56 protein-coding genes (1 of these 56 running past the window's edge) are annotated in these 55696 nt (G+C 65.1%); 30 read left to right on the top strand and 26 right to left on the bottom strand.

Features of this window, described 5'->3' with window-relative positions:
* The 6 genes from D6B98_RS10405 to dnaK form a co-directional block, all read right to left on the bottom strand.
* Positions 1-209, bottom strand: partial view of a DUF1330 domain-containing protein gene (locus tag D6B98_RS10405; RefSeq protein WP_126256914.1) — the 5' portion only. 103 nt of this gene lie to the left of the window's left edge; only the first 209 of its 312 coding nucleotides appear in the window; it begins with the start codon at positions 207-209; the stop codon falls past the left edge of the window.
* 79 nt (positions 210-288) lie between these two features.
* The gene (gene pyrF / locus D6B98_RS10400; RefSeq protein ID WP_126256913.1) at positions 289-1002 is read right to left on the bottom strand and encodes an orotidine-5'-phosphate decarboxylase; all 714 of its coding nucleotides are present in this window, start codon (positions 1000-1002) and stop codon (positions 289-291) included.
* 6 nt (positions 1003-1008) lie between these two features.
* Positions 1009-1587, bottom strand: a complete 579-nt coding sequence (locus D6B98_RS10395) for an NADPH-dependent FMN reductase (protein WP_126256912.1) — start codon at positions 1585-1587, stop codon at positions 1009-1011.
* A 57-nt stretch (positions 1588-1644) separates the two neighbouring features.
* Positions 1645-2244: a class I SAM-dependent methyltransferase gene (locus tag D6B98_RS10390; RefSeq protein ID WP_126256911.1), complete on the bottom strand. Its 600-nt coding sequence runs from the start codon at positions 2242-2244 to the stop codon at positions 1645-1647.
* 88 nt (positions 2245-2332) lie between these two features.
* Positions 2333-3460 carry a molecular chaperone DnaJ gene (gene dnaJ, locus D6B98_RS10385; protein WP_126256910.1) on the bottom strand — a complete coding sequence of 376 codons (1128 nt, stop codon included), beginning with the start codon at positions 3458-3460 and terminating at the stop codon, positions 2333-2335.
* 247 nt (positions 3461-3707) lie between these two features.
* Positions 3708-5609, bottom strand: a complete 1902-nt coding sequence (gene dnaK / locus D6B98_RS10375) for a molecular chaperone DnaK (protein WP_028133546.1) — start codon at positions 5607-5609, stop codon at positions 3708-3710.
* Positions 5610-6001: 392 nt separating this feature from the next.
* On the opposite strand from dnaK, the gene D6B98_RS10370 reads away from it, so the two are divergent.
* Positions 6002-6943 (top strand): hypothetical protein, encoded by a 942-nt coding sequence (locus tag D6B98_RS10370; RefSeq protein WP_164718513.1) that lies wholly within the window; start codon positions 6002-6004, stop codon positions 6941-6943.
* Positions 6944-7231: 288 nt separating this feature from the next.
* Positions 7232-7954 (top strand): bifunctional nicotinamidase/pyrazinamidase, encoded by a 723-nt coding sequence (gene pncA / locus D6B98_RS10365; RefSeq protein WP_126256908.1) that lies wholly within the window; start codon positions 7232-7234, stop codon positions 7952-7954.
* Positions 7955-8102: 148 nt separating this feature from the next.
* Here the strand turns inward: pncA and grpE are convergent, their stop codons facing one another.
* Complete coding sequence (gene grpE, locus D6B98_RS10360) at positions 8103-8723, bottom strand: nucleotide exchange factor GrpE (RefSeq protein ID WP_126256907.1); 621 nt, start codon at positions 8721-8723, stop codon at positions 8103-8105.
* A gap of 96 nt (positions 8724-8819) precedes the next feature.
* Entirely contained in the window at positions 8820-9908 is a 1089-nt protein-coding gene (gene hrcA, locus D6B98_RS10355) for a heat-inducible transcriptional repressor HrcA (protein WP_126256906.1), read from the bottom strand.
* Between the two features lie 168 nt (positions 9909-10076).
* Between hrcA and rph the strand changes: the two genes are divergently transcribed.
* Genes rph through hemW form a run of 3 tightly spaced genes read left to right on the top strand, consistent with a single transcriptional unit; the run spans position 10077 to position 12638 of the window.
* On the top strand, positions 10077-10790 hold the full coding sequence (gene rph, locus D6B98_RS10350) for a ribonuclease PH (protein WP_126256905.1): 714 nt from the start codon (positions 10077-10079) through the stop codon (positions 10788-10790).
* Between the two features lie 11 nt (positions 10791-10801).
* Positions 10802-11437: an RdgB/HAM1 family non-canonical purine NTP pyrophosphatase gene (gene rdgB / locus D6B98_RS10345; protein ID WP_126256904.1), complete on the top strand. Its 636-nt coding sequence runs from the start codon at positions 10802-10804 to the stop codon at positions 11435-11437.
* Positions 11438-11453: 16 nt separating this feature from the next.
* A complete protein-coding gene (hemW, locus tag D6B98_RS10340) occupies positions 11454-12638 on the top strand; it encodes a radical SAM family heme chaperone HemW (RefSeq protein ID WP_126257275.1) in 1185 nt (394 codons plus the stop codon).
* A gap of 125 nt (positions 12639-12763) precedes the next feature.
* On the opposite strand, the gene D6B98_RS10335 is transcribed toward hemW, so the two are convergent.
* Positions 12764-13996 carry a penicillin-binding protein activator gene (locus D6B98_RS10335; RefSeq protein ID WP_205680475.1) on the bottom strand — a complete coding sequence of 411 codons (1233 nt, stop codon included), beginning with the start codon at positions 13994-13996 and terminating at the stop codon, positions 12764-12766.
* 335 nt (positions 13997-14331) lie between these two features.
* On the opposite strand from D6B98_RS10335, the gene rsmI reads away from it, so the two are divergent.
* From rsmI to D6B98_RS10300, 7 genes are all read left to right on the top strand, one after another.
* Positions 14332-15282, top strand: a complete 951-nt coding sequence (gene rsmI, locus D6B98_RS10330) for a 16S rRNA (cytidine(1402)-2'-O)-methyltransferase (protein ID WP_126256902.1) — start codon at positions 14332-14334, stop codon at positions 15280-15282.
* Positions 15269-15670, top strand: a complete 402-nt coding sequence (locus D6B98_RS10325; protein WP_126256901.1) for a YraN family protein — start codon at positions 15269-15271, stop codon at positions 15668-15670. Before rsmI ends, D6B98_RS10325 begins: the two co-directional genes overlap by 14 nt.
* Before the next feature lie 10 nt (positions 15671-15680).
* Positions 15681-16625 carry a glutathione synthase gene (gshB, locus tag D6B98_RS10320; protein ID WP_126256900.1) on the top strand — a complete coding sequence of 315 codons (945 nt, stop codon included), beginning with the start codon at positions 15681-15683 and terminating at the stop codon, positions 16623-16625.
* Positions 16626-17059: 434 nt separating this feature from the next.
* Positions 17060-17872: a Flp pilus assembly protein CpaB gene (cpaB, locus tag D6B98_RS10315; protein WP_126256899.1), complete on the top strand. Its 813-nt coding sequence runs from the start codon at positions 17060-17062 to the stop codon at positions 17870-17872.
* Between the two features lie 10 nt (positions 17873-17882).
* Positions 17883-19400, top strand: a complete 1518-nt coding sequence (locus tag D6B98_RS10310) for a type II and III secretion system protein family protein (protein WP_126257274.1) — start codon at positions 17883-17885, stop codon at positions 19398-19400.
* A 52-nt stretch (positions 19401-19452) separates the two neighbouring features.
* Positions 19453-20187, top strand: a complete 735-nt coding sequence (locus D6B98_RS10305) for a CpaD family pilus assembly protein (RefSeq protein WP_126256898.1) — start codon at positions 19453-19455, stop codon at positions 20185-20187.
* Positions 20184-21473 (top strand): CpaE/TadZ family protein, encoded by a 1290-nt coding sequence (locus D6B98_RS10300; protein WP_126256897.1) that lies wholly within the window; start codon positions 20184-20186, stop codon positions 21471-21473. Before D6B98_RS10305 ends, D6B98_RS10300 begins: the two co-directional genes overlap by 4 nt.
* 59 nt (positions 21474-21532) lie before the next feature.
* Here D6B98_RS10300 and D6B98_RS10295 read toward each other — a convergent pair whose 3' ends face one another.
* Together D6B98_RS10295 and D6B98_RS10290 are read right to left on the bottom strand one after the other, a co-directional pair.
* Complete coding sequence (locus tag D6B98_RS10295) at positions 21533-22309, bottom strand: tetratricopeptide repeat protein (RefSeq protein WP_126256896.1); 777 nt, start codon at positions 22307-22309, stop codon at positions 21533-21535.
* Between the two features lie 79 nt (positions 22310-22388).
* Positions 22389-22634, bottom strand: coding sequence for a PilZ domain-containing protein (locus D6B98_RS10290; RefSeq protein WP_018644993.1), 246 nt, complete (start codon positions 22632-22634; stop codon positions 22389-22391).
* A 228-nt stretch (positions 22635-22862) separates the two neighbouring features.
* On the opposite strand from D6B98_RS10290, the gene D6B98_RS10285 reads away from it, so the two are divergent.
* The 5 genes from D6B98_RS10285 to D6B98_RS10265 all read left to right on the top strand — a co-directional run bounded on the left by D6B98_RS10285 (position 22863) and on the right by D6B98_RS10265 (position 29225).
* On the top strand, positions 22863-24401 hold the full coding sequence (locus tag D6B98_RS10285; RefSeq protein ID WP_126256895.1) for a YifB family Mg chelatase-like AAA ATPase: 1539 nt from the start codon (positions 22863-22865) through the stop codon (positions 24399-24401).
* Between the two features lie 109 nt (positions 24402-24510).
* Complete coding sequence (locus D6B98_RS10280) at positions 24511-24978, top strand: hypothetical protein (protein WP_126256894.1); 468 nt, start codon at positions 24511-24513, stop codon at positions 24976-24978.
* A 115-nt stretch (positions 24979-25093) separates the two neighbouring features.
* The gene (locus D6B98_RS10275; RefSeq protein ID WP_164718510.1) at positions 25094-27319 is read left to right on the top strand and encodes an ATP-binding protein; all 2226 of its coding nucleotides are present in this window, start codon (positions 25094-25096) and stop codon (positions 27317-27319) included.
* 104 nt (positions 27320-27423) lie between these two features.
* Positions 27424-28053 carry a histidine phosphatase family protein gene (locus D6B98_RS10270; RefSeq protein ID WP_126256892.1) on the top strand — a complete coding sequence of 210 codons (630 nt, stop codon included), beginning with the start codon at positions 27424-27426 and terminating at the stop codon, positions 28051-28053.
* Between the two features lie 113 nt (positions 28054-28166).
* Positions 28167-29225 carry an AI-2E family transporter gene (locus D6B98_RS10265; protein ID WP_126256891.1) on the top strand — a complete coding sequence of 353 codons (1059 nt, stop codon included), beginning with the start codon at positions 28167-28169 and terminating at the stop codon, positions 29223-29225.
* Here the strand turns inward: D6B98_RS10265 and D6B98_RS10260 are convergent.
* The 8 genes from D6B98_RS10260 to hisB form a co-directional block, all read right to left on the bottom strand.
* On the bottom strand, positions 29186-29467 hold the full coding sequence (locus tag D6B98_RS10260) for a hypothetical protein (protein ID WP_126256890.1): 282 nt from the start codon (positions 29465-29467) through the stop codon (positions 29186-29188). The two genes, D6B98_RS10265 and D6B98_RS10260, sit on opposite strands and share 40 nt — an antisense overlap.
* A 101-nt stretch (positions 29468-29568) precedes the next feature.
* The gene (coaA, locus tag D6B98_RS10255; RefSeq protein WP_126256889.1) at positions 29569-30525 is read right to left on the bottom strand and encodes a type I pantothenate kinase; all 957 of its coding nucleotides are present in this window, start codon (positions 30523-30525) and stop codon (positions 29569-29571) included.
* Between the two features lie 24 nt (positions 30526-30549).
* Positions 30550-30873 (bottom strand): phosphoribosyl-ATP diphosphatase, encoded by a 324-nt coding sequence (locus D6B98_RS10250; protein WP_126256888.1) that lies wholly within the window; start codon positions 30871-30873, stop codon positions 30550-30552.
* A 77-nt stretch (positions 30874-30950) separates the two neighbouring features.
* Positions 30951-31724, bottom strand: a complete 774-nt coding sequence (gene hisF, locus D6B98_RS10245) for an imidazole glycerol phosphate synthase subunit HisF (protein WP_028133461.1) — start codon at positions 31722-31724, stop codon at positions 30951-30953.
* A gap of 3 nt (positions 31725-31727) precedes the next feature.
* Positions 31728-32465, bottom strand: coding sequence for a 1-(5-phosphoribosyl)-5-[(5-phosphoribosylamino)methylideneamino]imidazole-4-carboxamide isomerase (hisA, locus tag D6B98_RS10240; protein ID WP_126256887.1), 738 nt, complete (start codon positions 32463-32465; stop codon positions 31728-31730).
* Between the two features lie 172 nt (positions 32466-32637).
* A complete protein-coding gene (gene hisH / locus D6B98_RS10235; protein ID WP_126256886.1) occupies positions 32638-33288 on the bottom strand; it encodes an imidazole glycerol phosphate synthase subunit HisH in 651 nt (216 codons plus the stop codon).
* Positions 33285-33815, bottom strand: a complete 531-nt coding sequence (locus tag D6B98_RS10230) for a DUF2628 domain-containing protein (RefSeq protein WP_126256885.1) — start codon at positions 33813-33815, stop codon at positions 33285-33287. Before D6B98_RS10230 ends, hisH begins: the two co-directional genes overlap by 4 nt.
* 64 nt (positions 33816-33879) lie before the next feature.
* Positions 33880-34473 carry an imidazoleglycerol-phosphate dehydratase HisB gene (gene hisB / locus D6B98_RS10225; RefSeq protein ID WP_126256884.1) on the bottom strand — a complete coding sequence of 198 codons (594 nt, stop codon included), beginning with the start codon at positions 34471-34473 and terminating at the stop codon, positions 33880-33882.
* Between the two features lie 248 nt (positions 34474-34721).
* Here hisB and hslV point away from each other — a divergent pair, with 248 nt between their 5' ends.
* The 5 genes from hslV to D6B98_RS10200 all read left to right on the top strand — a co-directional run bounded on the left by hslV (position 34722) and on the right by D6B98_RS10200 (position 39275).
* The gene (gene hslV / locus D6B98_RS10220; protein WP_126256883.1) at positions 34722-35282 is read left to right on the top strand and encodes an ATP-dependent protease subunit HslV; all 561 of its coding nucleotides are present in this window, start codon (positions 34722-34724) and stop codon (positions 35280-35282) included.
* Between the two features lie 188 nt (positions 35283-35470).
* Positions 35471-35956: a GNAT family N-acetyltransferase gene (locus D6B98_RS10215; RefSeq protein ID WP_126256882.1), complete on the top strand. Its 486-nt coding sequence runs from the start codon at positions 35471-35473 to the stop codon at positions 35954-35956.
* The gene (locus D6B98_RS10210; protein WP_126256881.1) at positions 35953-36570 is read left to right on the top strand and encodes a DUF2585 domain-containing protein; all 618 of its coding nucleotides are present in this window, start codon (positions 35953-35955) and stop codon (positions 36568-36570) included. The genes D6B98_RS10215 and D6B98_RS10210 overlap by 4 nt, the downstream gene beginning before the upstream one ends.
* A 53-nt stretch (positions 36571-36623) precedes the next feature.
* Entirely contained in the window at positions 36624-37928 is a 1305-nt protein-coding gene (hslU, locus tag D6B98_RS10205) for an ATP-dependent protease ATPase subunit HslU (protein WP_126256880.1), read from the top strand.
* A gap of 222 nt (positions 37929-38150) precedes the next feature.
* On the top strand, positions 38151-39275 hold the full coding sequence (locus D6B98_RS10200) for a hypothetical protein (RefSeq protein WP_126256879.1): 1125 nt from the start codon (positions 38151-38153) through the stop codon (positions 39273-39275).
* Positions 39276-39417: 142 nt separating this feature from the next.
* On the opposite strand, the gene D6B98_RS10195 is transcribed toward D6B98_RS10200, so the two are convergent.
* From D6B98_RS10195 to D6B98_RS10185, 3 genes are read right to left on the bottom strand one after another with little or no spacing between them, the layout of a single operon-like run.
* A complete protein-coding gene (locus D6B98_RS10195; protein WP_126256878.1) occupies positions 39418-40008 on the bottom strand; it encodes a Smr/MutS family protein in 591 nt (196 codons plus the stop codon).
* On the bottom strand, positions 40005-41546 hold the full coding sequence (gene mltA / locus D6B98_RS10190) for a murein transglycosylase A (RefSeq protein WP_164718509.1): 1542 nt from the start codon (positions 41544-41546) through the stop codon (positions 40005-40007). Before mltA ends, D6B98_RS10195 begins: the two co-directional genes overlap by 4 nt.
* The gene (locus D6B98_RS10185; protein ID WP_126256877.1) at positions 41524-42231 is read right to left on the bottom strand and encodes a Tim44/TimA family putative adaptor protein; all 708 of its coding nucleotides are present in this window, start codon (positions 42229-42231) and stop codon (positions 41524-41526) included. The genes mltA and D6B98_RS10185 overlap by 23 nt, the downstream gene beginning before the upstream one ends.
* A gap of 414 nt (positions 42232-42645) precedes the next feature.
* Here D6B98_RS10185 and secB point away from each other — a divergent pair, with 414 nt between their 5' ends.
* Positions 42646-43137: a protein-export chaperone SecB gene (gene secB / locus D6B98_RS10180; protein ID WP_028133448.1), complete on the top strand. Its 492-nt coding sequence runs from the start codon at positions 42646-42648 to the stop codon at positions 43135-43137.
* On the opposite strand, the gene dnaQ is transcribed toward secB, so the two are convergent.
* From dnaQ to D6B98_RS10160, 4 genes are read right to left on the bottom strand one after another with little or no spacing between them, the layout of a single operon-like run.
* Complete coding sequence (dnaQ, locus tag D6B98_RS10175) at positions 43134-43862, bottom strand: DNA polymerase III subunit epsilon (protein WP_126256876.1); 729 nt, start codon at positions 43860-43862, stop codon at positions 43134-43136. The two genes, secB and dnaQ, sit on opposite strands and share 4 nt — an antisense overlap.
* A 56-nt stretch (positions 43863-43918) precedes the next feature.
* Positions 43919-44518, bottom strand: a complete 600-nt coding sequence (gene coaE, locus D6B98_RS10170; RefSeq protein ID WP_126257272.1) for a dephospho-CoA kinase — start codon at positions 44516-44518, stop codon at positions 43919-43921.
* Positions 44519-44541: 23 nt separating this feature from the next.
* The gene (locus D6B98_RS10165; RefSeq protein ID WP_126256875.1) at positions 44542-45150 is read right to left on the bottom strand and encodes a Maf family nucleotide pyrophosphatase; all 609 of its coding nucleotides are present in this window, start codon (positions 45148-45150) and stop codon (positions 44542-44544) included.
* A gap of 8 nt (positions 45151-45158) precedes the next feature.
* Entirely contained in the window at positions 45159-45998 is an 840-nt protein-coding gene (locus D6B98_RS10160; protein ID WP_126256874.1) for a pyruvate, water dikinase regulatory protein, read from the bottom strand.
* Positions 45999-46456: 458 nt separating this feature from the next.
* Between D6B98_RS10160 and hemJ the strand changes: the two genes are divergently transcribed.
* The 7 genes from hemJ (at position 46457) to D6B98_RS10120 (ending at position 55441) form a co-directional block, all read left to right on the top strand.
* Entirely contained in the window at positions 46457-46891 is a 435-nt protein-coding gene (gene hemJ / locus D6B98_RS10150; protein WP_126256873.1) for a protoporphyrinogen oxidase HemJ, read from the top strand.
* Between the two features lie 249 nt (positions 46892-47140).
* Positions 47141-48406, top strand: coding sequence for a transcription termination factor Rho (rho, locus tag D6B98_RS10145; RefSeq protein ID WP_028133442.1), 1266 nt, complete (start codon positions 47141-47143; stop codon positions 48404-48406).
* 318 nt (positions 48407-48724) lie between these two features.
* Positions 48725-50083: a tRNA uridine-5-carboxymethylaminomethyl(34) synthesis GTPase MnmE gene (mnmE, locus tag D6B98_RS10140; protein ID WP_126256872.1), complete on the top strand. Its 1359-nt coding sequence runs from the start codon at positions 48725-48727 to the stop codon at positions 50081-50083.
* A gap of 741 nt (positions 50084-50824) precedes the next feature.
* A complete protein-coding gene (gene mnmG, locus D6B98_RS10135) occupies positions 50825-52705 on the top strand; it encodes a tRNA uridine-5-carboxymethylaminomethyl(34) synthesis enzyme MnmG (protein WP_126256871.1) in 1881 nt (626 codons plus the stop codon).
* Positions 52706-52865: 160 nt separating this feature from the next.
* A complete protein-coding gene (rsmG, locus tag D6B98_RS10130; RefSeq protein WP_245481337.1) occupies positions 52866-53507 on the top strand; it encodes a 16S rRNA (guanine(527)-N(7))-methyltransferase RsmG in 642 nt (213 codons plus the stop codon).
* A gap of 30 nt (positions 53508-53537) precedes the next feature.
* Positions 53538-54404 carry a ParA family protein gene (locus D6B98_RS10125; protein ID WP_028133438.1) on the top strand — a complete coding sequence of 289 codons (867 nt, stop codon included), beginning with the start codon at positions 53538-53540 and terminating at the stop codon, positions 54402-54404.
* 149 nt (positions 54405-54553) lie between these two features.
* Positions 54554-55441 carry a ParB/RepB/Spo0J family partition protein gene (locus D6B98_RS10120; RefSeq protein WP_164718507.1) on the top strand — a complete coding sequence of 296 codons (888 nt, stop codon included), beginning with the start codon at positions 54554-54556 and terminating at the stop codon, positions 55439-55441.
* The last annotated feature ends 255 nt before the right edge of the window (positions 55442-55696 follow it).

Genomic DNA, 55696 nt, shown 5'->3' with positions numbered 1-55696 from the left:
TTGTAGCAGGCGAGCGCGGTCTCGTAGTCCGGGAATTCGATCACGACGTTGCGGGTGCGGCTGGCGCCTTCGACGGTGGTGAACTTGCCCGCACGGACGACGAAGCGGCCGCCCCATTTCTTGAAGATCGGACCGTTGGCGACGGCGTAGGGCTTATAGCCCTCGTCACTGTTCACGTCGACGCGCCCGATCCAGTAGCCCTTTGCCATTGATTCTCTCCCTGTGTTGTTGGGGTAATTTCTATTTGAGCATGATCTGATCGGAAAACCGCTTCACACTTTTTCCGGATCATGCTCCAAGCGCCTGCGCAATCTCGGCCTGAATGGCGTCTGCGACGGCCTTTGGATCGGCGGCTTCCACGATCGGACGTCCGACGACGAGGTAATCGGCGCCGGCGGCGATCGCGCGGCCCGGCGTCATGATGCGCTTCTGGTCGCCGGTTGCCGAACCTGCCGGTCGGATGCCCGGCGTGACGAGGTGCATCTGGTGGCCGACGATCTTGCGCAGAGCACCAGCTTCCTCCGGCGAGGACACCAGACCGTCGATGCCAAGCACCTGCGCCTGCTGCGCGCGCGCCTCGACCAGCTCGGAGACGCCGAGCCGATAGCCCGCCGCGTGCAGGTCGTCCTCGTTGTAGGAGGTCAGCACCGTGACGGCGAGAATCTTCAGGCTCGAATTGCCGCGGCCTTCGACCGCGCCCTTCATGGTCTGCGGATAGGCGTGCACGGTCAGGAAGGTGGCGCCGAGCCTGCTGATGCTCTCGACGCCCTGCATCACGGTGTTGCCGATGTCGTGCAGCTTGAGATCGAGAAAGACCTTCTTGCCTTTGTCGGCGAGCTTGCCGACCAGCGGCAACCCGCCGGCATAAGCGAGCCGATAGCCGATCTTGTAGAAGGTGACGCTGTCGCCGAGACGGTTGATGATGGCCTCCGCGGCATCGACGCTGGGTAGATCGAGCGCGACGATCAGGCGGTCCTTCGGGGCGATCTCGGCTGGCGTCATGTCACCTCACATCATGCGTTGGGAAATGTCGATCAATTGCGCGACCAGCTCCTTCAACGCGGCGATATCGCCCTCGTTCTTGAGCCTGTCCATATCGTCATAAGCCTGATCGGCAAAGGCGAGCGTGAGCTGGCTGGCAATCACATTGGCGTGGCAGGAGGTCAGGATCAGCCTGAGCGCCTGCAGCGCGCGCGCCGCACCGAGCCGGCTCTGCGAGGCTCCGGCGAGCGCGAAGGCACGGTTGCGGAACACCTCGCCGCGCGCCTCGTGCAGCTCGTGCACACGGCTGACCCAGTCGATCGCGTTCTTGAGCAGCGGCGGCACCGAGGCGTTGTATTCGGGCGTGACGAACAGCACGCCATGATGCGCGCCGATCATGCGCTTGAGATTGATCGCGTGCTTGGGCACGCCGGATTTGGCCTGGAGATCGCCGTCGTAGATCGGCAGCGGGAAATCGGCGAGCGAGATGCGGGTGACGTCGACGCCGGCCCGGGCGAATTCATAGGCTATGACCGCCGCCAGCTTCGCATTGTGCGAGCCGGTACGCAGCGAGCCGGGAATGATCAGGATCTTGGGTGCGGACATCCGCTTCCATACGTTCGGCGAAACCGGTCCGCCGCGCAGAGAAGGAAGCCGGCGGAATTAGTCCTTGCGATACACCCAGACGCGGGCCGGCGGAAGGTTCATCCAGATCCGTTCCGAAGCCTCTGTGGACACGCCGGGCAGCGATTTCGGGATCGGCGGCACCACCGCATAGGTGAACTGGATGAACGGCGCGCCGGGCGCCAGCGCCGTGAAGGCGTCGCGGATCAGCCGCAGCCGAGTCAGCATCGGTTTTGTCACGAGCGGCAGGCCGGAGACGACGGCGGAGGCCGGCGCGCCCAGCACGTTCCAGAGCGTGTCGCGCAGGCGATAGGCATCGCCCTGCACCACCTTGGCGTGCGGATAGCGGTCACGCAGCAGCGCGCAGAAGCCGGGATTATATTCGACGAGAACGAGGCGCTTCTGGTCGATTCCGCGCTCGATCAGGGCGGAGGTGATGGCACCGGTACCGGGCCCGAGCTCGACCACGGGCGCGTCCGAATCGACATCGACGTAATGGGCCATGGTCCGGGCCAGCAGCTTGCCCGACGGCATCACTGCGCCCATGTGCAGCGGCTTTTCGATCCATGATCTGAGAAAGCGCACCTCGTCGTCGAGACGAGGCTTCTTCAACGCACGCGCGGACGATGGCAAGGGCATGTCTGGACCGGACGGGACCGCAGGACCGCGGCGTGTCAGAAAATGGTCATAAAGACGTATAGGCCGAAGACGATACGGTCAAGCCGGGTCAACTCGCCCGATTGCCGAAGAAATCCTTGACCTTGGCGAAGAAGCCCTCTGATTCCGGCTGGGTGTTGCCGGAGGACAGCTTTTCGAACTCGGCCAGTAATTCCTGCTGCTTCTTGGTGAGGTTCTGCGGCGTCTCGACCACGACCTGAACGTACATGTCGCCCATCTGGCGCGACCGCAGCACCGGCATGCCTTTTGATGCAATGCGGAATCGACGGTTGGACTGGGTCCCGGCCGGCACCTTCACCTTGGCCTTGGCCTTGTCGATGGTCGGCACCTCGAACTCGCCGCCGAGGGCGGCCGTCACCATCGAGATCGGCACACGGCAATGCAGATCGGCACCGTCGCGCTGGAAGAATTGGTGCTGGGCCAGCGACAGGAAGATGTAGAGGTCGCCGGGCGGGCCGCCGCGGATCCCGGCCTCGCCTTCGCCGGCAAGCCTGATCCTGGTGCCGTCCTCGACCCCCGGGGGGATGTTGACCGACAAGGTGCGTTCGCGGGTGACGCGACCCTGGCCCGAGCAGGACGGGCAGGCATCTTCGATCATCTGGCCACGGCCCTGGCAGCCCGGACAGGTCCGCTCCAGCGTGAAGAAGCCCTGCGACTGCCGCACGCGGCCGGCACCGCCACAGGTCGAACAGGTCTTCGGCTTGGTTCCGGCCTTGGCGCCGATGCCCGAGCAGGCCTCGCAGGTGACCGAAACCGGAATCTCGATCTGCGCGGTCTTGCCGCCAAAGGCTTCCTCGAGCGTGATTTCCATGTTGTAGCGCAGGTCGGCGCCGCGCTCGCGACCGCCGCGGCCGCGCTGCCCGGCCATGCCGAACAGGTCTTCGAAAATATCGGAGAAAGAGGAGGCGAAGCCCGCGCCGAACCCTGCGCCGCCGCCGCCCTGCTCGAAAGCGGCATGGCCGTAACGGTCATAGGCGGCGCGCTTGTCCTTGTCTTTCAGGACCTCGTAGGCCTCGTTGATTTCCTTGAACTTGATTTCGCTGGTGTCGTCCCCGGGATTGCGGTCGGGGTGAAACTTCATCGCCAGCTTGCGGAACGACGATTTCAGCTTGGATTCGTCAGCGTCACGGTCGACTTCGAGAGTCTCGTAATAGCAGCGCTTGGTGGACGTGGACATGATGAGCTCGGTCTATCCAATCGCGAATCAAGTCGGAGCGAAACGATGCCGCCGCTGCGCGACGACATCAGCGCCCTTCCGCCTCGCGGCGGAAGCCGGCACGGCGGCGTTCAGCATAACGGCTGGGAATTGATCGATCGTTGCGGGTATCGGTCCCGCAGAGCCCGACACCGTGGCCTCCCCCGCGAGGGAGGAGGCCGTTGGTGCGCGTGGGGTCCAAGTCGCCCGCATCATCACCCTCTCGGGCTTAAGCGGACTTCTTGTTGTTCTTGTCGTCGTCGACCTCGGTGAATTCCGCGTCGACGACGTCGTCCTTGGCCGCGTCCTTCTTGGCGTCGGCCTCGGCCTGCTGCTTGTACATGGCCTCGCCGAGCTTCATCGAAGCCTGGGCCAGCGTGTTGGTCTTGGCCTTGATCGCCTCGGCGTCGTCGCCCTTCAGCGCTTCCTTGAGGTCGCTGACGGCGTCCTCGATGGCGCGGCGCTCGCTCTCGGCCACCTTCGAGCCGTGCTCGGCCAGCGCCTTCTCGGTCGAATGCACCAGGCCATCGGCCTCGTTCTTGGCGGTGACGGCCTCGCGGCGCTTCTTGTCCGCCTCGGCATTGGCCTCGGCGTCCTTGACCATCTTCTCGATGTCGGCTTCCGACAGACCGCCGGAGGCCTGGATGCGGATCTGCTGCTCCTTGCCGGTGGCCTTGTCCTTGGCCGAGACGTTGACGATGCCGTTGGCGTCGATGTCGAAGGTCACCTCGATCTGCGGCATGCCGCGCGGAGCCGGCGGAATGCCCATCAGGTCGAACTGACCGAGCATCTTGTTGTCCGCCGCCATTTCACGCTCGCCCTGGAAGACGCGGATGGTGACCGCGTTCTGGTTGTCCTCGGCGGTCGAGAACACCTGGCTCTTCTTGGTCGGGATCGTGGTGTTGCGGTCGATAATGCGGGTGAACACGCCGCCCAGCGTCTCGATGCCCAGCGACAGCGGGGTCACGTCGAGCAGCAGCACGTCCTTGACGTCGCCCTGGAGCACGCCGGCCTGGATCGCAGCGCCGATCGCCACGACCTCGTCCGGGTTGACACCCTTGTGCGGCTCCTTGCCGAACAGCTGCTTGACGACTTCCTGGACCTTCGGCATGCGCGACATGCCGCCGACCAGCACGACTTCGCCGATCTCACCGGCGGTCACGCCGGCATCCTTCAGCGCCTTGCGGCAGGGCTCGACGGTCTTCTGCACGAGATCGTCGACCAGCGCCTCGAACTTGGCGCGGGTGAGCTTCATCGTCAGATGCTTCGGACCGGTCTGGTCCGCGGTGATGAACGGCAGGTTGATCTCGGTCTGCGTCGTCGAGGACAGCTCGATCTTGGCCTTTTCAGCGGCCTCCTTCAGGCGCTGCAACGCGAGCTTGTCGTTGCGCAGGTTGATGCCCTGCTCCTTCTGGAATTCGTCGGCGAGATAGCCGACCAGGCGCATGTCGAAGTCTTCGCCGCCGAGGAAGGTGTCGCCGTTGGTCGACTTCACCTCGAACACGCCGTCGCCGATTTCGAGAATGGAGATATCGAACGTGCCGCCGCCGAGGTCGTAGACGGCGATCGTGCCGGCCTTGGTCTTGTCGAGGCCGTAGGCGAGCGCGGCCGCAGTCGGCTCGTTGATGATGCGCAGCACTTCGAGGCCCGCGATCTTGCCGGCGTCCTTGGTCGCCTGGCGCTGGGCGTCGTTGAAGTAGGCGGGAACGGTGATGACGGCCTGGTCGACCTTCTGGCCGAGATGGGCTTCCGCGGTCTCCTTCATCTTCTGCAGGATGAACGCCGAGACCTGCGAGGGCGAGTAGGTCTGGCCGTCGGCCTCGACCCAGGCGTCGCCGTTGGAAGCCTTCACGATCTTGTAGGGGACGAGCTTCTTGTCCTTCTCGACCATCGGGTCGTCGTAGCGGCGGCCGATGAGGCGCTTCACTGCGAAGAAGGTGCGCTCGGGATTGGTGACGGCCTGGCGCTTGGCCGGCTGGCCGACGAGACGCTCACCGTCGTCCGTGACGGCGACGATCGAGGGCGTCGTGCGCATGCCTTCGGAATTCTCGATGACTTTGGCGTTTTTGCCATCCATCACGGCGACGCACGAATTCGTGGTGCCGAGGTCGATCCCAATGACCTTTCCCATGGTCCTGATATCCTTCTTTTTGCGGCAGGTTGGCTGGGCCCAGAAGGCACCCAAACCGAAACCCCCTAAGATCAAACATCCGCGATATTGCGATGATTGAGGCTCATATAGGAGGGGGGGAGGGGCCCGCAAGGACCGAAGCTACGTTTCTGCGGCTAAAACGTCGGGTTTTGGAAGAACATATTCGGGCTTCACCGCACTTGCGGGTGAGGAATTATTAACAGGTTCGGGCTTCGGCAAGCCCCCTACCGCAAGCCCGTCCGCCCTGTTGCCGCAAGCCCAAACCCGCTAAAAGGCGGACCGGCCGGGCAGCCGCCACAGCCGCTTCGCGCGACAAAGCGGCCCGGTGGCCGACCATCGAACGGCCTCAATGTGAACCAATCAGAGTGCCCATGAAGCTGATCCGCCCCCTCGCCGCGCTCGCCCTTCTCGCCGCCTCGGCGCTCCCGGCCCTCGCCGCCGACGCCGTGTTTCCGCCCGGCTTGCGCCTCGGCATGGTGCCGCTGGTCGGTCTCAGCACGGCCAAGACCTTTCCGGGCTTCGAAAGCGAGGACGGCAGCGTCAAGGTGCTGGTCACCGAGCTGCCGCCGGCCGCCTATGGCGAGGTCGTGAGCGCCTTCAATTCCAATCCGGCCGGAGCGAACGGCGTCAAGCAGGACAAGGTCGAGACCCCCGCGGGCCTTGCCTATTTCACCACCGAGAGCGGCAAGGCCGGCGACACCCCGGTGAAGCGCTATTCGATGATCGTGCCGGGCGCCGGCTTCTCCGGCTATGTCGCGGTGCAGGTCCCGGAGAATGCGACCAAGATCTACACCGACGAGGCGGTGCGGCAGATGTTCGCGACCGCCACCACCCGCAAGCAGGTCTCAGCCGAGGAGCAGATCGCGCTGATGCCGTTCAAGATCACCGATCTCGCCGACTTCAAGGACGTCCGCACCCTCGCGCCGGGCTCCAGCATTATCCTCGCCGACGGCAATGAGAGCGCAGGCTATGAAGCGAAGCCGTTCATGATCCTCGGCCTGATCGGCGCCACCCCGCAAGCTGCCGACGACCGCGCCCGGTTCGCCCAGGAGGCCGCGCTGCAGATCCCCGGCGTGCGCGAATCCCGCGTCACCATGTCGGAGCCGATCCGCATCAACGGCCAGCAAGGCTTCGAAACCCGGATCGACGGCGTCAGCGGCAAGGACAAGACGCCGGTGACCGTGGTGCAGTGGATCCGCTTCTCGAGCGGCGGCGCTTCGCTGCGCATCATCGCCAGCGCCCCGCGCGACCAGTGGCAGGCCGCCTTCACCCGCTTCCGCGCCGTGCGCGACGGGATTCAGCCGAAGGGGTAGCTGCGTCTGCGAACGAGATGCGCTCCCTCCCCCGCTTGCGGGGGAGGGCTGGGGAGAGGGTGTCTCCGCAAAGGGACAATCACCCGGAGGATAGAACCCTCACCCGGCGCGCGGGACGATGCTTCGCATCGCCCGGACGCGCCGACCTCTTCCGCAACGCGGGAGAGGTGCACCAAGCGCGTGGCGAGCGCTTAGCCGCTCACCAGTACCGGCCGCATTTTCGGGCTTCTGTTCGTGTACGAACGGAACTAGGCTTCCCCTATTGGATCATCCCAAGGGAGGCGAATGATGCTGGATCGGCGGCAGGTTTTGGAAATGCTTGGAACGACGGCGCTGGCGACCCTCGCGCCGAGCGCGTTGCTCGCAGCGACATCCATCAAGCCGGATGACGCCTCCGCGCTGCTCGTAATCGACGTGCAGAACTGCTTCCTGCCTGGCGGCAGCCTCGCGGTGAAGGAAGGCGAACAGGTGGTGCCGGTCATCAACAAGATCTCGAAGGCGTTCGCGAACGTGGTGATGACGCAGGACTGGCACACGCCGGGCCACGTTTCGTTTGCCTCAGTCCACTCGGGCAAGAAGCCGTTCGATACCGTCGACCTTCCCTACGGCAAACAGGTGCTGTGGCCTGATCATTGCGTGCAGGGCACCGACGGCGCGGCGCTGTCCAAGGACCTTGCGATCCCGCACGCCGAGCTCATCATCCGCAAGGGTTTTCACAAGAACGTCGACAGCTATTCGGCCTTCCTCGAAGCCGACGGCAAGACCTCGACGGGCCTTGCCGGATATTTGAAGGGACGCAAGATCAAGCGCGTCTTCGTCGCAGGGCTTGCGACAGATTTCTGCGTTGCCTGGACGGCGCTCGACGCGCGCAAGGCCGGCTTCGAGGTCTATGTGGTGGAAGACGCCTGCCGCGGCATCGACACCCAGGGTTCGCTCGCCAAGGCCTGGGCCGATATGGCCAAGGCCGGCGTGAAGAGGATCCAGTCTGCGGATATCGCGGCGGGTGCGTAAGCGACGCACAACACTGCAAGACCCTCATCCTGAGGAGCGCGCTACTTCGCGCGCGTCTCGAAGGATGAAGGCCCCCGCTGCGGCGCCCTGGCCTTCATGGTTCGAGACGCCGCGCAAGAGCGCGGCTCCTCACCATGAGGGTTGAAACTCAATTGGCCGCGCTGCTCGATTCGTTGTTGTTGTTCGCCGCAGGCGCTGGCTTCGCGCCGCCCTTGGCGACGCCGACCAAAGCCGGCCGCAGCACGCGGTCGCCGATGGTGTAGCCGGCCTGCATGATCTGGACCACGGTGCCCGACGGCACCGACGGATCAGGCACTTCGTACATCGCCTGGTGGAAGTTCGGGTCGAACTTCTGGCCCTGCGGATCGAGCTTCTTCACGCCATGCTTTTCCAGCGCGCTATGCAGCGCGCGCTCGGTGAGCTCGACGCCCTCGATCAGCGAGGTCAGGCCGGGATCGGCGGTGGCACGCGCCTCGGCCGGAACGGCATCGAGCGCGCGCTGAAGATTGTCGGCGATGTCGAGCACGTCGCGGGCAAAGCCGGTGATGCCGTAGAGGCGGGCGTCAGCGACTTCCTTGGTGGTGCGCTTGCGCAGATTCTCCATCTCGGCCAGCGTCCGCAGCATGCGATCGCGCGCCTCGGCGACTTCCTTTTGCAAGGTCTCGACCGAGCCGGGCTCGGGATCGTCGGGCATGATGTAGGGCTTTGACACCACGGGCTCGCCAGTCGGCGCGGCCGCGTCTTCGGGTTGCCGGTCATGATCGGTCATCGGCTAAATCTCGAACTCGTTTCCAGGGATTGTTGGCCCGGATATCGTGCTTTGAGCAGCGAAAATCAAGCGCCCGTGATCGGAAGCAGACGCCGGTCAGCCCCCCAAGAGGCGGCTGACGATGCGGGCGGCATAATCCACGGTCGGGATCACGCGGGCATAATTCAGCCGCGTCGGACCGATCACGCCGAGGACACCGACGATGTGGCCGGCGGCATCCCGATAGGGCGCGATGATGGTGGAGGACCCCGACAGCGAGAACAGCTTGTTCTCGCTGCCGATGAAGATGCGCACGCCCTCGGCCGTCTCGGCCCGGCCGAGCAGATCGATCACGCCGCGCTTGGTCTCGAGATCGTCGAACAACAGGCGCACCCGCTCCAGATCCTCCAGCGCGTGCAGATCTTCGAGCAGATTGGCGTGGCCGCGCACGATGAGCTGGCGGTCCTCGTTCTCGCCGCCGGACCAGCTGGCGATGCCGGCAGAGATCACCTTCTGTGCGAGCTGATCGAGCTCGGCGCGGGCCTCGCCCAGCGCCGTCTCGAGCTCGAGCCGCGCCTCGGCCAGGGTTCGGCCGCGGATTCGCGCGTTGAGGAAATTGCCGGCCTCGGTGATCGCCGAGGAGGGAACTCCAGGGGGCAGCGTCAGAACGCGATTCTCGACCTGGCCGTCCTCGCCGACGAGGATGACCAGCGCTTTCTCCGGTTCCAGGCGGACGAATTCGATGTGCTTGAGCCGCGCATTGGATTTTGGCGTCAGCACCACCGCCGCGGCGCGGGTCAATCCGGATAGCCGCGTCAGCGCCTGGTCCAGCGCCGCCTCGACCGAGTGCGCCTGGCCTACGGACGTGAGCTGGCTCTGGATCGACTGCCGTTCGGCCTCGTTGAGGTCGCCGACCTGCATCAAGGCATCGACGAAGAAACGCAGGCCGAGTTCCGTCGGCAGCCGGCCGGCCGAGGTATGGGGTGCATAGATCAGGCCGAGCTGTTCCAGATCGGCCATGACGTTGCGGACCGAGGCCGGCGACAGCGGCATCGCGATCAGGCGCGAGATATTGCGCGAACCCACGGGCTCACCGGTCGCGAGATAACTTTCGACAATTTGACGAAAGATGTCGCGGGAACGCTCGTTGAGCTGGGCGAGGCCTGCGCGCGGCGCGATCAGATGGATCGGATCGTGATGGGCCACAGCGGTAACTCCTCTCAGATCCTCATAATTTGTCTATCCGGGGCGCTTCTGACAAGCGTGGCGTTCGCCGGCGCGGAATCAGGGGCCGAATAAGCCCTTGCCGCCCACCTTCGCCCCACCTACAAGCACCGCCAACAGCCTTTCCCGTGAGTTTTGGAGGATTTCCCAATGCGGCCAAGCCGCCGTGCGCCCGACGAATTGCGCCCCGTGACGCTGGAGCGCGGCGTGGTCAAATATGCGGAAGGCTCCTGCCTGGTGAAGTTCGGCGACACCCATGTGCTGGTTACCGCCACGCTGGAAGACCGCCTACCGCCGTGGCTGAAGGGCCAGGGCCGCGGCTGGGTCACCGCCGAATACGGCATGCTGCCACGCGCCACCTCGGAACGCACCCGCCGCGAGGCCGCCGCGGGCAAGCAGAGCGGCCGCACCGTCGAGATCCAGCGCCTGATCGGCCGCTCGCTGCGCACCATCGTCGACCTCGAGGCGCTCGGCGAGCGCCAGATCACGGTCGATTGCGACGTGCTGCAGGCCGACGGCGGCACCCGCACGGCCTCGATCACCGGCGCCTGGGTCGCACTTGCCGATTGCGTCAACTGGATGAAGGCGCGCAACATGATCAAGGCCAACGTCATGCGCGACAACGTCGCCGCGATCTCCTGCGGCATCTACAACGGTACGCCGGTGCTCGATCTCGATTATGCCGAGGATTCGGAAGCCCAGACCGACGCCAATTTCGTCATGACCGGCGACGGCCGCATCATCGAGGTGCAGGGCACGGCGGAACGCGAACCGTTCACGGAAGGCGAGTTCCTGGCGCTGATGGCGCTGGCCCGCAAGGGCGTTGCGCGTCTCGTGGACTTGCAGAAACTGGCTGTGGCGTAGTCAATAGGCCCATGCACCGCCGAATCACCGGAAAGCTCGTCATCGCCACCCACAATCCCGGCAAGCTTGCCGAGATGCGGGAGCTGTTGGCGCCCCACGGCGTCGAGGCGGTGTCGGCCGGTGAACTCGGCCTCGGTGAGCCGGATGAGACCGGCAACGATTTCCGCAGCAACGCCGCGATCAAGGCGATCGCGGCGGCGCAGGCAACCAGGCTGCCCGCCTTCGCCGACGATTCCGGCATCGTGGTCGACGCGCTCGACGGCGCCCCCGGCATCTACAGCGCGCGCTGGGCCGGCCCCACCAAGGACTTCAACGCGGCGATGGCGCAGATCGAGCGCTTGTTGCAGGAGCGCGGCGCCACCAGGCCGGACAAGCGCAGGGCCCATTTCGTCTCGGCGCTCTGCGTGGCCTGGCCCGACCATCATCTCGAAGAGGTCGAGGCGCGCGTCGACGGCACGCTGGTCTGGCCGCCACGCGGGACTGCCGGCTTCGGCTACGATCCGATGTTCTTGCCGGATGGTCACAGCCGCACCTTCGGCGAGATGGAGAGCATCGAGAAGCACGGCCTGCCGCCGCTGGGTCTCGGCCTGTCGCATCGTGCCCGTGCCTTCCGGAAACTGGCGGAGATCTGCCTTGAGCCGCGCTAGAGCGTTTTCAAGCGAAGTGGATACCGGTTCGCGCCAGGAAAACGCGTCAAAACAAGAATCTGAAGCCTTCGGCGTCTACGTGCACTGGCCGTTCTGCCTGTCGAAGTGCCCCTATTGCGACTTCAACAGCCATGTCCGCCATGCCGCGATCGACGAAGCGCGCTTCGCCTCCGCCTTCGCGCGCGAAATCGAAACGACCGCGGCGCGTGCATCCGGCCGCGAGGTCAGCTCGATCTTCCTTGGCGGCGGTACGCCATCCTTGATGCAGCCCGCAACTGTCGGCGCGGTGCTCGATGCGATCGGCAAGCACTGGAGCGTTGCAGGCGACGTCGAAGTGACGCTCGAAGCCAATCCCACCAGCGTCGAAGCCACACGCTTTGCCGGCTATCGCAGCGCCGGCGTCAATCGCGTCTCGCTCGGCGTGCAGGCGCTCGATGACGCCTCGCTGAAGACGCTCGGACGCCTGCACAGCGCGCGCGAGGCGCTCGATGCCGTCGCCATCGCGCGCCGTTCGTTCGAGCGCTATTCGTTCGACCTGATCTATGCCCGCCCCGACCAGACGCCGGCGATGTGGGCCGATGAGCTGCGCCTCGCCATCGATGAGGCGGCCGAGCATCTGTCGCTCTATCAGCTCACGATCGAGGAAGGCACGCCGTTCTTCGGCCTGCACCGGGCCGGCAAGTTGAAGACGCCGGATGAAGCGGTGGCGCGCGCGCTCTACGACGTCACGCAGGAAACCTGCGACAAGCTCGGGCTGCCCGCCTACGAGATCTCCAACCACGCGCGACGCGGCGCCGAGTGCCGGCACAATCTGGTGTACTGGCGCGGCGAGGAATATGCCGGCATCGGCCCCGGCGCGCATGGTCGCCTCGACATCGACGGTATCAGGCATGCGACCGCCACCGAGAAGCGTCCCGAGGCCTGGCTGATGCGGGTCGAGACCAACGGCGATGGAATCGTCACCGACGATCTGCTCAACAGCGAGGAACGCGCCGACGAATTCCTGCTGATGGGATTGCGGCTCGCCGAGGGCATCGACCCCGAGCGCTACAAGGCCCTCTCCGGCCGCCCGCTCGATCCCAAGCGCATCGCGCTGCTGCGCGAAGAAGGCGCGATCATTGTGGATCCGACCGGCCGGTTGCGCGTGACCAGCAGCGGTTTCCCGGTGCTCGATGCGGTGGTCGCGGATCTCGCGGCGTAACGCGCTGAAGTAGGGTGGGTTAGCCGAAGGCGTAACCCACCATGCTTCCGCACTCGCGGAACGAAGTTGGTGGATTACGCCTTCGGCTAATCCACCCTACAGCACCACGGCACCGTCGTCCGGAGCTACGCCCCAAAGCTCTTCGGCGAGCCTGCGATCGCAACGCCGCCGCCTTGCGTCACCTTCATCACCGCAAGACCGCGTTCGTTGGTGCCGTCCGCGCGGAAGCGGAACAGGCCGTCGATGCCGGCAAAGCCGGAAGGATTGGTGAGCACGTCGGGCGAGAAGCGCGTGGTGCCTTGCGTGCGCGCGAGCGCGGCGACGAGGGCGACGGCGTCGTAGGCGAGCGTCGCGGTGCGGATCGGCTCGGCGCCGTATTTGGTGCGATAGCGGCCCGAGAAGGCGCGGAAGCCGGCCGGGTCGGGCGCGGCGTAGAGGCCGCCTTGCAGGCTCGCATTGGCATAGACCCGCGGATTGTCCCACAGGCCGGTGCCGAGCAGCTGGATGTTGCGCAGGTTCGCGCCCGCGGCGGTCATCGCATCGGCGACCGTCACCACGGCATCGCCGTCATCGGCGATGAACAGCGCGTCCGCACTGCCGAGCTGCTGTGCCACCGTGCGTGCCGGCGTGGCGCGATCGGCGCCGTATTTCTCGAACGCGACGATGCGCCCGCCACGACGCGGCGCCGCCACCTTCACCGCGGCCTCGACGACATTGCCATAAGCATTGTCGGGCACGAGCACGGCGAACGAGCGCTTTCCGATGCTGGCGGAATATTCGACGATGCGATTGACGTCGGACTCCGGCAGGAAGGAGAGCAGATAGACACCGCGGCCGGCGATGCTGGAATCGGTCGAGAACGCGATCACCGGGATGCCGCGCGTGCGCGCGACCTGCGCCACCGCCGGCACCGATTGCGCGAACAGCGGCCCGAGGATGATCTCGGCGCCCTCGTCGACCGCCTGCTGCGCGCCGGCCTGGGCGCCTTGCGGGCTGCCGTTGTCGTCCTTGATCAGGAGCTGGATGTTCGGGTTCTGGAACTCCGCCAGCGCCATCTCGGCGGCGTTGCGCATGGATTGTGCGGCAAGGCCGGCATTGCCGGCCGCGGACAGCGGCAGGATCACGGCGACCTTGACGCCGCCGGTGCCGGCGGTCGTCGCCTGCTGCGGAGGACCGGCCGGCTGGGCCGGCGGTGCCGAGCTCGAGAACGGGTTGGAGAACTGGCTGAGACTCTGCTGCACGCCGGCACAGGCCGACAGCAGGGGCGCGCCGAGCAACAGGCCGAGCGCGCTCCGTCGGGTCGCCCCCGACATCAGAGACCCCGGAATGGGAGACTTAGGAAAACGCGGGCCCACCATGGCAGCTTCTCTTCTGACCCGCCGTCGCCGGCCGGTCACGATCTTCCTTCCACGACGCAGGCCGCGGATTCAGGCATATTGTCGGCAAATAGTTAACCAAAACAAAAGGATAATAGCCGCTTAACGCGGCCGCCTTCCTGTCCCGGCAGCTGTTCGCCGTCGCTCATCCAGCATCAAGGCGGAGTTTCCGTCGCGAATATGGCGCGAGGGCCCTCACCCCCTCCCGACGTGATCCTGACCGATCACATTCCCGTCCCTTCCCAGCCCAGTTGGGTACGATCTTTTTCGGCGAGCCGGTTCCCAGCCCTGCGGATCGTGCCTAAGTTGACTTCATTATGCGCGCAAAGCCGGCCCCGATAAATACGTCTGAAGCTCAAGACGCCGCCTCGCGCGGTTTCTCCATCGACGCCCATCGGCTCATGGCGCCGAAGGCGGCACCGGGCCTGCATCTGGTCGCGACCCCGATCGGCAATCTCGGCGACATCACGCTGCGGGCGCTGCAGACCCTCGCCGGCGTCGACGTCATCGCCTGCGAGGACACCCGGATCACGCGGCGCCTGACCGAGCGCTACGCCATCGCGGCGCAGCTCAAGCAATATCACGAGCACAATGCCGAAGCCGCCCGTCCAAAGATCCTGGAGGCGCTCGCGGCCGGCGGCTCGGTCGCGCTGGTCTCGGATGCCGGCACGCCGCTGATCTCCGATCCCGGCTTCAAGCTGGTGCGCGAGGTCTGCGCCGCGGGCCACTCCGTGTACGCGCTGCCTGGCCCGTCCTCCGTCCTGGCCGCGCTGTCGGTGGCGGCGCTGCCGACCGACCGCTTCTTCTTCGAGGGTTTCCTGCCGGCGAAATCCGCCGCGCGCCGCACGCGCCTGGCCGAACTCGCGCGCATCGATGCGACGCTGGTGATGTTCGAGTCGGGAAATCGGATGCAGGCCACCTTGACCGATCTCGCCGAGATCATGGGTGAGCGAGACGCCGCGGTCTGCCGCGAGCTTACGAAGTTGCACGAGGAGGTCAGACGCGCGCCCCTCGCCGAGCTTGGGCGACAGGCGGACGCGCCGGAGACGCGCGGCGAGTTCGTTCTGGTGATCGGCCCACCTCCCGCGGATGCCGAGGTGCTGACAATGGATGCGCTCGATGGTCTCTTGCGCGAGCAGCTGGCCGCGCACAGCGTCAAGGATGCCGTGGCGCATGCCGTCGCGCTCTCGGGCCGGCCGCGCCGCGAGGTCTATGCCCGCGCGCTCGAGCTTGCAAAGGATTCGCGGGGCGGCGATGGCGAAGACTGAGATCCCCAGGGAACCAAAGGCCGCCTCGCCCGAGCGCGTCGCCGCGTTCCACACCGGCATCTCCGCGGAAAGCCGCGCCGCCGCCTATCTCATGGCCAAGGGCTATCGCATTCTGGCCAAGCGCTACCGCACGGCGCATGGCGAGATCGACATCGTGGCGCGCCGCCGCAACCTGATCGCCTTCGTCGAGGTCAAGGCACGCGCAACGCTGGACGATGCCGCCTTTGCCGTGACGCCGCGCCAGCAGCAGCGCATCATCGACGCCGCGCAAGGCTGGCTTGTAGCGCATCCCGAGCATGCCGAATTCGAATTGCGATTCGACGCCATGCTGATTGCGCCGCGCTCACTTCCGCGCCATGTGTTGGCGGCATTCGACGCCTCGACCTGAAAGGCAGACCATGAAACTGAACGTCGCCGTCCAGATGGACCCCATTGCCCGCATCAACATCAAGGGCGATTCCACCTTTGCGCTGCTGCTGGAGGCGCAGAAACGCGGCCATGGCCTGTCCTATTACACGCCCGACAAGCTCTCGATGGTCGGCGAGGAGATCGTCGCTCCCGTTCAGCTGCTGACCGTGCGCGACGAGCCCGGCAACCACTTCACGCTCGGGGAGCCGGGGCGCGAGGCGCTGAACAGCTTCGACGTGGTGCTGCTGCGGCAGGATCCGCCGTTCGACCTCGCCTATATCACCTCGACGCATTTTCTGGAACGCATCCATCCGAAGACGCTGGTGGTCAACGATCCCGCCTCGGTCCGCAACGCGCCGGAAAAGCTGTTCGTGATGAACTTTCCGCAGCTGATGCCGCCGACGCTGATCTCGCGCGACGTCGATGAGATCAACGCGTTTCGCGACAAGCATGGTGCCGTCGTGATGAAGCCGCTGCACGGTCATGGCGGCGCTGCGGTGTTCCGCGTGATGCCGCAGGACATGAATTTCGGCTCGCTGTTCGACATGTTCTCGGTCACCTTCAAGGAGGCCTGGGTGATCCAGCAGTTCATCCCCGAGGTGAAGCACGGCGACAAGCGCATCATCCTGGTCAACGGCGAGTTCGCCGGCGCGGTGAACCGCGTGCCGGCCGCCGACGACCTCCGCTCCAACATGGTGCGCGGCGGCGCGGCGCAGGAGACCGAGCTCACCCCGCGCGAGCGCGAGATCTGCGCCACCCTCGGCCCGGCCTTGCGCGAACGCGGGCTGTTGTTCGTCGGCATCGACGTCATCAACGGCAACCTCACCGAGATCAACGTGACCTCCCCCACCGGCATCCGCGCCATCGCGCGGCTCGGCGGTCCTGATGTGGCGGCGAAGATCTGGGACGTGATCGAAGCGAAGCGGGCGAAGTAAGCACTCGTCACTTCGTGGATTGCAGACTTACTCCAACACCGTCAGCCTGAGGTGACCGCTTCTTCAGCGGCCCTCGAAGGGCGACGGCTTGGCTGATGCCGCCGCACCCTCCAGCGACAATGGCTTCGCCGTTGCGCGGAGGTGACGGACAGCCACTGTCATCGCAGATGCTGGGCACGCTCGTACCCACCCATCACTAACCGCCCATTCACCATGACGCCCTCCGCATCGGGCCGACGCACGAGCGCGCTCTACGTGAAACTACGGGGCCGCTGGCCGACTGAATAACGCCGCGTTCACCATCTGCCGAAAACCAGCATCGCGGCCGGTAAGCGCACTCGGCCTCGCAACACCCCTTATACTTTTACTCCCTACTCATCGACACGGGGAACCCGCCAGGTGCGGTTCGAGTGCCCCGCGTATGAGTAAAGCGTATGAACACCGCACGCATTGTCGTTCTCGTCATCGCGCTGGCCGCCGGCGGCGTCGCTGCGTATCTGGCGAGCGGCTATCAGAATGCCCCCGCGCCCGTTGAGGCCGTCGCTGAGAAGCTGCCGACGGTCGAAGTCCTCATTGCCAAGAACGACATCCAGCTCGGCCAGGCGCTCAAGCCTGACGATCTGCAATGGCAGACCTGGCCGGCGGCGACCGCAAGCAGCGCCTTCATCCGTCGTGACAACAGGCCCGAGGCGCAGAGCCAGATCGCCGGCTCGATCGCGCGCGTTCCCCTGATGCAAGGCGAGCCGATCCGCGAGCAGAAGCTGGTCAGGGCCGAGGGATCCGGCTTCATGGCCGCGATCCTGCCGTCCGGCATGCGCGCCGTTTCGACCGAGATCTCCGCCGAGACCGGCGCCGGCGGCTTCATCCTGCCGAACGACCGCGTCGACATCGTGCTGACCCGTCGCCTGAAGAATCCCGACACCAACGGCCCGACCGCCGGCAACGACCTCATCGTGTCCGAGGTCATCCTGACCAATATCCGCGTGCTCGCGATCGACCAGGCGCCGAAGGAAAAGGACGGTCAGACCGCCGTGGTCGGCAAGACCGTCACGCTCGAGCTCAAGCCCGACCAGGTCGCCACGCTTTCGGCCGCGCGCCAGGGCGGCACGCTGCAGCTTGCGCTGCGAAGCATCGTCGACGCCAACGCGGCGGAAGTCACCGTCGAGGAGCAAGGGGCAAAGCGCTCCGGAGACGTCAACGTCATCCGTTACGGCGTGCAGACGCGGCAACTGACGTCACAGAAGTGATGGGGACATGATGAATTACGGGGATGATCGGACGGGCCTGCGCATTCGGGGGAAGCGCGCGCGCTCGTTCTGGACGGGGACGATGCTGATGCTGGGGCTGCTCGCAGCGCCCGGCTGCGTCAACGCCGCCGATGCGCCGGTCGGCGACCAGGCGCCGATCCAGGCGCCGGATCTCGGTGTATCGCCGGTCGCGACGATCGCGTCGGCGAAGACGCGCTTTCTCTCGCTCGGTATCGGCAAATCCGTCGTCATCGACCTGCCCCGCGAGGTCAAGGACGTGCTGGTGGCCGATCCCAAGATCGCCAATGCGGTGATCCGCTCGGCCCAGCGCGCCTATATCATCGGTGGCCAGGTCGGCCAGACCAACGTCGTTTTCTTCGCCGCCGACGGCCAGCAGGTCGCCTCCTACGACATCGCGGTGAAGCGCGATCTCAACGGCATGCGCACGGCCCTGCGCCAGTCGCTGCCGGGCGTGCAGATCGAAGGCGTCGGCGACAGCGTGATGCTGACCGGATCGGTGTCGAGCCCGGTCGAGGCGCAGCAGGCCGGCGACGTCGCCGCGAAGCTGGTCGGCGGATCGGACAAGGTCGTCAACAACATCGTCGTGCGCGGCCGCGACCAGGTGATGCTCAAGGTCGTGGTCGGCGAAGTGCGCCGCGACATCGTCAAGCAACTCGGCGTCGACCTCAGCGCCAGCCTGAATGCCGGCACGGCCGTGGTGAATTTCAACAATTCCAACCCGTTCTCGGTCTCGGGCGGACCGATCGTCAGCAGCAACGGGCTCGGCGTCGCCGGCCTCGCCAAGGGCGTTGCCACCGTCAGCGCCACCATGCGCGCGATGGAAAGCGCCGGTGTGATGCGGACGCTCGCCGAACCGAGCCTGACGGCGATCTCGGGCGAATCCGCCACATTCATCGCCGGCGGCGAATTCCCGATCCCCGCAGGCTATTCCTGCGATCCGGTCACCCACGTCTGCACCACCCAGGTCACCTACAAGAAGTTCGGCATTTCCCTGAACTTCACGCCGGTCGTGCTGAGCGAAGGCCGCATCAGCCTGCGCGTGATGACCGAGGTGTCGGAGCTGTCGAATACGAATGCGATCACGTTGACCCAGGCGGTGTCCTCGACCTCGAGCAACTCGATCACCATTCCCTCGGTCCAGACCCGCCGCGCCGAGACCACGCTCGAGATTCCCTCGGGCGGCTCGATGGCGATGGCCGGCCTGATCCAGCAGCAGACCAAGCAGGCGATCAACGGCCTGCCCGGCGTCGACCAGGTGCCGATCATCGGCGCGCTGTTCCGCAGCCAGGACTTCGTCAACAACGAGACCGAGCTGATGGTGATCGTGACGCCCTATGTGGTGCGCGCAGTCGCGCAGAAGGAATTGTCGCGGCCCGACGACGGCTTCGCGCCGGCTTCCGACGCGCAGACGGCGCTGCTCGGCCGCATGAACCGGCTCTATGGCACCACGCGGCGCGTCGATCCGATCAACGGCACGCCCGGCGATTTCGGCTTCATCATCGACTGAGGCGAACGGTTTGGGGACCGGGGCAAGGAACGGGGCAAGAGGGGACCAGGCGATGACGACAACATCTGCCGATCGACGTCGCAGCTTTGGGATCGCGCTGGCACTGGCCGGGCTGTCCGTCATGCTCGGTGCCTGCAATACCACCGGCGACATCGTTACGCAGACGGTGCCGACCGACTACCGCCAGCGCCACCCGATCGCGGTGCAGGAGGGCAGGAAGTCGATCGTGATCTTCGTCGGCAAGGCGCGCGGCGGCCTGTCGGCCGCGCAGCATTCGGACGTCGCCGGCATTGCGCGGGACTGGGTGCGCGAAGGCACCGGCTCCGTCGTCGTCGACGTCCCCGTCGACACCGCGAATTCACGCGCGGCGGCCGCGACCTATCGGGAGATCCGCTCCGTGCTCACATCCGGCGGCGTGCCGTCGCGCGCCATCGTCCAGCATCCCTATCGTCCTGAAGACCCCGGGCTGCTGCCCACCATCCGCCTCAGCTATTCGAAGATCACCGCGGTCGCGGGTCCCTGCGGTCTGTGGCCGGAAGACATCGGTCCCTCCATCCTCGATCCCGGCTACAACGAGAACCGGCCCTATTTCAATTTCGGCTGCGCCAGCCAGCGCAACCTCGCGGCAATGATCGACAACCCCGCCGATCTCGAGCAGCCGCGATCCGAAACGCCGGCCTATACCGCGCGGCGCGACATCGCCTTCGAGCGCTATCGCAAGGGCACCGCGATCGCGACACCCAATCCCGACGCCGACAAGGCCAAGCTCAGCGATACCGGCAAATGACACGGCTCCACGACGAAGATTCGGACGATCCGCTGCACCCCGAGGAACACATCGCGCCGGTTCCTCGCATCTCCGTGCAGGCCTTTTGCGAGACCGAGCAGACGCTCAACGCGGTGACCGCGGCGGGGCAGGACCGCCGACTCGCCAAGGCGCACCTCACCGCCAAGGACGGCGGCCTCGCCGCGGCGATCGAAGTCTATGAATCGATGCCGACGCCGAACGTGATCGTGATCGAATCCGACGGCACGCGCGACATCCTCGAGGGCTTGGACGACCTCGCCGGCGTCTGCGACCCCGGCACCCGCGTGGTCGTGATTGGCAATCCCAACGACACGGCGCCCTATCGCGAGCTGGTGCGCCGCGGCGTCAACGATTATGTGGTCGGACCGGTCGAAACCCTCGACGTCGTCCGCTCGATCTGCAGCCTGTTCTCGGCCTCCGAGGCCATCATCACCGGCCGCGTCATCGCCGTGGTCGGCGCCAAGGGCGGCGTCGGCGCCTCCACGGTCGCGCACAACGTAGCCTGGACCATCGCCCGCGACCTTTCGCTCGATTCGGTCGTGATCGACCTCGACCTCGCCTTCGGCACCGCGGGCCTCGACTACAACCAGGATCCGGTACAGGGAATCGCCAACGCGGTGCTGTCGCAGGACCGGCCGGACACGGCGCTGATGGAGCGTCTGCTCGCCAAATGCACCGAGCGCCTCAGCCTCCTCGCTTCGCCTGCCTCTCTTGACCGCGTCTACGATTTCGGCGCCGAAGCCTTCGACGCCGTGTTCGACACGCTGCGCATGACCACGCCCTGCATCGTGCTCGACGTTCCCCACCAATGGTCCGGCTGGACGCGGCGCGCGCTGGTGAACGCCGACGACATCGTGATCGTCGCCGAGCCCGATCTCGCGAACTTGCGCAACACCAAGAACATGCTGAGCGTGCTGAAAGCGGCACGACCGAACGACCGGCCGCCGCTGTACTGCCTCAACCAGGTCGGCATGCACAAGCGCGCGGAGATCGACGTCAAGGCCTTCGCCAAGACCATGGAGAGCCAGCCGATCGCGGTGATCCCGTTCGATTCGAAGCTGTTCTCGACCGCGGCCAATAACGGCCAGATGATCGCGGAGGTCGCCAAGAACCACCGCACCACCGCGCTGTTTCAGAACATGGCGAACCGCCTCGCCGGCCGCGGCGAGGTGAAGAAGCCGAAGCGCTCGCTGCTCGAGCCGCTGCTGAAGAAGCTGAAAGGCCGATCGGGCCGCCCATCGGCCCCGCACCGCAAGGCATCGTAATCGCGATAGCGTTTTCGCGTCGCGAGAACGCGACGAGCAAGAATGCGATCGGCTGGCGGTTACTTCTCGGCCCGCTGCTGCTGCTGCTTGGCCAGCATTTGCCGCAGCGCCGTGACTTTGGCCGCCGCCTGGTCCGGCGGCAAATCTGCCTTGACCAGGATTTCAGCCTCGGCCTGACGGCCTTGCAATCCCAGCACGAGCGCGAGGTTGGCGCGGATCCGCAAATCGTTCTGATTGCGCTGATGGGCGCGGCCGAGCACCTGTTCGGCGCGCGGCAAATTGTTCTGCAGCATGTAGGACAGGCCGAGATTGGACAGGACCTGCGGCTCGTCGGGCACGATCTTCAGGGCGCTCGCGTAATATTGCTGCGCTTCCTCGTTGCGGCCGAGCTGATCGAGCGCCGCGCCTTGCGCCGACAGGATGCGCCAGTCGGGATCCTCGGGCGAATGCGCGCGGCTGAGGACGTCGAAGGCCTGCTGGAAATTGCCGCTGTCGGCGAGCGCGCGGCCATAGCCGGCGAGCAGCGCCTTGTTGCTGGGATGGGCGAGCACGGCCTGCTCCAGCACTGCGACCGCCTGCGCGCGCTGGCCGCTGTCGCGCAGCGCCTTGCCGTACTCGAGCGCAATGGCGGGATTGCCGGGCTTGGCGCGGTAACGCTCGCGCAGCGCGTCCATGTCCGTTCTGGGATCGGCCTTGACAGCGGTTTCCGATCGGACGCCGAGCGCGCCGGTCACATCCTCGATGCCGGCGGTCTGGCAGCCGCCGAGGACGAGCACCAGGAGTGCGGGAAACAGCAATCTCGCCGGCGGAAAGGCGAGGGACGAACGCGTGGACATACTCTGATCACTCGGCAACTGATCAGAGATGCTTACCGATTAACGCTAAAGTCCCGTTAAGGACGCGGGCCCTTGCGTCTCAATCGACGAATTCAGCGCCGAACTCGCAGCCGATGCGCCAGCGCAGCCGGCATTGCCGGGAATAGTCCGGCGCGAAGATGATGGTGAATTGCGGCGGCACTTCCAGAAATTCCGCCACCACTTTCACACCACCATCCGAAATATCGGTAATCGTGCAGTCCCGCGGCAGCGAGCCCGCGCCAAAATGGATCTTGGCGAGGCGGCTGCACACCCGACGTTCGCTTCTCCGGCGATTTGCAAGCATTTGAACTGTTCACCCGTTAGACCACGGCCCATCCCGCAGCCCTAGGAGTAGCGGACATTCGTTGGAATGTGCTGAGGACAGAAGCTGGCATTCGAGGCGTAGTGTCGGCTCGGCGTTTACGATCGGTTAGGGCTTGTCCGCCCCTGTGGGATGTTCTTGTATTGTTCTTGCGAAAAGAGCTACGCTCTGCTACCCCTAATTGTGCGAAAGGGGCAGGCTGGTTTGAGCATGGTTCAGCGGGTTTCCACCGTCGCGTTTGAGGGGATCGAGGCCCGCGCGGTCGACGTGCAGGTCCAGGTTGCCCCTGGGCTGCCGGCCTTCGCCATCGTCGGCCTGCCGGACAAGGCGGTGTCGGAGGCGCGCGAGCGGGTGCGCTCGGCGCTGATCGCTTCGGGGCTGGCGCTGCCGGCGCGCCGGATCATCGTCAATCTGGCGCCGGCCGACCTGCCCAAGGAGGGCAGCCATTACGACCTGCCGATTGCGCTCGGCCTGATGGCGGCGATCGGGGCGATCCCGCCTGATGCGCTGACCGGCTTCACCGTTCTCGGCGAGCTTGGCCTCGACGGCTCGATCGCGCCCGTGGCCGGCGTTCTTCCTGCCGCCATCGGCGCCAATATGCGCGAGGAGGGGCTGATCTGCCCGGCGGCCTGCGGCTCCGAAGCGGCGTGGGCGAGCCCGGACATCCAGATCATCGCAGCACACTCGCTGATCCAGATCGCCAACCACTTCAAGGGCACGCAGGTGCTGTCGCGGCCCTCGCCGAAGGTGCACGAAGCCGCCGCCTCCACGCTCGACCTGCGCGACATCAAGGGCCAGGAAAGCGCCAAGCGGGCGCTGGAGATCGCGGCCGCCGGCGGGCATCATCTGCTCATGATCGGCGCGCCCGGCGCCGGCAAGTCGATGCTGGCCGCGCGGCTGCCCTCGATCCTGCCGCCGCTGTCCCCGGGAGAGCTGCTCGAGGTCTCGATGATCGCCTCCGTTGCCGGCGAGATCGAAGGCGGCGCGCTGACGGCGCGGCGGCCGTTCCGTTCGCCGCATCATTCCGCGAGCATGGCCGCGCTCACCGGCGGCGGCATGCGCGCCAAGCCCGGCGAGATCTCGCTGGCGCATCAGGGCGTGCTGTTCCTCGACGAGCTGCCCGAATTCGATCCGCGCGTGCTGGATTCGCTGCGGCAGCCGCTGGAGAACGGCGAGGTCGCGGTGTCGCGCGCCAATCATCGCATCACCTACCCTGCGCGCTTCATGCTGGTCGCGGCGATGAATCCGTGCCGCTGCGGCAATGCGTTCGAGCCCGGCTATGCCTGCAAGCGCGGCCGCATCGACCGCTGCACCGGCGATTACCAGGCGCGCATCTCGGGCCCGTTGATGGACCGCATCGATCTGCGCATCGAGGTGCCGGCCGTGACCGCGGCCGATCTGATCCTGCCGCCGCCGGCGGAGGGCTCGGTCGAGGTCGCCGCGCGCGTGGCGGCAGCGCGCGACATCCAGCTCGCACGCTATGCCGGTGCCGGCCTGCCCCATGTCCGGACCAATGCCGAGGCGCCCGCGTCGGTGCTGGAGGAGATCGCCAAGCCGGACGCGCAGGGACAAAAACTGCTGCGCGACGCCGCCGAGACCATGCGGCTGTCGGCACGCGGCTATCACCGTGTGCTGCGGGTGGCGCGCACGCTGGCCGACCTCGATCATGCCGACAAGATCGGCCGGCTGCACCTTGCCGAAGCGCTGTCCTATCGCGCACTCGCGGAGGATGTGCGACAGATGGCCTGATGATACCGCGCATCAACCCGGCGGTAACGAGTTTCCTTTACGCTCTGCAAACCATAGGGCCCGCTCATTTCGGCTGCGAGTTCCCCGAGGGCCCGGCGAGTAGAGTGTCATGTTGCGTTTCAAGATCCTTGCCTCGGTTGTTCCCCTGCTGGCGGCTGCGGTGTTTGCCCGCGCCGAGATCGGATCGGTCTCGCATCCCTGCATCGCCGTGGGCGAGATCTCGGTCGAGCTCACCTCGCTGTTCTGGACCGCCGGCATGCATGTCGCCTTCACCGAAGATCCCGCGCGGGCAACGGTCCGGGTCCAGGTCACCGACGACGCTGACGCCGCGGACTTCGCATTGGTCGACGACGGCCTCGGTTCCGAGCCGGAGACCTGTCAGGCCAATCCTTCGAGGCGCCTCGTCTCGATTGCCGCTCAGCCCGTCGATGGCGGCCAGGTGATCTATCTCTCCAGCGAGGGACCGGCGGATTACCGCATCTATGTGCGCTCGAAGTCGGTCTCGCTGCGCGAGGCTGCGGCGCTGATCGTCGGCGCCCACGGCAGTCAGCGCCAGCTCCAGGCCGCTTCGCTCTGAAGCGTTAACACTTCGTCAACCCTGTTTGGAGGCTGGGCCAAAGCCTCAAACTGTTCGCAAGGTCGACGCGACATCGTCGCACACGGCGGCGGGTTTCAGACAAGGATCGGTGACGATGGGTCGGACGTTCCGGATCAAGGTGCGCATGCGCCGTTTCAGGCGACAGCACCCCCGCATCGCCTTCGCGATCCGCTCCTTCATGATCTTCTCGGCGACCTTCGGCGGCGCCTATGGGTTCGTGTCCGGCAGCCGGTCGGATAACTCCGGCTACGATCCCCACACCTTTGCGATCGGCGCGAGCTTCCTGTTCGCGCTCGCCTGCCTCGGGCTTGCGACGCTGAGCATGCGCCTGCGTTTCGTGGGCAAGCGGCTGCGTACACTCGCGGCCCACAACGAGACCCTGATCGACCGCAATTGGGAGCTGAAGGAAGCGGAAGAGCGCGCCCGCAGCCTGTTCGAGCAGCAGGGCGATCTCATCGTGCTGCGCGCGACCGATGGCCGCATCACCTTCGCCAACGAGGCCTATTGCGCGCTCGCGGGACAGACGCGCGACGCGCTGGTCGGCACGCGTTTCGATTTCGACGTGCTGGAGCAGGGCGACAGCGCGCGCGAGAGCAGCGGCACGCGCATCCACGACCAGAAGATCGCGACCCCGCTCGGCGCGCGCTGGATCGCCTGGCGCGAGGGCTATGTCCGCCTCGATGCCGGCCAGCCCGCCGAATTGCAGAGCGTGGGGCGCGACGTTACCGATCGCACCGAAACCGAGCGCGCCTTGTCCGACGCGCGCGACCAGGCCGATGCCGCCAACCGCGCCAAATCGCGCTTCCTCGCAATGGCCTCGCACGAGATCCGCACGCCGCTCAACGGCATCATCGGCATGGGCGGCCTCCTGCTCGACACCAATCTGACGCCGGAGCAGGCGACCTATGCCAAGGCGGTCAAGACCTCGGGCGAAGCCTTGATGGCGCTGATCGAGGAATTGCTCGACTATTCCAAGATCGAGGCCGGCAAGCTCGATCTCCAGCAGCGTCCCTTCGCGCTCTCGACCCTGATCGAGGAGATCTGCGAGCTGCTCGCGCCCCGCGCGCAGGCGAAGTCGCTCGAGATCGCCGCCTATGTCGACGAGCGCCTGCCGCTGGAGGTGGTCGGCGATGCCGCGCGGCTGCGCCAGGTGCTGCTCAACCTCGCCGGCAACGCCATCAAGTTCACCGCAAGCGGTGGCGTCGCGCTGATCGTCGAGCCCGGCATCTGGCCGAACGAGATCAGCTTCCTGGTCCGCGACACCGGCATCGGCATCGCGCCGGAGGCGCAGCAACGCATCTTCCGCGAATTCGAGCAGGCCGACGAGCGCGTCGCCCGCACCCATGGTGGCACCGGGCTCGGCCTTGCCATCAGCGAGCGCATCGTCAAGCGGATGGGCGGCCGCATCACGCTCACCAGCGAGCCGGGCAAAGGCTCGACCTTCGAGGTCGCAGTGCCGCTTCCGGCCTCGCAAGCCGGCGCGGGACAGACGGCCTTTCCGAGCACCGACCTTGCCGGCAAGTCGATCCTCGTCGTCGCCGACGGCATCGAAGCCGCGCTGATCGCGCGACGACTGGAGCGCTGGGGCGGCCAGACCTGCCTGGTTGCGGACGCAGCGGTCGCCGAAGCGCTGCTGCCGGAACGTTCCTGGCACGCAGTGCTGATCGATCGCGCGCTCGGTCCTGCCATGGCCGACCATCTGGGCGAGTTGGCCCGCGCACATGCGCTGCAGCGCCTCGTGCTGCTGACGTCGAGCTCGCGCCATGAAAAGCTGTCGCCGGCCTTCACCGGGTTTCTGATGAAGCCGCTGCGGGCGGCCTCGCTCGCCGCGCGCCTTGCGCTGGCGCCGGAGATCGCCTCGCCGGAGCTTGCGCCGGAACCGATGGTTGAAGCTGCCCATGTTACACCCGCAACGGGCCTCTCGATCCTCGTCGCCGAGGACAACGAGATCAACGCGCTGTTGATGCGCTCGCTGCTGACGAAGCTCGGCCATCGCGTCGTCATCGCCGTCCACGGCGAGGTCGCGCTGGAATCGTGGCTCGCCGCATGGTCGGCCGGTACGCCCTATGATCTCGTGCTGATGGATATCCAGATGCCGCAGCTCGACGGTATCGAGGCGACGAAGCGCATCCGTGCGCATGAGGCGGCCATGGGCAGCCGTCACACACCGATCCTCGCGCTCACCGCCAATACGCTGGTGGAGGATCGCAATGCCTGCTTCGAGGCGGGCATGACCGGATTTCTGATCAAGCCGCTCGATCGCGACAAGCTCGACGAAGCGCTTGCTGAGCTCGCGGCATCACCGCGGCTGCCGGTCTGATCGGGAACCTCGCGGGAACCCGGTCGGGCCGACAATCGAGAATTGAAATCGACCGCGTTACGCGTCACCATCCTCGGGGGCATTTGCCATAGAGGATTTAGCGCATGAATGTGCTTTGCCGCCTCGCATTGATTGTTGTTCTCGCCGGTTTCTCCCGGCACGCCGCAGCCGATACCCCTGAGCTCATCGCCTCGCTCAAGCAAGGCGGCTTTGTCCTGATCTTTCGGCACACCGCCACCGACGACGGCCAAAAGGATATCTACCCGTTCAAGTTCGACGATATGAGCGCCCAGCGTCAGCTCAGCGACAAGGGCAGGGAGATGGCGCGCCAGATCGGGGCGGCGGTCAAGGAGTTCGCGATCCCGATTGGCGAGGTCTACACCAGCCGGCTGAACCGCGCGATCGAGGCCGGCAAGCTGATCTCCGGCCGCGAGGTCAAGCCGGTCGATGCCTTGACGGACAGCAGCAATGCCAGTGCGTCGGGAATGGCAAACCCGACCGGCGCCAATGCAAAGGCCGGACAGGCCGTACGTCAGCTCGTCGATGCGCCGCCGAAGGCAGGCGCCAACACGTTTCTGGTCACGCACAAGACCAACATCGCCGATGCCTTTGGCAAGGAGGCCGGTGACGTCCAGGAAGGCGAGGCCTTCGTTTACAAGGCCGGCGGCTCCGGCCCCGCCACCTTCGCAGGACGCATCAAGATCGCGGATTGGACTGCGAAGACCGGCCAGTGACAGGCCGCATCGGATCCGGCCGCCGGCACGACGGAGGCGTGGCGAGACTTGCCGCTCCGCCACGATCCTGTGCTACCAAAGTGCCGTGAGGCGCGACTGGAGCCCGGCGACACGTGAGAACATCGGAACACCGCTCATTCCTCGTCTGGCTCGGCCTCATCACCCTCGCGTTCGGCTGGCTGCTTTGGCCGTTCTCCGGTGCATTGCTATGGGCCACGCTGCTGGCGATCATCTTCGCGCCCGTCTATCGCCGTTTCCTGGAAGGGTTTCCGGAATGGCGCAACCTTGCCGCGCTTTCCACCGTCATCGTGGTGGTCGTCTTGGTCCTGATCCCGGTCGGGATCGTGATCGCTTCGCTCGTCGACCAGGGCGGCGAGCTATATCAGCGCGTTCAGGCCGGCGAGATCAATCTGGCTCATCCGCTGCAGCAACTGAAGGCCGCGCTGCCGGACTGGGCCGTCTCCATCTCAGGTCGCCTGGCCGGGATTGATCTCTCGGCCCTGAAGGAACGCCTGTCGAGCCTGGTGGTCCCGGCCGGCCAGCAGCTGGCCGGGCATGCGATCAACATCGGCCAGCTGACGCTGGAGTTCGTCGCGAGCCTGCTCGTGATGCTGTACCTGCTGTTCTTTTTCCTGCGCGACGGTGACGAGCTGAGCCTGCGCATCCGCGACGCGCTACCGCTGCGCGCGGGCCAAACCGCCGAGATCCTGGATGCCTTCACATTGGCGGTTCGCGGGACGATCAAGGGGATCATCCTGGTTGCGCTGATCCAAGGCGCGCTTGGCGGGCTGATTTTCTGGCTGCTCGGCCTGACTGCGCCGCTGCTGGCCGGCGCCATCATGGCGCTGCTGTCGCTTCTTCCGGTGCTGGGCTCCGCCCTGGTCTGGGTTCCCGCCGGCCTCTATCTGCTGCTGGCAGGCGCCGTGACGAAGGGAATCATCCTGCTCGCTTTCGGGACGTTCGTGATCGGCCTCGCGGACAATTTTCTCCGCCCGATCCTGGTCGGCCAGTCGATCCAGATGCCGAGCTATCTCGTGCTGCTGGCGACGCTCGGCGGCCTTGCGACCTTCGGAGCCAACGGTTTCGTCATCGGCCCGCTCGTCGCCGCAATGTTCCTGACGACGTGGCACATCTACGCCGGCTCGAAAGAACGACAGAAGGTCCGGGAATGAACTGTCACAGCGTAGGCAGCGAACCGCGGCGCGGAGAGCTTATCCGGCTTCACCGGGGTTGGCTTGAAGACCGTATCCGCCTGGGCGGCGCGCTTGCAATGAGGGCACACGAAGAGATGCGCGATGATCGGAACCGGCTCGTCCGCGAGCAGTTCTGAGCGGAACCATTTCATCTCGATATGGCAGTCCGGGCAGCTCGGCGCTTCAAGCAACTCGGCAGCACTTCTGAGACGGTCAACCATGGCGTCCTCGCGTTTCGTACGCTCATAGTCGAATACCTTTTGCCGGTCTGCAACAAAAGACACTCTGCCCGGACGAACCAGGAGCTCGGCAACCGGCGCGATTACAGCCGTCGCAACGCCACGCTCTCCACCGTATGGTCGGCGCCCTTCTTGAGGATCAGCGTCGCGCGGGGCCGGGTCGGCAGGATGTTGTCCTCGAGATTGGCGAGGTTGGTGCGTTCCCAGATCGCGATGGCGGTGGCGGTGGCTTCCTCGTCCGACAGCAGCGCGTAGCGGTTGAAGTAGGATTTCGGGTTGGTGAACGCGGTGTCGCGGAGCGCCAGGAAGCGCTTGATGTACCATTGCCGCAGCGCCGCCTCGTCGGCGTCGATATAGACCGAGAAGTCGAAGAAGTCGGAGACCACAGGCACCGCCTTGCCGTCGCGCGGCAGCTTGCCGGTCTGCAGCACGTTGACGCCCTCGACGATCAGGATGTCGGGCTGATCGACCTCGGCCCACTGGTTCGGCACGATGTCGTAGGTCAGATGCGAATAGACCGGCGCACGCACATGACCGCGACCGGACTTGATATCGGAGAGGAAGCTGAGCAGCAGCGGCAGGTCGTAGCTCTCAGGGAAACCCTTCTTCTGCATGATGCCCTGCCGATCGAGCACGGCGTTGGGATAGAGAAACCCGTCGGTGGTGATCAGCTCGACCTTCGGGCGCGGCGACCAGCGCGCCAGCAGGGCCTGGAGCACGCGGGCCGTGGTGGACTTCCCGACGGCGACCGAACCGGCGACGCCGATGATGTAGGGCACCTTGCGGTCGCGGATGTTGAGGAACTGGCGCTCGGCGTAATACAGGCGCTGCATCGCATCGACGTAGATCGAGAGCAGGCGCGACAGCGGCAGGTAAATGTCCTCGACTTCCTGCAGGTCAAGGCGATCGTGCAGCGAACGCAGCCGGTCGAACTCGCCCGGCTCCAGCGTCATCGGCGTGTCGTCACGCAGGCGCGCCCATTCTTCGCGCGTATAGACCCGGTAGGGATTATACTGCTGCTCGGGTGCGCGGATATCCATGACGCCGCCTTTCCGTTGCTTCGATCAATCGCGCTTGCGCGACGCCTTTTCTTCCAACCCTGACATCGAAGTGCGCTTACCCAGCGCCGCCTCGACCTCTTCCAGCTTTATGCCGCGCGCCTTCAGAAGCACAAGGAAATGATAGAGCAGGTCGGCACTTTCAGCGACCAGATGCGCGCGATCGTTTTCGACTGCTGCGATTACGGTTTCGATTGCCTCTTCACCGAACTTCTTGGCGCAATGCTCGACGCCCTTGTCGAGCAGCTTGCGGGTATAGGACGCCTCGCCGCCATCCGCCGCACGGACGTCGATGGTCTCGGCCAGGTCATGGATCGTGAAACGCGGCATCGGATTACTCGGAAACACAGGGGGCCACAGAGGCCGTTGCCCACCGGCTTGTGTAACATTTTTGCTAGCGGGAGTCGTCAGGCATCGAGGCGCATCGGCAGCCCGCGCCGCGCCATATGCTCCTTGGCTTCACGGATGGTGAATTCCCCGAAATGGAAGATCGAGGCCGCCAGCACGGCGGTGGCGTGTCCGTCGCGGATACCGTCGACGAGATGGTCGAGATTGCCGACGCCGCCCGAGGCGATCACCGGAACGGGCACGCTGTCGGCGATCGCCCGGGTCAGCGGGATGTCGAACCCCTGCCGCGTGCCATCGCGGTCCATCGAGGTGAGCAGGATTTCACCGGCGCCGAGCGCGACGACTTCCTGGGCATATTCGATCGCGTCGATGCCGGTCGAGTTGCGGCCGCCATGGGTAAAAATCTCCCAGCGGTCGCCGCCCGGGCGCTTCACCCGCTTGGCGTCGATCGCGACCACGACGCATTGTTCGCCGAATTTCTCGGCCGCTTCCTTGACGAACTCGCGCCGCGAGACTGCGGCGCTGTTGATCGAGACCTTGTCGGCGCCGGCGCGCAGCAGCGTCTTGATGTCGTTGACCTCACGCACGCCGCCGCCGACGGTAACAGGCATGAAGCAGGCTTCCGCGGTGCGCCGGACCACGTCCAGCATGATGCCGCGGTTCTCGTGGGTCGCCGTGATGTCGAGGAAGGTGAGCTCGTCGGCGCCGGCCGCATCATAGGCGATCGCAGCCTCGACGGGGTCGCCGGCATCCCTGAGATCGACGAAGTTGACGCCCTTGACGACGCGGCCGTCCTTGACGTCGAGGCAGGGGATCACGCGCACCTTGAACATGTGTCAGCTCCTGCGCGCGTCGCGGATCAAAGTGAGGGCGGCCGCGGGATCGAGGCGGCCGTCATAGAGCGCACGTCCGGCGATCGCGCCGGCGAGCTTGTTTGCACGCGGCGTGAGCATCGCCTTGACGTCCTCGATCGAGGCGAGTCCGCCGGAGGCGATCACCGGAATCGAGATGGCGTCCGCGAGCGCAATGGTCGCGTCCAGATTCAGGCCCTTGAGCAGGCCGTCGCGCGCGATGTCGGTGAAGATGATGGCGGCGACGCCGGCATCCTCGAACCGCCTTGCGATCTCCAGCACGGTCACTTGCGAGGTCTCGGCCCAGCCTTCGACCGCGACCTTGCCGTCGCGGGCATCTAACCCGACCGCGACGCGGCCGGGGAATTTCTTCGCGGCGGATTTCACCAGCTCGGGATCACGCACCGCCGCCGTGCCGATGATGACGCGGGTAATGCCCTTCTCGAGCCAGGCTTCGACGGTCTTGAGATCGCGAATGCCGCCGCCGAGCTGCACCGGAATCTTGATCGCGTTCAGCATCGCCTCGACGGCCTCGGCATTCACCGGCTTGCCGGCAAAGGCGCCATCGAGATCGACGACATGGAGATACTCAAAGCCCTGCTCGACGAAGCTCTGCGCCTGCGCCGCCGGATTAAGGTTGAACACGGTCGCGCGCGCCATGTCGCCCTGCTCGAGGCGCACGCACTGGCCGTTCTTGAGGTCGATCGCGGGGAAGAGGATCATGATTGAGCCAGGATTTTTCCACGCACACGGTGCGCTCCCTCCCCCCTTGTGGGGGAGGGTTGGGGAGAGGGGTAGCCGCGGGCACCGCCGTCGGGGCTTACCCCCCTCCCGAACGCTGCGCGTTCGACCTCCCCCACAAGGGAGGAGGTGACAAGAGAGAGCGAAGCGGCCATCACGGTTTCCATCGCAAGAAGTTCGAGATCAGGGCCAGGCCGAAACGCTGGCTCTTCTCGGGGTGAAATTGCGTGCCGATGGCGGTGTCCTTGCCCACGATCGCGGTGACGGGCCCGCCGTAATCGGCGCGCGCGAGCACGTCCGCCTCGTTGGCCGCATTGAGGTGATAGGAGTGCACGAAATAAGCGTGCTGGCCCTTCGGGCCGAGCGGCAGCTTGTTCAGCACCGGATGCTCCTGCAGCAGGTCGAGCGTATTCCAGCCCATGTGCGGGATCTTCAGGCTCTCGTCGCGCGGCGTGATCTTCTCGACGTCGCCGCCGATCCAGTTCAGGCCCTCGGTGATGACGTGCTCCTTGCCGCGGCTCGCCATCAGCTGCATGCCGACGCAGATGCCGAAGAACGGCCGCGCCTTGACGCGCACCGCTTCCGTGATCGCCTCGACCATGCCGTTGACGGCATCGAGCCCGCGCCGGCAATCGGCGAACGCGCCGACGCCCGGCAGCACCAGACGGTCAGCCTCGTAAGCCTGATCGGGATCGCTGGTAACAAAGACCTTTTGCGGGTTCTCCATGCTGCGCGCGGCGCGCTCGAAAGCCTTGGCGGCGGAATGCAGATTGCCGGAACCGTAATCGATGATGGCGACGCTCATCTTGACCCTCCCGGTTCTGGAAACAACCCGATGATGCCGCCGGCCGGAATCGGCGGCGGGTTCGAGAATTGCTGGCCCGGCACGCTGCGGGTCGGCGGCGGACCGCCGCGATCGACGGCCCATTGATCGTTGACGATGCCGTGCTGCTTCTGGCTCCAGCGCTCGAAGAAGCGGCGCTCGGCGGTGTCCTCGTCGTCGGCAACCACCACATCGAGCTGGCGCCATTTGCCGCGCGACAGCGTCCAGCGCCGCAGGCTCGAGGCCTCCAGACCCATCAGCAGCGCGATGATGAGATCGGCGAAGAAGATCGAAGAACGTCCGATACCGAGGCTCGACAGCCCCGCATTGAACGCGGCGATGAAGATCAGATAGCCGATCAGCGCCAGCCACAGCCGATTCCACAGCAGCCAGAATGGTCCGAAGATCATCGCCCAGAAATGGAAACCGTCGCGCACGAACACGAACTTGTCGGTCGCGCGCAGATCGGCTCCGGCAGGGGAGGGCGCATGAACTGTGTAGACAGGCATGGTGATGCCCCGTTCCTAGCAAGTCAGTGATACCGCAGGCGGCGCGTGCCGCCGGGAAGAGACGTCAGCCGCCGAGCGAGCCCTTGGTGGACGGGATCTCGCCCGCCGCTTTCGGATCGATCGCGACCGCCGTGCGCAGCGCCCGCGCCAGACCCTTGAAGCAAGACTCGGCGATATGATGGCTGTTATCGCCATATAGGGTCTCGACGTGCAGAGTCACGCCGGCGTTGATGGCAAAGGCCTGGAACCACTCGCGCACCAGCTCGGTGTCGAACTCGCCGATCTTGTCGCGGGGGAAGTCGGCCTTGAACACCAGGAACGGGCGGCCCGAAATGTCGATGACCACGCGCGACAGCGTCTCGTCCATGGGCATGTGCACGCCGGCATAGCGGGTGATGCCCGCCATGTTGCCGAGCGCCTGCTTGACCGCCTGGCCGAGCGCGATGCCGGTGTCTTCGGTGGTATGGTGATAATCAATGTGCAGATCGCCCACCGCCTTGACCGTGAGGTCGATGCGGGAATGGCGGGCGAGGAGATCGAGCATATGGTCGAAAAAGCCGATGCCGGTCGCGATATTGGCCACGCCGGTGCCATCGAGGTTCACGGAGACCTCGATCTCGGTTTCCTTGGTCTTGCGCTTGATCGTCGCGGTGCGCATTGAAGGCTTTCGCTTCTATTTGAGCATGTCCTGCTCGGAAAACCGGTACCCACTTTTCCGGGATCATGCTCGGGGCCGAAAACGCCAGTCTCTTAACAGCCAAATGACACCTTCGCTACTGCGGGAACGGCCGGCCGGGCCTCTACTTCTGCCTATGGTGAGCGAAATTTGGCCCGGAACGGCCCGTTGTGCCCAGGTTGTCCCCTTGTCCGCGACCGCCTAAATCAAGCGGACAACGAGGATCATTCATGCAGGATTCCCAGAACAGCTCGCCGGGCTGGCACGGCACCACGATTTTGACGGTCCGCAAGGGCGGCAGGGTGGTGGTTGGCGGCGACGGCCAGGTTTCGATCGGCCAGACCGTGATCAAGTCCAACGCCAAGAAGGTGCGAAAGCTCGGCAAGGGCGACGTGATCGGCGGCTTTGCCGGCGCAACCGCCGACGCCTTCACCCTGTTCGAGCGGCTGGAGGCCAAGCTCGAGCAATATCCGGGGCAGCTGACCCGGGCCGCGGTCGAGCTGGCCAAGGACTGGCGCACCGACCGCTATTTGCGGCGGCTCGAGGCCATGATGATCGTGGCCGACAAGGACGTCTCCCTGGTGCTGACAGGCACCGGCGACGTGCTGGAGCCCGAGGCCGGCGTGATGGCGATCGGCTCCGGCGGCAATTACGCGCTGGCGGCGGCACGGGCCCTGCTCGACACCGACAAGGACGCCGAGACCATCGTCCGCCGCTCCATGGACATCGCCGCCGATATCTGCGTCTACACCAACCGCAGCTTGACCATCGAGAGCCTGGCGACGGGGTAGGGGCCTATCTTGTGACTCAACAGCGGCGCTCCGGACCGGCTGTAACCTCTCCCGCCTGCGGGAGAGGTCGGCGCATAGCGCCGGGTGAGGGTTTCCTCCTCTGGGGGATTGTCCCATCGCGGAGATACCCTCTCCCCAACCCTCTCCCGCAGGCGGGAGAGGGAGCGCAGTGCCGCGATGGTCGATAGATGGTCCACACCTACACCTTCCATCCCATGACCGCCGCCGACCTGCCGCTGATCCGGCGGTGGCTGGGCGAGGCCCATGTGCGGGACTGGTGGGGCGATCCGGACGAGCAGTTTGCGCTCGTCAGCGGCGATCTCGATGAACCGGCCATGGACCAGTTCATCGTGTTGGCCGGCCAGCAGCCCCTGGGCTATCTTCAGTGCTACCGCCTCACCGCCTGGAATACGGGATTTGGGCCGCAACCGGAGGGCACGCGTGGGATCGACCTGTTCATCGGCGAAACCGACATGATCGAATGCGGTCACGGCTCGGCCTTCATCCGCCAGTTTGTCGATGAGCAGTTTCGCAGCGGCCTGCCGCGCATGGTCACCGATCCCGATCCGCTCAACGCACGCGCCTTGCGTGCCTATGAGAAGGCCGGTTTCGTCCGCGACCGCATGGTGAAGACGCCGGATGGGCCCGCGCTGCTGATGGTGCGTGAACCATGACGCTGGTCCACGCGCGCGAGAGCAAGGTCTCGTTTCCGCCGTTCGCCTGGGCCGGCATCGCGCTGCTGCTGCTGGCGCTCCAGGCCGCGATCCTCCTTGCGATGGGCCGCGTGCCGATCTGCACCTGCGGCACTGTCAAGCTGTGGCACGGGGTGGTGAACAGTTCGGAGAACTCCCAGCACATCGCCGACTGGTACAGTTTCTCGCACGTTCTGCACGGCTTTCTGTTCTACGGCCTGACCTGGCTGCTGTTTGCGCGCCTGCCGTTCCTGCCCCTCTCCTGGCCGGCACGGCTGATCGTCGCCATGGTGATCGAAGGTGCCTGGGAGATCGTCGAGAACTCGCCCTTCATCATCGAGCGCTACCGCGCCGGCACGATCTCGCTGGACTATTTCGGCGACAGCATCGTCAACTCGGTCTCCGACAATCTGGCCATGGTGTTCGGGTTCCTCGCCGCGCGTTCGTTGCCTGTCACCGCGACCGTCCTGCTCGGGCTCGCCTTCGAGATCATGCTGGCGCTTCACATTCGCGACAATCTGACGCTCAACATCCTGATGCTGATCCATCCGATCGAGGCCGTGAAGCAATGGCAATCCGGCCCGCCGATCATCTGACGGCCGAAAAAAGCGGCTTGTCCTACCCCGCAACTGACCCTAGCTAAGGTCCCATGACAGACTTCTCTCCGCGTGAAATCGTTTCCGAACTCGACCGTTTCATCGTCGGCCAGGCCGATGCCAAGCGCGCCGTCTCGATCGCGCTGCGCAACCGCTGGCGGCGGCAACAGCTGTCCGGCTCCTTGCGCGAGGAGGTGCTGCCGAAAAACATTCTGATGATCGGCCCCACCGGCGTCGGCAAGACCGAGATCGCGCGGCGATTGGCAAAACTCGCGAACGCACCGTTCCTGAAGGTGGAAGCGACCAAGTTCACCGAGGTCGGCTATGTCGGCCGGGACGTCGAGCAGATCGTGCGCGACCTCGTCGAGGTCGCGATCGCACAGGTCCGCGAGAAGAAGCGCAAGGACGTGCACGCCCGCGCGCAGCTCGCCGCCGAGGAGCGCGTGCTCGACGCGCTGGTCGGCGCCAATGCCTCGTCCACGACGCGAGAATCCTTTCGCAAGAAGCTGCGCGCCGGCGAGCTCAATGACAAGGAGATCGAGATCGAGACGCAGTCCTCAGGCGGCGGCATGCCGATGTTCGAGATCCCCGGCATGCCGGGCGCGCAGATGGGCGCGATCTCGCTCGGCGACATTTTCGGCAAGCTCGGCGGCCGCAGCAAGACGCGGCGGCTGACGGTCGAGAGCTCGCACGAGATCCTCGTCAACGAGGAATCCGACAAGCTGCTGGACACCGAGCAGCTGACGCTGGAGGCGATCAGCGCGGTCGAGAACAACGGCATCGTGTTCCTCGACGAGATCGACAAGATCTGCGCCCGTGACGGCCGCGTCGGCGGCGACGTCTCGCGCGAGGGCGTGCAGCGCGATCTCCTGCCCCTGATCGAGGGCACCACGGTCTCGACCAAGCACGGCGCGGTGAAGACCGACCACATCCTGTTCATCGCCTCCGGCGCCTTCCACGTCGCAAAACCGTCCGACCTGCTGCCGGAATTGCAGGGCCGGCTGCCGATCCGCGTCGAATTGCAGGCGCTGACCCGCGACGACATGCGCCGCATCCTGACCGAGCCCGAGGCCTCCCTGATCAAGCAATATATCGCCTTGATGCAGACCGAGGGCGTGACGCTCGACATCACCGACGGCGCCATCGACGCGCTCGCCGATGTCGCGGTTGCCGTCAATTCCACCGTCGAGAACATCGGCGCGCGGCGGCTGCAGACCGTGATGGAGCGGGTGCTGGACGAGATCTCCTTCACCGCCCCCGACCGCAGCGGCGAGACCGTCAAGGTCGACGCCGATTTCGTGCAGAAGCACGTCGGCGACCTCGCCAAGAACGCGGATCTGAGCCGGTTCATTTTGTAAATCGCCAGGCCCGCGCTATTCATTCCGGCGTCGTCCCCGCGAACGCGGGACCCAACCACAAGCGGTCCTTGTTAAAACAGATGGCGGCTCCGATCCCGGCACACACGACCTCCTGTGGTTATGGGTCCCGGGTCGCGCGGAGCCCGTCATCGGGCCGCGCTTTGCGCGGACCCGGTGGCTTGCCCGGGACGACAGCGGAGGTTGACGTGCGGCGGGTGCCACGTGCCCGCTAACAGCTGGCAAAATCCCTGGCGGCTGCTGCTCGCGATCAACGCGGCGGTTATCGTCGGCGTGTTCATTCACAAGCTCCTGCTGCCGCCTTACGTCCCCTACATCCACCTTCTGGTCGACTACCATTTCGGCTTCATCAAGCGCGCACTGATCGGTGCCATCGTCGCGCTGGTCACGGACAAGGTGCCGGTCTGGCTGGTCTTTGCGCTCGGCGGCGTGACATGGCTCGTGACATCAGCGCTGTTTTCAAGACTCTTTCAGAAAACGTTCGGCTTCACCGCGAGGACGCTGCCGCTGTTCGTCTTCATGGCGGGATCGCCGTTCTTCCTGAAGAACTTCATGCACACGCTCGGCCATTTCGACATCTACGGCTGTGCGCTGGCGCTCGTCCTGCTGCTGATGCCGGCGCGCTCGCTGCTGTTCGTCGCCACGGCAGCGCTGTTCGCGGTCATCCTCGTGCTGATCCACCACATTCATCTGCTGATGTACGTGCCCACGATCTTCACCATCGTCGTGGTCAGGCATTATCTCGCCTGCGGGCTCGATCGCAGCAATGTCGCCTTCGGCATCGTTGCCTTGCTCATCGTCTCCGCGCTGTTCTTTGCCGCGCAGTTTTGGGGAACGATGCCGATCCCGGAAGCGGATTTCGTCGCGCATCTGAAGAGCCGAATGGCCGATCCGTCCCGAAACGACCTCCTGCAATTCGCCTATATCTGGTATCAGCCGCTGGCGAAGGAGATTTCGGACACCTGGGGCCGCCTGCCGCACAACATCCTCGGCGTGCCCGTGTTCGCGCTGCTGATCTGGCTGCACACGCCGCTGTGGCGCTATTTTGCCAAGCTGATCGGGGCGCTTGCCAGCGAGATGCACCGCCGCCTGGTGATCGCGGCGCTGGCTGGCGTCAGCCTCGGCTACCTCGTGATGTTCGCGATGGTGTTCGACTATTCGCGCTGGATCTCGAACTGGGCGGTCTGCATGTTCCTGATCCTGCACGCCGTGAAGATGCTGCCGGCGGCACGGGAGACGGAGTTGATTCCGGCGGAGGATCGCAACACCAACATCTTCGGCTTGGTCCTCACACTGATCCCGCGCGTCGGCATCATCCGGCCGTTTTGAGCTTCGCTTGCAGCTGCAGCGGCGGTGCGCTCCCTCTCCCGCTTGCGGGAGAGAGTTGGGGAGAGGGCTTCCTCCGCAGAGGAGAGAGCCCTCAGCCGCCGCGCGGGACGATGCTTCGCATCGCCCGGGCGCGTCGGCATCGCTAACCCCTCGCCCGCCTGATCCGCACATACAGCGCGCCCTCGCCGCCGTGGCCGATATGCGCCGTCTCGAAGCCGACGACGAAGGCGCGGAATTCCGGCAGGCTCAGCCATTCCGGCACCTGGCGCCGCAGCACGCCGCTTTCGCCGCCGCTGCGGCCCTTGCCGGTGATGACGAGCACGAAGGTCAGGCCGTCGTGATGGGCGCGGTGCAGAAAGCCGGTCAGCGCGCGATGGGCGCGCGTCTGCGTCATGCCGTGCAGATCAAGCCGCGCCTCGATCTCACTGCGGCCGCGCGACAATTTTGTGCGCTCGCGCTTGCCGAGCGGCGCCAAGGGCGGGACGGCCGGTTTTGCGGCACGCGGTGCCGGCGCGGCGGCGATCGGCCGTGGCGATGATGCAGGCCGCGAGACGGATGCTGCGGGCAAAGGCTCGGTGCGCGGAGCGGCATGCACTTTCGCCGCGCGCTGCTTCCGCAGCGGCTTGACCTGCTTGGCGACCGTATCCCACAGCGCGCGCTCCTCCTCGCTCAGCGCGCGGCGGCGCGGCGAGGGGCGAGGCTCGAGCACGGGCGGACGGGACGATCGCTTCATTGCTGCCGAAGGGGACGTTTCTTCACTGGCCGCTGCGGCTCCGAGGCAGGCTCGATCGCGGGGCGCGGCACCGGCAGCGGGACAGGACCTGCGATGGCAACGGTTTCGTTCTTGCTATCCATTGCGCCGGCGACAGCGGCCGGCTTCGCGGTCCCCTTGCCCGGATCGCTTTGCGGAAACAGCTTTGCAATCTTCTCCGAGGGACGCGGATCCGGCACCGGCAGGCGCGCGGCGCGAACCGAGGGATCGAGGCCCTTCGGCACCAGCATGACAAAATGCATGGGATGGCGCAGCCGCCCGGAGACACGGCCCGCCTCCTGGCCCGCGCCGAAAAACAGATCGGCGCGCGCGGGGCCGATGATCGCCGAGCCGGTATCCTGCGCGATCATCAGCCGATGGAACGGCGTCTTTGCGCGTTCGGATTCGATCGGCAGCTCGCCCTCGATGAAGAATGGCGTGCCATAGACATGCAGCGACTTGTCAACGGCAATCGAGCGTCCCGCCGTCAAGGGAATGCCTTGCGCGCCCACCGCCTCCTCCTTGTCGGAGAGGTTGACCTCGCGGAAGAAGATGTAGGCGCGGTTCGCGCGGCGCAGCTCCTTGGCGCCGTCAGGATTCTGCGCCATCCATTCCCTGATCTTCTGCATCGACATCTCCTCCTTCGGGATGATGCCGCGCTCGATCAGGATGCGCCCGACGGCGGTGTAGGGATAGCCGTTATAGGCGTCGTAGTTCAGCCGGACCGTGCTGCCGTCGTCGAACTTGATCCGCGCCGAGCCCTGGATCTGCGCGAACAACAGATCGGTCGGGTCCTTCAGCCAGGCGATCTCCAGCCCGCGGCCGGCGATCTTGCCGTCCTCGATCTCGCCGCGGTCGTAATAGGGCACCAGCTTGCGGCGGCCGATCTTGCGGTAGACCGGGCCCTTGTTGGGCAGGCTCAAGGAATCCTGCTTGTAGCCGCGCACGAACAGATTTGAGGGACGGCGGTAGACCGGAACGTTGTAGACGTCGGTCTGGGTGCGCGATCCCTCCAGCACCGGCTCATAATAGCCGGTGACGAAACCGTCGGGCTCGCCGAGACGCGAAATGCGCAGCGGCGCGAAATTCTCCTCAAAGAAGGTTTTGGCTTTGGCGTCGTCGCCGATCTCGAGCGATTTGGCGACCCGGCAAGGCTCGCTCAGCGAGCCGCCGAGCGCCTTGGGTTCAGCCGATCCGTTCTGCGCGTTGATCGAGCGGCAGCTGGCACGGAATGTCTTGTAAGCGGCGAGGTGATTGTCGTCACCCCAGCCCTTCACCTCAGCCCAGGAGAGCGGCAAATATTGCGCGCCGGGAATGTCGAACGGCAGGGGGACCTGCGGGTAGGGCAAGGCCCGCAATGGCGCGGCAGGCAATTGCGGCGGATGATGATGGTGATGGTTGCGATAGTGGCGCCGCGCCGCCTCGGCGCCGAGCGAAAACGATGACAGCGCGACGGCGCCTGCGCAAAGCGCGGTCGCGCTGGTCTTCAGAAAGATCTTAATTCGCGCTTCCGGTGCCAACCAGCTTCCAGTTCGGATCGCGAGAGGTGACGTCGCGGGCGAAAGTCCAGATGTCGGTGATGTCGGCGACCGTGTCGGCGCTGCCGTCGACGATGTTGCCGGCCTTGTCGCGGGTGGCCGAGATCATCTGCGAGACGAAACGGATCGTGAGCTGGGCGGTACGATCGCGCAGCTCGGCGCCGACGAGCTCGGCCTTGTCGATCGAGACGAAGCGGGTCTCGGTCTTCTGCTCGTTCTTCTCGCGCTCCTTGATCGCGGCGTCGAAGCTTTCGTAGACCTCCGACGACAGCAGGTCGCGCAGCGCACGGCGGTCGCCATTGGCAAAGGCCAGCACGATCATCTCGTAGGCGCCGCGGGCGCCCGAGATGAAATGACGCGGGTCGAACGTGGACTCCTTGTCGACGATGGCGTCCAGGCCCTGCGCCAGCGCGGTGCCGGGCTCGGCCAAGCCCTTCCAGCGGTCGGAGGGCGGGGTCGGGTCGGCCGACGGCGCCAGAGGTGCCTGGTCGATCACCTTGCCCGGCATGGTCACAACGTTGTTGTCCTGGGCACCCCCCAGCGCATTGCGGGCGGCGGTCCGATCGAACGGCGGCCGTTCGTTGCCGGTTCGCTGCCCAAGCACGCTGCGCAGCCGCAGAAAGATGAAGACCGCCAGCGCCAGGAAGATAATGGTGTAGATGTCCACGTCAGATTCGCTTTCTGGTCTTTGCTCTGGGTCTTCGCTTTCGGGGTCGTCGCCGGGAAAATCAATCCGGCCAGTAGACCGTTCCCTACGGGAACGGCAAGTCTACATCGCCAATTTAGGTCCACATCAGGTCCTTGGGATGTAGGCACGAAATCTTGCCGGGCCAATGGCGCCTTTTGGCACAGCACCGAGTGTAGCGCGTTTTATGCTTAAGGGGAAACCCGATCCTGCCCGGAAATCGCGTATCTTCAATCGTTTAAGGCGCAATTTTACGGAAAAGGCGGGATGACCGTCAAAGGTGTCGGCGCGGACCGAATCCCCGCCCCCGGGACCGTTCGTCCTTGTGGAACGAGGCGGCCCTATGTTAGCCAACCGCCGCGAAATTCAGCCCCAATCGGGTAAGGAGAGACTCTCATGACCAACGGTAACGGCACCCCTCCCGAGGCGGCCCAGGCTCCCCAGCTCAACGTGCTGGCGCAATATACCAAGGACCTGTCGTTCGAAAATCCGAACGCGCCGGGCTCGCTCCAGCAGCAGAGCCAACCGCCCCAGATCAACATCCAGATCAACGTCAGCGCCAACAATCTCAGCGAGCAGGAATTCGAGGTGACGCTGTCGGTCGAGGGCAAGGCCGATACTGCCGGCAAGATCATGTTCTCGTTTGAGCTCGCCTATGCCGGCGTGTTCCGCATCGCCAACGTGCCGAAGGAGAATCTGCATCCGCTGGTCATGATCGAGTGTCCGCGCCTGCTCTTCCCGTTCGCGCGCGAGATCATCGCGACCGCGGTGCGCGACGGCGGGTTCCCGCCCCTGATGCTGGATCCGGTCGACTTCGTCGGTCTCTATCGCCAGAACATGGAGCGGCAAATGGCCGCCCAGGGCGGTGGCCAGACCGGCCAGGCCTAAATCAAAGCTGAACCGGCCGGAGAGGCGACTGGAGCGGCGAGATACTCGTTCCAGATCGCCTTTTCACCCATCGTTGCGATGAAGGCCCGATGGGCCTCTCTTTCGGCATCCGAAACCCGCGGCGCGAGCGGCGCCAGGCGCTGCCGCCGCGGCGTATCGCCCGCCGCGTTGACGCGAATCTCTTCCCTCTCCGACGCCAGAAGCAGCTGCGACTGCCGGGCTCCGACCAGGTCGACATAGACCTCGGCCAGCAGCTCGGCGTCCAGCAGCGCGCCGTGCTTGGTGCGGTGCGAATTGTCGATCGCATAGCGCGAGCAGAGATCGTCGAGCCGGTTCGACACACCCGGATGCTTGCGCCGCGCCAGCAGCAACGTATCGACCAGCCGCTCCCGCGGGATCGCTGCGCGCTTGATCCGGTCGAGCTCGGCATTGATGAAGCTGATATCGAACGAGGCGTTGTGGATCACCAGCGGGTCGTCGCCGATGAACTCCAGGAACCCATCGACGACCTCGTGGAACAGCGGCTTGGTCGACAGGAATTCGGCCGACAGCCCGTGCACCGCGAAGGCTTCCGCCGGCATGTCCCGCTCAGGATTGATATAGACGTGATAGGTCTGGCCCGTCGGCATGCGGTTGAGGATCTCGACGCAGCCGATTTCGACCAGGCGATCGCCGCGAAGCGGATCGAGGCCGGTGGTTTCGGTGTCGAGGACGATTTCGCGCATGTCTTGAGATCAGTCTCTTGAGATCAGTGTCGTGAGAGCCGTTATGAGGCGGCGAATCAGGTTCGCCGCTGCGGCATCTTAACGACCTCGGCCAGGATCTGCGCGATTTGCGCCCGCACCGGCTCAAGTCCGTGCGAGGTATCCACCACGAAATCGGCCCGCTTGCGCTTCTCGGCATCAGGCGTCTGCTTGGCGATGATGGCATCGAGCTTGGCTTCGTCCATCGTGCCCCGCGCCAGCACCCGCTCGCGCTGGAGTTCCGGCGAGGTCGACACCACGACCACGGCGTCGACCCGCTTCTCGCCGCCGGTCTCGAACAGCAGCGGGATGTCGAGCACCACGACCGGCGCCTTGGCTGCCTCGGCCTCGGCGAAGAATTTTTGCCGGGAGGCGCCGAGCATCGGATGCACGATCTGCTCGAGCTGCTTGATCGCGGCGGGATCATGCACGACGCGCGCCGACAGCTTTGACCTGTCCACCTTGCCGTTCACGGTGGTGCCGGGAAAGGCAGCCTCGATCGCGGGCGCTGCTTCGCCCTCATAGAGCTGATGCACCGCGGCATCGGCGTCGTAGACGGGCACACCGGCCTCCGCGAACAGTTTCGCGGTGGTGGATTTTCCCATCCCGATCGAGCCGGTCAGTCCCAGGATCCGCATCAGCGCGCAGCCATCTCCGTCAGTCACACCGCAACTAGCCGCTCACGCCGCAGGAACGCAAGAAGCGGCAGTAGCGGCAGGCCGAGAATGGTGAAATGGTCGCCCTCGATGCGCTCGAACAGATGAACGCCCAGCCCCTCGAGCTGATAGGCGCCGACGCTGGTCGTGACGGCGTCGCCGGCAGCGTCGAGATAGGCCGACAGCTCCGCCTCGGTCATCGCACGCATGGTCATGCGGGCGATCGAAACGTCTTCGAAAACAATCTTGCCGTCATGCGCCATAGCGATCGCGGAATTCAGCTCATGGCTGTTGCCGGCGAGGTCGCGCAATTGCGCCAATGCCTGGTCGCGGCCGGCGGGCTTGTTGAAGAGGCGGCTGCCAAGAGCCAGGGTCTGATCGGCGCCGATCACGTAGCTCCCGGGATGACGGGCGCAGACCGCCTTGGCCTTTTCGCGCGCGAGCTTTAGAGCGATCTCGCGCGGATTTGAAAGCTTCGAGGCGGCTTGAATACCGCGTTCGTCGATATCGGCGGTAACAGCCTTGAACTCCAGCCCGGCATTGGCCAGCAGCATTTTACGCGCGCTGCTCTGCGAGGCCAGGATCAACGAAGATTTACCGAGCCACAGCCTCATCGCGACACCTATTCGGAAGGCCGGTTGCGTTGGCGATCGCTGTAGAGCTTCATGATCGCTGCTGCGGTTTCCTCGATCGAGCGGCGCGTGACGTCCAGCAGCGGCCAATCGTGCTTGGCGCTGAGCTTGCGCGCAAACGCGACCTCCTCGGTGACCGATTGCTTGTCGGTGTAGGTTTCGCTGCCGGACTCCGCTCCCATCGAGAGCAGGCGGTTCTGACGAATCTGGATCAGGCGTTCCGGCGTCGCGTGCAGGCTGACGACCAGCGGCCGCGTCAGCGTCTCCAATTGCGAGGGCACCGGAATGCCTGGAACCAGCGGCACGTTGGCGGTGCGGATGCCGCGATTGGCGAGATAGATCGACGTCGGCGTTTTCGAAGTGCGGGAGACGCCAACCAGAACGACGTCGGCGTCGTTGAGGCCTTCGACATGCTGGCCGTCGTCGTGGATCATGGTGTAGTTCAGCGCGTCGATGCGCTTGAAATATTCCGCGTTGAGGACGTGCTGGGCGCCGACGCGGCCCGTGGTCGCAGCCCCGAGATAGGCTTCGAACAGCTGCATCACCGGGCCGATGATCGACAGGCTCGGAACGTTGATCTCCTTGCACTTGTCCTCGAGCCTGGAGACCAGATCCTTCTCCAGCAGCGTGAACAGCACGATTCCCGGGGCTTCCTCGATCTCGTCGAGCACGCGGTCCAGCTGCTTCTGGCTGCGCACCAGCGGATAGACATGCTCGACCGGCGTGACGTTGGCGTATTGGGCCGCAACCGCGCGCGCCACGGTGATCAGCGTTTCGCCGGTGGAGTCGGAGACGAGGTGCAGATGGAAATAATTGTTCGAGGTCGGCACAAAAACTCTTTGTATGAGGGCGGTGTGGATTGTGGATTTCTGTGGAGCTTAACCCCTCGGAAAGGGTTGCGCGACACCGGGGGCGGGACAAGTGCCAATTTTGTTCACACCGCTGCCCCTCAGAACAAGTTTGCCGCCCGGTCGGGCCGGAAACGGGATTGCGCGGACAACCGCCTTGATAAGCTGCCGACAGAATCGCGCAAGTCTTTGCAGCCGGCTGACTTATCGGAAGTCGGCAGACCTTATCGGGATATGTGGATGGATGTGAACAAGCGCGCGCGAACTCGCGGATGGAATTGCATGAGTCCAATCCACGGTCACATAGACTCAAACCTTAAGAATCTAAGATTCTAGATTTGAGGAAGGCGCTACGGACGGATATGTGTGCACGGTGAGACCTTAACGAGTTCTTACTATCCCCAGTTCCCGTCACTGCGCAGAAGGTCGGACCCGCGAAAATGTTCGAAGACGTCTATCTCTGGATCAAGGCGCTGCACGTGATCGCCGTCATCGCCTGGATGGCGGGCATGCTCTATCTGCCGCGACTGTTCGTCTATCATTCCGAGGCCGAGATCGGCTCGAAGCAGTCGGAAACGTTCAAGGTGATGGAACGCCGGCTCCTCAAGGCCATCATCAACCCTGCCATGATCATCACCTGGCTCGCCGGGCTCTATCTCGCCTGGTCCGGCCATTGGTTCTCATTCGGCTGGCTGCACGTAAAACTGGCATTGGTCCTGGCGATGTCTGCGGTCCACGGCTTTTTTTCCCGCTGGCTGAAGGATTTCGCCGCCGACCGGCGCCCGCGCACCCAGAAATTCTATCGCATTATCAATGAGGTGCCGACCGTTCTGATGATTTTCATCGTCATCATGGTGATCGTGAAGCCGTTCTAGGCAAGGCCCGTGACGATAAGCCCAGCGCTTCGGCTTGCGGAGCAGGAAGCGATTTTCTATATTGGCGACATCCCACCCAACGCAGGCGGATGTGGTTGTGTCTGAGCTTTCCAGAGGCCGGACACCGCATCAGGTTTGAAGCCTCACCGGCACTTAACCTTGCCAGACCTGCGGACCTTATCTTCTCACGTCCGCATTTCAGAGCCTCCTCGCACCCCCCTTCCAAGGTTACCCCACAGGACCACCCCAATGCGGGAAATTAAACTTCAGGACCTCAAGTCGAAGACGCCGGCCGAGCTCGTCTCGTTCGCGGAAGAGCATGGGGTCGAGAACGCCAGCACGATGCGCAAGCAGGAGCTGCTGTTCGCCATCCTCAAGCAACTTGCGCTCGCCGAAACCGACATCGTCGGCGAGGGCGTCGTCGAGGTTCTCTCCGACGGCTTCGGCTTTCTCCGTTCGCCCGATGCGAATTATCTGCCGGGGCCGGACGACATCTACGTTTCGCCGTCGCAGATCCGCCGTTTCGGCCTGCGCACCGGCGACACCATCGAAGGCCACATCCGCAGCCCGAAAGAGGGCGAGCGCTATTTCGCGCTGCTGAAGGTCAACACGCTCAATTTCGAGGACCCGGAAAAGGCCAAGCACAAGGTCAATTTCGACAACCTCACACCGCTGTTTCCGAATCAGCGTTTCCGCATGGAGATCGACGATCCGACGCGGAAAGACCTTTCTGCACGGGTGATCGACATCGTCGCTCCCATCGGCAAGGGCCAGCGCGCCTTGATCGTGGCGCCGCCGCGCACGGGTAAGACCGTGCTGATGCAGAACATCGCGCACTCGATCACGCACAATCATCCCGAGTGCTATCTGATCGTGCTGTTGATCGACGAGCGTCCGGAAGAAGTCACGGACATGCAGCGCTCGGTGAAGGGCGAGGTCGTGTCGTCGACCTTCGACGAGCCGGCGGTGCGCCACGTCCAGGTCGCCGAGATGGTGATCGAAAAAGCAAAGCGCCTGGTCGAGCATGGCCGCGACGTCGTGATCCTGCTCGATTCGATCACTCGTCTCGGCCGCGCCTACAACACCGTGGTGCCGTCCTCCGGCAAGGTGCTGACCGGCGGTGTCGACGCCAACGCGCTGCAGCGCCCGAAGCGCTTCTTCGGCGCCGCCCGCAATATCGAGGAGGGCGGCTCGCTGACCATCATCGCGACCGCGCTGGTTGATACCGGCAGCCGCATGGACGAAGTCATCTTCGAAGAATTCAAGGGCACCGGTAACTCGGAACTGATCCTGGACCGCAAGGTCTCGGACAAGCGCACCTTCCCGGCGATCGACATCTCGCGCTCCGGCACCCGCAAGGAGGAGCTCATCACCGATCCGCAGGTGCTCAAGAAGATGTACGTGCTCCGCCGCATCCTCAATCCGATGGGCACGATGGACGCGATCGACTTCCTGCTCGACAAGCTGCGCTCGACCAAGAGCAATTCGGAGTTCTTCGACTCCATGAATACCTGAGTGCGGTGCAGCATAAGCTGCTTAAGTTCAGAGGGCGCCTGCGGGCGCCCTTTTTATTGTGCAGGCTTGTTGCAGTGGATACGCTGCATGAAATGCGAGGTGAGGCCGAGGCGGCGGTCAACTTAATGTGTTGATTTCGCTACATAATAGGTGGCGGCCCGCTGCCCACGTGGATCGCCGCCAGGAATAATTGCAGCAAAATTCTCCGATATACTGCATTGCAACAAATAGGCTTGCTGCGGCAGACGGTGCAGCAAACCCTGCTGTCCGTCGCCCGAGCGGACATTGCCTTTTGGTCGGCAGCTGGACAAATAGGCCATGCATCCGCGAGACCAGACCATCTTTGCATTGTCGTCCGGTCGGGCCCCGAGCGCGATAGCTGTGGTGCGTGTGTCGGGCTCGCAGGCCGGCCCGGTGCTGACGACGCTTGCCGGCAAGCTGCCGGCACCACGGCTGGCCAGCCGCCGGCTGCTCCGTGACGGGGCGGGCCAGCCGATCGACGATGCGGTCGTGCTCTGGTTTCCAGGACCGGCCAGCGCGACCGGGGAGGACATCGCCGAATTTCACGTCCATGGCGGCCGCGCGGTGCTGGCGGCGCTCCTTGGCTCAATTTCGGTTATTCAGAATACACGCGCGGCCGAACCGGGTGAGTTCACGCGGCGGGCATTCGAGAACGGCAAGCTCGACCTCACGGAAGCCGAGGGTCTCGACGATCTCATTCACGCCGACACCGACCGGCAGCGGCGCCAGGCGCTGCGGCAGTTGCAGGGCCTGCTCGGCGACCGCGCGCGCGACTGGCGCGAGCGGATTATCGAGGCGTCGGCGCTGATCGAAGCCGGCATCGATTTCTCCGACGAGGGCGATGTACCGGCCGAATTGATGGCGCCGGCCGTCGAAGCGATCCAAGCGCTGCACGACGAAATTGCAAATGTCCTTGCGGCACAGGGACATTCCGAACGCCTGCGCGACGGGCTGGTGGTTGCGATCGCGGGCGAGCCGAATGTCGGCAAGTCGACGCTGATGAACCAGCTTGCACGCCGCGAGGTCGCGATCGTCTCGCCGCATGCCGGCACGACGCGCGACGTGATCGAGGTCCAGCTCGACCTCGACGGCTATCCCGTCACGATCATCGACACCGCCGGCATCCGCGAGACCGACGATCCGGTCGAGCAGGAGGGCGTGCGCCGGGCGCGGGCGCGGGCCGAGGATGCCGACCTGGTGTTGTGGCTGGTCGAGTCCGGGCAGGCCGTCGATCCCGAGACGATGCGGTTGCTTCGGAATTCCGGGATGGATGCGCAGCGATCCAGCGGCCCGGTCTGGATCATCCGCAACAAGATCGATCTGGGCAGGGCCGGGGGCGCTGCGGCGCGCGGCGAGTTTGCGATCTCGGCGCGGGAAGGCGACGGCATCCCCGATCTGGTCCAGGCCCTCGTCGAATTCGCGGCCGAGTTCTTCGGAGCCAGCGAGGGCGCCATGGTGACCCGGGCGCGCCAGCGCGAGCTGTTGAGCCGGGCCTTGGACAGCTTGCGCCGAAGCCTTGAGCTTGTAGAAGAGGGCGAGGAGCTGGCTGCCGAGGAATTGCGGGCCGCCGCTTATGCGCTCGGCCGGCTGCTGGGCCGGGTGGACGTCGAGGACGTCCTCGGGGCGATCTTCCAGAAGTTCTGCATCGGAAAGTAGATCTAGTTCTTCATTGTAGAACTAGGTCTTGTTCCATTTCTTGGTATTTCACGTGAAACAGTGAGTTCGTGTTTCACGTGAAACGGCTGGTTCCAAGAGCCGCGGACTAACGAGGTGCAGACTGCGGGACCGATCGCACGAGCCCTTTCTCCCTGACTTCCTACGGCACACATGTTTCACGTGAAACAGGAGCGGACGGCCGGTGGCTGCTCTCTTCTCTCCCCCATGTGCCCCGGACGCAGCGCAGCGTCTCTTCGACGGTGCGCTGCTGAGCCGGGGGCCCACGGTCGCAGGCGTTCGGAGCTCCTGGATCCCGGCTCTGCGCAGCAACGCGCGCGTTGCTGCTTGTCCGAGACACGAGCGAAAGAATCTGGAGTGCGTTCGCTGCGTGAGAGAAGGTGGATTGGCCCCCATCGGATCCGACCAAATGTGACCTCTTCGCTCAGTGCCGGCCGGCGGGATTACGCCGGTCCAACGCCCAGGACGGAAGATGGGCTAAAGTCACGCCGCCTGACCCACATCCGTGGCTGTCTGTCCCGAGGCCGCCGAGCTTGTTTCACGTGAAACACAGCCGGACTTGCGGTTTCTCCGCCTTCAAAACCACAGTCGCAACAATGCCCATTGTACTGTGCATGGGGTTGTTTTCGCGAAATCAGTTTCATCTCCCGTCGTTTCACGTGAAACAGGTTGCCTCCCAGTTTCCACTTCCGGCTTTCCCGCCTGTGAGCTAGAAGTCGGCCCATGCGAACCGAGCGAGAGAGCTTCGACGTCATCGTGATTGGCGGTGGCCACGCCGGCTGTGAAGCCGCGGCGGCGTCCGCCCGGATGGGCGCAAGGACCGTCCTGGTCACGCACCGTTTCTCGACCGTCGGCGCGATGTCCTGCAATCCCGCTATCGGCGGTCTCGGCAAGGGCCATCTGGTTCGGGAGGTCGATGCGCTCGACGGTCTGATGGGCCGGGTCGGCGATGCCGGCGGCATCCAGTTTCGCGTGCTCAATCGTCGCAAGGGTCCGGCTGTCCGTGGTCCCCGGGCTCAGGCCGATCGAAAGCTCTATGCCGCGGCGATGCAGGCCGCGATCCGCGAGACCGAGGGCCTTTCTGTCGTTGAAGGCGAGGCTGATGAACTGATCGTGGCCGAGGGCCGGGTCACGGGTCTGCGTCTGGCCGATGGCCGCGAGCTTCGGGCAGGGGCGGTGGTGGTCACCACCGGTACCTTCCTCCGCGGGCTCATTCATCTCGGCGAGCAGAATTGGCCCGCCGGCCGTGTCGGTGAGGCCCCGGCGATGGGCCTTTCCTCGTCGTTTGAACGTGCCGGCTTCACCTTGGGACGGCTCAAGACAGGCACCCCGCCGCGTCTGGACGGCACCACGATCGACTGGTCCGCGGTCGAGATGCAGCCCGGAGACGAGCCGCCGGAGCCATTCTCGGTGATGACCGAGCGGATCACGACCCCGCAGATCCAGTGCGGGATCACCCGCACCACCGCGGCAACCCACGAGGTGATCCGGGCCAATGTCCACCGCTCTCCGATGTACTCCGGCCAGATCAAGAGCTCCGGGCCGCGCTATTGCCCGTCGATCGAGGACAAGATCGTCCGCTTCGGCGACCGCGACGGCCACCAGATCTTCCTGGAGCCGGAAGGGCTCGACGACAGCACGGTCTATCCCAACGGCATCTCGACCTCGCTCCCCGAGGAGGTCCAGCTCGCGATCCTCGCCAGCATCCCTGGCCTGGAACGGGTGAAGATGGTCCGTCCGGGCTATGCCATCGAGTATGACCACATCGATCCCCGCGAGCTCGATCCGACCCTGCAGACCAAGCGTCTGCGCGGTCTGTTCCTGGCCGGGCAGATCAACGGCACCACCGGATACGAAGAGGCCGCCGGGCAGGGCATCGTCGCCGGCCTGAACGCGGCGCTTGCTGCGAGCGGGGCGGCACTGACGGTGTTCGACCGCGCCGACGGCTATCTCGGTGTGATGATCGACGATCTCGTCACCCGCGGGATCAGCGAGCCGTATCGGATGTTCACCTCGCGGGCCGAATATCGGCTTACGCTGCGGGCTGACAATGCGGATCAGCGTCTGACCGAGAAGGGCATCGCCTTGGGCTGCGTTGGAAGCGCCCGGACCTTGCACCACCGCGCCAAGATGGACGCCCTGAATGCGGCCCGGACGCTCTCGAAGTCGCTGACGATCACCCCAAACGAGGCCATCAAGCACGGATTGTCCCTGAACCGGGACGGCCAGCGCCGGTCGGCCTTCGAGTTGATGGCCTATCCGGACATCGGCTGGAGCCAAGTCCGGGCGATCTGGCCGGAGCTGGCGCGGATCGATCCCGTGATCGCGACCCATCTCGAGATCGACGCCAAGTACGATGTCTATCTCGAGCGGCAGAGTGCCGACGTCGAGGCCTTCCGGCGCGACGAAGGGATGGTGCTGTCGGAGGTCGATTACAGCCTTGTCCCCGGTCTCTCCAACGAAGTGCGGGCCAAGCTGGAGAAGGCGCGGCCGTTCACGGTCGGCCAGGCCGGCCGGATCGACGGCATGACACCGGCTGCGCTCGGCATCCTCGCGGCCTATCTCCGGCGTGAGGCACGGAAGAGCTCCAAGGCAATTGCATAAGGCAATCGCATAAGCCATCGCATAGGCGTTTCACGTGAAACAGCGCGGACCGGGCGGGGACAGACCGCTATCACGACGACCCGGAACAGGTGCCGGCGCGGGTCGGGACGACGCGCCGGCCAATCCGAAAATCGACAAAGCCCGCGCCAACGATCAGGCGCTGGATTCCGTCATCGCCGCCGACAAGGCCGCGGCACTGAAGCTCGCTCCCGTTTCACATGAAACGGAAGCGCGGCTCGACCGCTACATCGCGCTGCTGCGGGAGTGGCAGGCCAAGACCAATCTGGTTGCGCCCTCGACCTTGCCGCACCTTTGGACCCGGCACATCGCCGACTCGCTCCAGCTGGTCGATCTCGCGCCCACGGCAAGACGCTGGGCCGATCTCGGCAGCGGCGGCGGGTTTCCCGGCGTCGTCCTGGCCTGCACCATGGCGGGGATGCCGGGTGCCAGCGTCCATCTCGTCGAGCGGATCGCCAAGAAGGCGGCCTTCCTGCGCGAAGCAATTCGCATCACCTCATCGCCGGGAGTCGTACATCTCGCTGAGATCGGGGATAATGTGGATAGAATCACCGGCCCCGTCGATTGCGTGACCGCGCGTGCGTTGGCTCCGCTACACCAACTCATCGGCTTTGCGGAGCCGCTGATGCGCCAAGGCGCGACGGCGCTGTTTCTCAAGGGCCAAGATGTAGAGGCTGAATTGACCGAAGCCGCTAAATATTGGAATATTGAGCCTCGGCTGCACCAGAGCCGCACGGGTGACGGCTGGATCGTGGAGCTCAATGCCGCCGAACGGCGCAGCTGAGGCGCTCAGGGGTTGAGTGGGGAAATTTCGATGACCGTGATTGACGAGCCGCAGCAAGACAAGACGCAAGAACCGACCGCGGAGGTGCCGCATGGCCACCCGCGCATCCTGGCGCTGGCGAATCAAAAGGGCGGCGTGGGTAAAACAACCACAGCGATCAACTTGGGTACGGCGCTCGCGGCGATCGGCGAACGCGTCCTGATCGTCGATCTCGATCCCCAGGGCAACGCCTCGACCGGCCTCGGCATCGACCGCCGCAACCGCTCCTGCTCGACCTATGACGTGCTGGTCGGCGAAGCGGCCTTGCGCGAGGCCGTGGTCTCGACCGCGGTGCCGCGGCTGCATATCGCGCCCTCGACCATGGACCTCTCCGGTCTCGAGCTCGAGCTCGGCACCACGCCTGGCCGCGCCTTCAAGCTGCGCGACGCCATCGGCGCGCTCAACAACAACGTCTCGCCGGATGCCGACTACACCTATGTGCTGATCGACTGCCCGCCTTCGCTGAACCTGCTCACGGTGAACGCGATGGCTGCCTCCGACGCGATCCTGGTGCCGCTCCAGTGCGAGTTCTTCGCGCTGGAAGGTCTGTCGCAATTGCTGCAGACCGTGGAGCAGGTGCGCTCGACGCTGAATCCGAACCTGTCGATCCATGGCATCGTGCTGACCATGTTCGACTCCCGCAACAACCTCTCGAACCAGGTCGTCGCCGACGTCCGGCAGTTCATGGGCGAGAAGGTCTACAAGACGATGATCCCGCGCAACGTGCGCATCTCGGAGGCGCCGTCCTACGGCAAGCCGGTGCTGGTCTACGATCTCAAATGCGTCGGCAGCGAAGCTTACTTGCGGCTCGCCACCGAAGTGATCCAGCGCGAGCGCGAGCTGCGTACGACGCATTGAAGCGACGTTGATCCGTAGGATGGGTAGAGCGCAGCGAAACCCATCACCCAAAGCGCATACAGTGATGGGTTTCGCTGCGCTCTACCCATCCTACAACTTACGACAATTCAGTTCTGGAGTGCTGCACCGTGAATCCAAGGGAGCTGGCGATGGCCGATGAAGCGCGTTCGCGACTGGGCCGGGGACTTGCAAGCCTGATCGGCGACGTCGGCGGCGAGGCTCAGCATGTCGATCGTCCGCGCGCGCAGCGCAAGGTGCCGATCGAATTCATCAAGGCCAATCCGCGCAATCCGCGCCGCACCTTTTCGGACGCCGAGCTGAAGGAGCTCAGCGAGTCCATCAAGCAGCATGGCGTGATCCAGCCGATCGTGGTGCGTCCGGTGAAGGGCGCACAGGACCGCTACGAGATCATCGCCGGCGAGCGGCGCTGGCGCGCTTCGCAGATGGCCGGTCTGCACGAGGTGCCGATCGTCCCGGTCGACATCAGCGACAGCGATGCGCTGGAGTTCGCGATCGTCGAGAACGTGCAGCGCGAGGACCTCAACCCGATGGAAGAGGCGCAGGGCTATCACGCGCTCGCCAACGAGTTCAAACGCAGCCAGGACGACATCGCAAAGGTCGTCGGCAAGAGCCGCAGCCACGTCGCCAACATGATGCGGCTGACCAAGCTGCCGGCGGAGGTGCAGGCTTTCATCGCGACCGGCGAGCTGACGGCCGGTCACGCCCGCGCACTGATCGGCGTGCCGGATCCGCTCGCCGCCGCCAAGCGCATCGTCGAGGAGGGGCTCAATGTCCGCCAGGCCGAAGCGCTCGCGCATGAAGAGGGCGTGCCGGAGCGCAAGCCGCAAAAGGCGCGCGCGTCTGGAGGGAAGGAAAAGGACCCTGACACGATCGACCTGGAGAAGCGCGTCAGCGATGCGCTCGGCCTCAAGGTCACCGTCAATCACCGCGACCCCGGCGGCTCGGTCCAGATCAACTACCGCAACCTCGATCAGCTCGACGAGGTGATGAAGCGGCTGGCCAAGGGCGCGCTGTAGTTTCGTTGGCCGTTCCGGGCTCGCGACGCGAGACCCGGAATGTCGCGCAACATAACCAGTCTATCTCCCTCACCCTGAGGAGCCGCGAAGCGGCGTCTCGAAGGGCGAGGAGCCACAGACGGGCCTTCATCCTTCGAGACGCGCGCAGGAGCGCGCTCCTCAGGATGAGGAATTATCGTCGCCTCTGTGACGCGCATCTCTCGGCCACAACATCATTGCGAGGAGCGGTTGCGCCGAAGCAATCCAGAATCTTTC

The sequence above is a fragment of the Bradyrhizobium sp. LVM 105 genome (assembly GCF_003957705.1).
Taxonomy (GTDB): domain Bacteria; phylum Pseudomonadota; class Alphaproteobacteria; order Rhizobiales; family Xanthobacteraceae; genus Bradyrhizobium; species Bradyrhizobium frederickii.
The sequence above is the reverse complement of the archived record's forward strand: the minus strand, read 5'-3'. Positions and strand labels throughout refer to the sequence as shown.

Bases quoted from the DNA above. Each gene is read 5' to 3' on its own strand.
- D6B98_RS10260 (WP_126256890.1), bottom strand. From the start codon at position 29,467: ATGGTTGACCGTCTCAGAAGTGCTGCCGAGTTGCTTGAAGCGCCGAGC.
- mnmG (WP_126256871.1), top strand. From the start codon at position 50,825: ATGCGAACCGAGCGAGAGAGCTTCGACGTCATCGTGATTGGCGGTGGC.
- D6B98_RS10210 (WP_126256881.1), top strand. From the start codon at position 35,953: ATGACGCTGGTCCACGCGCGCGAGAGCAAGGTCTCGTTTCCGCCGTTC.
- rho (WP_028133442.1), top strand. From the start codon at position 47,141: ATGCGGGAAATTAAACTTCAGGACCTCAAGTCGAAGACGCCGGCCGAG.
- hslU (WP_126256880.1), top strand. From the start codon at position 36,624: ATGACAGACTTCTCTCCGCGTGAAATCGTTTCCGAACTCGACCGTTTC.
- D6B98_RS10300 (WP_126256897.1), top strand. From the start codon at position 20,184: ATGACACGGCTCCACGACGAAGATTCGGACGATCCGCTGCACCCCGAG.
- gshB (WP_126256900.1), top strand. From the start codon at position 15,681: ATGAAACTGAACGTCGCCGTCCAGATGGACCCCATTGCCCGCATCAAC.
- dnaQ (WP_126256876.1), bottom strand. From the start codon at position 43,862: ATGCGCGAAATCGTCCTCGACACCGAAACCACCGGCCTCGATCCGCTT.
- mnmE (WP_126256872.1), top strand. From the start codon at position 48,725: ATGCATCCGCGAGACCAGACCATCTTTGCATTGTCGTCCGGTCGGGCC.
- cpaB (WP_126256899.1), top strand. From the start codon at position 17,060: ATGAACACCGCACGCATTGTCGTTCTCGTCATCGCGCTGGCCGCCGGC.
- D6B98_RS10285 (WP_126256895.1), top strand. From the start codon at position 22,863: ATGGTTCAGCGGGTTTCCACCGTCGCGTTTGAGGGGATCGAGGCCCGC.
- dnaK (WP_028133546.1), bottom strand. From the start codon at position 5,609: ATGGGAAAGGTCATTGGGATCGACCTCGGCACCACGAATTCGTGCGTC.
- D6B98_RS10270 (WP_126256892.1), top strand. From the start codon at position 27,424: ATGAATGTGCTTTGCCGCCTCGCATTGATTGTTGTTCTCGCCGGTTTC.
- dnaJ (WP_126256910.1), bottom strand. From the start codon at position 3,460: ATGTCCACGTCCACCAAGCGCTGCTATTACGAGACTCTCGAAGTCGAC.
- coaE (WP_126257272.1), bottom strand. From the start codon at position 44,518: ATGCGGATCCTGGGACTGACCGGCTCGATCGGGATGGGAAAATCCACC.
- secB (WP_028133448.1), top strand. From the start codon at position 42,646: ATGACCAACGGTAACGGCACCCCTCCCGAGGCGGCCCAGGCTCCCCAG.
- D6B98_RS10280 (WP_126256894.1), top strand. From the start codon at position 24,511: ATGTTGCGTTTCAAGATCCTTGCCTCGGTTGTTCCCCTGCTGGCGGCT.
- D6B98_RS10290 (WP_018644993.1), bottom strand. From the start codon at position 22,634: ATGCTTGCAAATCGCCGGAGAAGCGAACGTCGGGTGTGCAGCCGCCTC.
- D6B98_RS10120 (WP_164718507.1), top strand. From the start codon at position 54,554: ATGGCCGATGAAGCGCGTTCGCGACTGGGCCGGGGACTTGCAAGCCTG.
- D6B98_RS10370 (WP_164718513.1), top strand. From the start codon at position 6,002: ATGAAGCTGATCCGCCCCCTCGCCGCGCTCGCCCTTCTCGCCGCCTCG.
- D6B98_RS10195 (WP_126256878.1), bottom strand. From the start codon at position 40,008: ATGAAGCGATCGTCCCGTCCGCCCGTGCTCGAGCCTCGCCCCTCGCCG.
- D6B98_RS10325 (WP_126256901.1), top strand. From the start codon at position 15,269: ATGGCGAAGACTGAGATCCCCAGGGAACCAAAGGCCGCCTCGCCCGAG.
- D6B98_RS10275 (WP_164718510.1), top strand. From the start codon at position 25,094: ATGGGTCGGACGTTCCGGATCAAGGTGCGCATGCGCCGTTTCAGGCGA.
- D6B98_RS10230 (WP_126256885.1), bottom strand. From the start codon at position 33,815: ATGCCTGTCTACACAGTTCATGCGCCCTCCCCTGCCGGAGCCGATCTG.
- rph (WP_126256905.1), top strand. From the start codon at position 10,077: ATGCGGCCAAGCCGCCGTGCGCCCGACGAATTGCGCCCCGTGACGCTG.
- D6B98_RS10390 (WP_126256911.1), bottom strand. From the start codon at position 2,244: ATGCCCTTGCCATCGTCCGCGCGTGCGTTGAAGAAGCCTCGTCTCGAC.
- pncA (WP_126256908.1), top strand. From the start codon at position 7,232: ATGCTGGATCGGCGGCAGGTTTTGGAAATGCTTGGAACGACGGCGCTG.
- D6B98_RS10250 (WP_126256888.1), bottom strand. From the start codon at position 30,873: ATGCCGCGTTTCACGATCCATGACCTGGCCGAGACCATCGACGTCCGT.
- D6B98_RS10335 (WP_205680475.1), bottom strand. From the start codon at position 13,996: ATGGTGGGCCCGCGTTTTCCTAAGTCTCCCATTCCGGGGTCTCTGATG.
- hisH (WP_126256886.1), bottom strand. From the start codon at position 33,288: ATGAGCGTCGCCATCATCGATTACGGTTCCGGCAATCTGCATTCCGCC.
- D6B98_RS10310 (WP_126257274.1), top strand. From the start codon at position 17,883: ATGAATTACGGGGATGATCGGACGGGCCTGCGCATTCGGGGGAAGCGC.
- D6B98_RS10125 (WP_028133438.1), top strand. From the start codon at position 53,538: ATGACCGTGATTGACGAGCCGCAGCAAGACAAGACGCAAGAACCGACC.
- pyrF (WP_126256913.1), bottom strand. From the start codon at position 1,002: ATGACGCCAGCCGAGATCGCCCCGAAGGACCGCCTGATCGTCGCGCTC.
- rsmI (WP_126256902.1), top strand. From the start codon at position 14,332: ATGCGCGCAAAGCCGGCCCCGATAAATACGTCTGAAGCTCAAGACGCC.
- D6B98_RS10215 (WP_126256882.1), top strand. From the start codon at position 35,471: ATGGTCCACACCTACACCTTCCATCCCATGACCGCCGCCGACCTGCCG.
- D6B98_RS10305 (WP_126256898.1), top strand. From the start codon at position 19,453: ATGACGACAACATCTGCCGATCGACGTCGCAGCTTTGGGATCGCGCTG.
- hisB (WP_126256884.1), bottom strand. From the start codon at position 34,473: ATGCGCACCGCGACGATCAAGCGCAAGACCAAGGAAACCGAGATCGAG.
- rdgB (WP_126256904.1), top strand. From the start codon at position 10,802: ATGCACCGCCGAATCACCGGAAAGCTCGTCATCGCCACCCACAATCCC.
- D6B98_RS10165 (WP_126256875.1), bottom strand. From the start codon at position 45,150: ATGAGGCTGTGGCTCGGTAAATCTTCGTTGATCCTGGCCTCGCAGAGC.
- D6B98_RS10295 (WP_126256896.1), bottom strand. From the start codon at position 22,309: ATGTCCACGCGTTCGTCCCTCGCCTTTCCGCCGGCGAGATTGCTGTTT.
- hslV (WP_126256883.1), top strand. From the start codon at position 34,722: ATGCAGGATTCCCAGAACAGCTCGCCGGGCTGGCACGGCACCACGATT.
- grpE (WP_126256907.1), bottom strand. From the start codon at position 8,723: ATGACCGATCATGACCGGCAACCCGAAGACGCGGCCGCGCCGACTGGC.
- D6B98_RS10395 (WP_126256912.1), bottom strand. From the start codon at position 1,587: ATGTCCGCACCCAAGATCCTGATCATTCCCGGCTCGCTGCGTACCGGC.
- hisA (WP_126256887.1), bottom strand. From the start codon at position 32,465: ATGATCCTCTTCCCCGCGATCGACCTCAAGAACGGCCAGTGCGTGCGC.
- coaA (WP_126256889.1), bottom strand. From the start codon at position 30,525: ATGGATATCCGCGCACCCGAGCAGCAGTATAATCCCTACCGGGTCTAT.
- hemJ (WP_126256873.1), top strand. From the start codon at position 46,457: ATGTTCGAAGACGTCTATCTCTGGATCAAGGCGCTGCACGTGATCGCC.
- hisF (WP_028133461.1), bottom strand. From the start codon at position 31,724: ATGTTCAAGGTGCGCGTGATCCCCTGCCTCGACGTCAAGGACGGCCGC.